This is a genomic window from uncultured Stenotrophomonas sp., assembly GCF_913778665.1.
GTDB lineage: Bacteria > Pseudomonadota > Gammaproteobacteria > Xanthomonadales > Xanthomonadaceae > Stenotrophomonas.
The window spans coordinates 218507-276177 of sequence record NZ_CAJYVQ010000009.1; the positions used below are offsets into that span (position 1 = coordinate 218507).

General features: G+C 66.0%; 51 protein-coding genes (2 of these 51 running past the window's edge). 33 read left to right on the forward strand and 18 right to left on the reverse strand.

The genetic code is table 11. The annotated features are described in order from the left end of the window. From QZ853_RS13360 to QZ853_RS13370, 3 genes are all read left to right on the forward strand, one after another. Positions 1-465, forward strand: the final stretch of a protein-coding gene (locus QZ853_RS13360; protein WP_295574031.1) for a carbohydrate kinase. The gene continues 531 nt to the left of window position 1, outside the view; 465 of the gene's 996 nt are visible here — the last part of the coding sequence; its start codon lies off the left edge, out of view; the stop codon is at positions 463-465. Then, positions 462-1688, forward strand: coding sequence for an AGE family epimerase/isomerase (locus QZ853_RS13365; protein WP_295574033.1), 1227 nt, complete (start codon positions 462-464; stop codon positions 1686-1688). The genes QZ853_RS13360 and QZ853_RS13365 overlap by 4 nt, the downstream gene beginning before the upstream one ends. A 90-nt stretch (positions 1689-1778) precedes the next feature. Beyond that, complete coding sequence (locus tag QZ853_RS13370; protein WP_295574036.1) at positions 1779-4397, forward strand: glycoside hydrolase family 2 protein; 2619 nt, start codon at positions 1779-1781, stop codon at positions 4395-4397. Positions 4398-4452: 55 nt separating this feature from the next. Here QZ853_RS13370 and mtnC read toward each other — a convergent pair whose 3' ends face one another. The 3 genes from mtnC to QZ853_RS13385 form a co-directional block, all read right to left on the reverse strand. After that, entirely contained in the window at positions 4453-5148 is a 696-nt protein-coding gene (mtnC, locus tag QZ853_RS13375) for an acireductone synthase (RefSeq protein WP_295574039.1), read from the reverse strand. Between the two features lie 3 nt (positions 5149-5151). Beyond that, a complete protein-coding gene (locus QZ853_RS13380) occupies positions 5152-5709 on the reverse strand; it encodes an acireductone dioxygenase (RefSeq protein ID WP_295574042.1) in 558 nt (185 codons plus the stop codon). A gap of 92 nt (positions 5710-5801) precedes the next feature. Beyond that, a complete protein-coding gene (locus tag QZ853_RS13385) occupies positions 5802-6443 on the reverse strand; it encodes a methylthioribulose 1-phosphate dehydratase (protein ID WP_295574044.1) in 642 nt (213 codons plus the stop codon). A 251-nt stretch (positions 6444-6694) separates the two neighbouring features. Here QZ853_RS13385 and QZ853_RS13390 point away from each other — a divergent pair, with 251 nt between their 5' ends. Continuing rightward, positions 6695-7069, forward strand: coding sequence for a hypothetical protein (locus QZ853_RS13390; RefSeq protein ID WP_286075755.1), 375 nt, complete (start codon positions 6695-6697; stop codon positions 7067-7069). Between the two features lie 534 nt (positions 7070-7603). On the opposite strand, the gene QZ853_RS13395 is transcribed toward QZ853_RS13390, so the two are convergent. Next, complete coding sequence (locus tag QZ853_RS13395) at positions 7604-9031, reverse strand: amino acid permease (RefSeq protein WP_295574049.1); 1428 nt, start codon at positions 9029-9031, stop codon at positions 7604-7606. A gap of 82 nt (positions 9032-9113) precedes the next feature. Further along, positions 9114-10589, reverse strand: a complete 1476-nt coding sequence (locus tag QZ853_RS13400) for an amino acid permease (protein WP_295574052.1) — start codon at positions 10587-10589, stop codon at positions 9114-9116. A 133-nt stretch (positions 10590-10722) separates the two neighbouring features. Between QZ853_RS13400 and QZ853_RS13405 the strand changes: the two genes are divergently transcribed. Beyond that, positions 10723-11337: an NUDIX hydrolase gene (locus tag QZ853_RS13405; protein WP_295574055.1), complete on the forward strand. Its 615-nt coding sequence runs from the start codon at positions 10723-10725 to the stop codon at positions 11335-11337. Positions 11338-11404: 67 nt separating this feature from the next. On the opposite strand, the gene serA is transcribed toward QZ853_RS13405, so the two are convergent. Continuing rightward, positions 11405-12646 carry a phosphoglycerate dehydrogenase gene (gene serA, locus QZ853_RS13410; RefSeq protein ID WP_295574058.1) on the reverse strand — a complete coding sequence of 414 codons (1242 nt, stop codon included), beginning with the start codon at positions 12644-12646 and terminating at the stop codon, positions 11405-11407. 169 nt (positions 12647-12815) lie between these two features. On the opposite strand from serA, the gene QZ853_RS13415 reads away from it, so the two are divergent. The 3 genes from QZ853_RS13415 (at position 12816) to QZ853_RS13425 (ending at position 16430) form a co-directional block, all read left to right on the forward strand. Further along, positions 12816-14204: an FAD-binding oxidoreductase gene (locus tag QZ853_RS13415; protein ID WP_295574061.1), complete on the forward strand. Its 1389-nt coding sequence runs from the start codon at positions 12816-12818 to the stop codon at positions 14202-14204. Positions 14205-14266: 62 nt separating this feature from the next. Further along, on the forward strand, positions 14267-14566 hold the full coding sequence (locus QZ853_RS13420; protein ID WP_049408767.1) for a DUF2388 domain-containing protein: 300 nt from the start codon (positions 14267-14269) through the stop codon (positions 14564-14566). A gap of 100 nt (positions 14567-14666) precedes the next feature. Further along, positions 14667-16430 carry a DUF4105 domain-containing protein gene (locus QZ853_RS13425; RefSeq protein ID WP_295574064.1) on the forward strand — a complete coding sequence of 588 codons (1764 nt, stop codon included), beginning with the start codon at positions 14667-14669 and terminating at the stop codon, positions 16428-16430. Here the strand turns inward: QZ853_RS13425 and QZ853_RS13430 are convergent. Both QZ853_RS13430 and QZ853_RS13435 read right to left on the reverse strand, forming a co-directional pair. Beyond that, positions 16408-17484 carry an ATP-binding protein gene (locus QZ853_RS13430; RefSeq protein WP_295574066.1) on the reverse strand — a complete coding sequence of 359 codons (1077 nt, stop codon included), beginning with the start codon at positions 17482-17484 and terminating at the stop codon, positions 16408-16410. The genes QZ853_RS13425 and QZ853_RS13430 overlap by 23 nt on opposite strands. Next, entirely contained in the window at positions 17484-18200 is a 717-nt protein-coding gene (locus tag QZ853_RS13435) for a response regulator (RefSeq protein ID WP_295574070.1), read from the reverse strand. Before QZ853_RS13435 ends, QZ853_RS13430 begins: the two co-directional genes overlap by 1 nt. Positions 18201-18329: 129 nt before the next feature. Here QZ853_RS13435 and QZ853_RS13440 point away from each other — a divergent pair, with 129 nt between their 5' ends. From QZ853_RS13440 to QZ853_RS13455, 4 genes are all read left to right on the forward strand, one after another. Continuing rightward, on the forward strand, positions 18330-19475 hold the full coding sequence (locus QZ853_RS13440; RefSeq protein ID WP_295574073.1) for an efflux RND transporter periplasmic adaptor subunit: 1146 nt from the start codon (positions 18330-18332) through the stop codon (positions 19473-19475). 36 nt (positions 19476-19511) lie between these two features. Further along, positions 19512-22661: a multidrug efflux RND transporter permease subunit gene (locus QZ853_RS13445; RefSeq protein WP_295574076.1), complete on the forward strand. Its 3150-nt coding sequence runs from the start codon at positions 19512-19514 to the stop codon at positions 22659-22661. Further along, positions 22642-23034, forward strand: coding sequence for a nuclear transport factor 2 family protein (locus QZ853_RS13450; RefSeq protein ID WP_295574079.1), 393 nt, complete (start codon positions 22642-22644; stop codon positions 23032-23034). The genes QZ853_RS13445 and QZ853_RS13450 overlap by 20 nt, the downstream gene beginning before the upstream one ends. 83 nt (positions 23035-23117) lie before the next feature. Further along, positions 23118-23804: an MliC family protein gene (locus tag QZ853_RS13455; protein WP_295574081.1), complete on the forward strand. Its 687-nt coding sequence runs from the start codon at positions 23118-23120 to the stop codon at positions 23802-23804. A 49-nt stretch (positions 23805-23853) separates the two neighbouring features. Here the strand turns inward: QZ853_RS13455 and QZ853_RS13460 are convergent, their stop codons facing one another. From QZ853_RS13460 to QZ853_RS13485, 6 genes are all read right to left on the reverse strand, one after another. Then, positions 23854-24333, reverse strand: a complete 480-nt coding sequence (locus QZ853_RS13460) for a hypothetical protein (RefSeq protein ID WP_295574082.1) — start codon at positions 24331-24333, stop codon at positions 23854-23856. Next, entirely contained in the window at positions 24323-24889 is a 567-nt protein-coding gene (yeiP, locus tag QZ853_RS13465) for an elongation factor P-like protein YeiP (protein ID WP_005409468.1), read from the reverse strand. The genes QZ853_RS13460 and yeiP overlap by 11 nt, the downstream gene beginning before the upstream one ends. 50 nt (positions 24890-24939) lie before the next feature. Continuing rightward, the gene (locus QZ853_RS13470; protein ID WP_295574085.1) at positions 24940-25710 is read right to left on the reverse strand and encodes an SDR family oxidoreductase; all 771 of its coding nucleotides are present in this window, start codon (positions 25708-25710) and stop codon (positions 24940-24942) included. Between the two features lie 100 nt (positions 25711-25810). Further along, positions 25811-26707 carry a hydroxymethylglutaryl-CoA lyase gene (locus tag QZ853_RS13475; RefSeq protein WP_295574086.1) on the reverse strand — a complete coding sequence of 299 codons (897 nt, stop codon included), beginning with the start codon at positions 26705-26707 and terminating at the stop codon, positions 25811-25813. Then, positions 26704-27105 (reverse strand): VOC family protein, encoded by a 402-nt coding sequence (locus tag QZ853_RS13480; protein WP_295574090.1) that lies wholly within the window; start codon positions 27103-27105, stop codon positions 26704-26706. The genes QZ853_RS13475 and QZ853_RS13480 overlap by 4 nt, the downstream gene beginning before the upstream one ends. Positions 27106-27107: 2 nt before the next feature. Continuing rightward, the gene (locus QZ853_RS13485; RefSeq protein ID WP_295574092.1) at positions 27108-27896 is read right to left on the reverse strand and encodes an enoyl-CoA hydratase/isomerase family protein; all 789 of its coding nucleotides are present in this window, start codon (positions 27894-27896) and stop codon (positions 27108-27110) included. 119 nt (positions 27897-28015) lie between these two features. Between QZ853_RS13485 and QZ853_RS13490 the strand changes: the two genes are divergently transcribed. Genes QZ853_RS13490 through QZ853_RS13500 form a run of 3 tightly spaced genes read left to right on the forward strand, consistent with a single transcriptional unit; the run spans position 28016 to position 30386 of the window. Beyond that, positions 28016-28270, forward strand: a complete 255-nt coding sequence (locus tag QZ853_RS13490) for a FeoA family protein (RefSeq protein ID WP_295574094.1) — start codon at positions 28016-28018, stop codon at positions 28268-28270. Next, a complete protein-coding gene (locus QZ853_RS13495) occupies positions 28267-30132 on the forward strand; it encodes a ferrous iron transporter B (RefSeq protein WP_295574097.1) in 1866 nt (621 codons plus the stop codon). The genes QZ853_RS13490 and QZ853_RS13495 overlap by 4 nt, the downstream gene beginning before the upstream one ends. Then, positions 30132-30386: a DUF6587 family protein gene (locus QZ853_RS13500; RefSeq protein ID WP_295574100.1), complete on the forward strand. Its 255-nt coding sequence runs from the start codon at positions 30132-30134 to the stop codon at positions 30384-30386. The genes QZ853_RS13495 and QZ853_RS13500 overlap by 1 nt, the downstream gene beginning before the upstream one ends. Before the next feature lie 96 nt (positions 30387-30482). Here the strand turns inward: QZ853_RS13500 and QZ853_RS13505 are convergent, their stop codons facing one another. The 3 genes from QZ853_RS13505 to QZ853_RS13515 are packed head-to-tail and all read right to left on the reverse strand — an operon-like array spanning position 30483 to position 32281. Continuing rightward, positions 30483-31064, reverse strand: a complete 582-nt coding sequence (locus QZ853_RS13505) for an NAD(P)H-dependent oxidoreductase (RefSeq protein WP_295574102.1) — start codon at positions 31062-31064, stop codon at positions 30483-30485. A gap of 55 nt (positions 31065-31119) precedes the next feature. After that, positions 31120-31515, reverse strand: a complete 396-nt coding sequence (locus QZ853_RS13510) for a MerR family transcriptional regulator (RefSeq protein WP_295574105.1) — start codon at positions 31513-31515, stop codon at positions 31120-31122. 4 nt (positions 31516-31519) lie between these two features. Continuing rightward, positions 31520-32281 (reverse strand): 3-oxoacyl-ACP reductase, encoded by a 762-nt coding sequence (locus QZ853_RS13515; protein WP_295574107.1) that lies wholly within the window; start codon positions 32279-32281, stop codon positions 31520-31522. 89 nt (positions 32282-32370) lie between these two features. Here QZ853_RS13515 and dapB point away from each other — a divergent pair, with 89 nt between their 5' ends. The 7 genes from dapB to recJ all read left to right on the forward strand — a co-directional run bounded on the left by dapB (position 32371) and on the right by recJ (position 41718). After that, on the forward strand, positions 32371-33090 hold the full coding sequence (gene dapB / locus QZ853_RS13520) for a 4-hydroxy-tetrahydrodipicolinate reductase (RefSeq protein ID WP_295574109.1): 720 nt from the start codon (positions 32371-32373) through the stop codon (positions 33088-33090). A gap of 334 nt (positions 33091-33424) precedes the next feature. Beyond that, a complete protein-coding gene (gene carA / locus QZ853_RS13525; protein WP_295574112.1) occupies positions 33425-34552 on the forward strand; it encodes a glutamine-hydrolyzing carbamoyl-phosphate synthase small subunit in 1128 nt (375 codons plus the stop codon). A 74-nt stretch (positions 34553-34626) separates the two neighbouring features. Further along, positions 34627-35094 carry a hypothetical protein gene (locus QZ853_RS13530; protein WP_295574115.1) on the forward strand — a complete coding sequence of 156 codons (468 nt, stop codon included), beginning with the start codon at positions 34627-34629 and terminating at the stop codon, positions 35092-35094. A gap of 54 nt (positions 35095-35148) precedes the next feature. Next, positions 35149-38391 carry a carbamoyl-phosphate synthase large subunit gene (gene carB / locus QZ853_RS13535; RefSeq protein ID WP_295574118.1) on the forward strand — a complete coding sequence of 1081 codons (3243 nt, stop codon included), beginning with the start codon at positions 35149-35151 and terminating at the stop codon, positions 38389-38391. Between the two features lie 8 nt (positions 38392-38399). Beyond that, complete coding sequence (gene greA / locus QZ853_RS13540; RefSeq protein WP_026347191.1) at positions 38400-38864, forward strand: transcription elongation factor GreA; 465 nt, start codon at positions 38400-38402, stop codon at positions 38862-38864. Between the two features lie 3 nt (positions 38865-38867). Then, positions 38868-39785 carry a phosphoglycerate mutase gene (locus QZ853_RS13545; RefSeq protein WP_295574121.1) on the forward strand — a complete coding sequence of 306 codons (918 nt, stop codon included), beginning with the start codon at positions 38868-38870 and terminating at the stop codon, positions 39783-39785. 175 nt (positions 39786-39960) lie between these two features. After that, positions 39961-41718 (forward strand): single-stranded-DNA-specific exonuclease RecJ, encoded by a 1758-nt coding sequence (gene recJ, locus QZ853_RS13550; RefSeq protein WP_295574123.1) that lies wholly within the window; start codon positions 39961-39963, stop codon positions 41716-41718. 48 nt (positions 41719-41766) lie between these two features. Here recJ and QZ853_RS13555 read toward each other — a convergent pair whose 3' ends face one another. Further along, entirely contained in the window at positions 41767-42807 is a 1041-nt protein-coding gene (locus QZ853_RS13555; RefSeq protein WP_295574126.1) for a DUF1176 domain-containing protein, read from the reverse strand. Positions 42808-43024: 217 nt separating this feature from the next. Between QZ853_RS13555 and tssI the strand changes: the two genes are divergently transcribed. The 11 genes from tssI to QZ853_RS13610 all read left to right on the forward strand — a co-directional run. After that, a complete protein-coding gene (gene tssI, locus QZ853_RS13560) occupies positions 43025-45268 on the forward strand; it encodes a type VI secretion system tip protein TssI/VgrG (RefSeq protein WP_295574129.1) in 2244 nt (747 codons plus the stop codon). 19 nt (positions 45269-45287) lie between these two features. Continuing rightward, entirely contained in the window at positions 45288-46904 is a 1617-nt protein-coding gene (locus tag QZ853_RS13565; RefSeq protein WP_295574131.1) for a hypothetical protein, read from the forward strand. Then, the gene (locus QZ853_RS13570) at positions 46901-47029 is read left to right on the forward strand and encodes a hypothetical protein (RefSeq protein WP_006441023.1); all 129 of its coding nucleotides are present in this window, start codon (positions 46901-46903) and stop codon (positions 47027-47029) included. Before QZ853_RS13565 ends, QZ853_RS13570 begins: the two co-directional genes overlap by 4 nt. A 19-nt stretch (positions 47030-47048) precedes the next feature. Further along, positions 47049-51533, forward strand: a complete 4485-nt coding sequence (locus QZ853_RS13575; protein ID WP_295574133.1) for an RHS repeat-associated core domain-containing protein — start codon at positions 47049-47051, stop codon at positions 51531-51533. 109 nt (positions 51534-51642) lie between these two features. Continuing rightward, on the forward strand, positions 51643-52203 hold the full coding sequence (locus QZ853_RS13580) for a hypothetical protein (RefSeq protein WP_295574136.1): 561 nt from the start codon (positions 51643-51645) through the stop codon (positions 52201-52203). Positions 52204-52538: 335 nt separating this feature from the next. Continuing rightward, positions 52539-53381 (forward strand): hypothetical protein, encoded by an 843-nt coding sequence (locus QZ853_RS13585; RefSeq protein WP_295574139.1) that lies wholly within the window; start codon positions 52539-52541, stop codon positions 53379-53381. A 178-nt stretch (positions 53382-53559) separates the two neighbouring features. After that, complete coding sequence (locus QZ853_RS13590; RefSeq protein ID WP_295574140.1) at positions 53560-54147, forward strand: SUKH-4 family immunity protein; 588 nt, start codon at positions 53560-53562, stop codon at positions 54145-54147. Between the two features lie 87 nt (positions 54148-54234). Continuing rightward, the gene (locus QZ853_RS13595; protein WP_295574143.1) at positions 54235-54567 is read left to right on the forward strand and encodes an Imm12 family immunity protein; all 333 of its coding nucleotides are present in this window, start codon (positions 54235-54237) and stop codon (positions 54565-54567) included. A 180-nt stretch (positions 54568-54747) separates the two neighbouring features. Beyond that, positions 54748-55056, forward strand: coding sequence for an SMI1/KNR4 family protein (locus tag QZ853_RS13600; protein ID WP_295574145.1), 309 nt, complete (start codon positions 54748-54750; stop codon positions 55054-55056). 145 nt (positions 55057-55201) lie between these two features. Then, complete coding sequence (locus QZ853_RS13605; RefSeq protein ID WP_295574146.1) at positions 55202-55963, forward strand: hypothetical protein; 762 nt, start codon at positions 55202-55204, stop codon at positions 55961-55963. Positions 55964-56107: 144 nt separating this feature from the next. Then, positions 56108-57671 carry the 5' portion of a VIT domain-containing protein gene (locus QZ853_RS13610; RefSeq protein ID WP_295574149.1) on the forward strand. It continues 1355 nt past the right edge of the window, so only the first 1564 of its 2919 coding nucleotides appear in the window; it begins with the start codon at positions 56108-56110; its stop codon lies beyond the right edge, outside the window.

Below are 57671 nucleotides of genomic sequence, written 5' to 3' on the forward strand. Positions count from 1 at the left end.
ACGCCGCGCCTGTGGCAGGCGCTGCAGCGTGCCGACCTGGTCAAGCTGTCGCGCGAGGAGCTGGACTACCTGGCGGCACCGCTGGGTGCCGATGGTGAGGCAGTGGTACTGAAGCGCCTGCTGGCCGCGCAGGCACGCTGGGTCATCGTTACCGATGGTGCGGCCACGCTGCACTGGTACACGCGCGACAACCACGGCACGGTGACCAGCTTCCGCGTAGCCACCGTCGATACCACGGCCGCTGGCGATGCCTTCGTCGGTGGCGTGCTGGTCGGACTGCTGGAGCGAGGCGGGGCGGGCGCAGGCTTTGCCGGGTTCTGCCAGGACCCGGAGGCGATCACCGCCACGCTGCGCTTCGGCGCCGCGGTCGGCGCGCTGGCTGTTACCCGCAAGGGCGCGTTCGCCGCGATGCCCTCGCTCGATGAAGTGCAGCAGCTGCTGCAGGCCCAGGACATTACCGCATGAGCACCTCGCCCGATTTCCGTTCGCCCGCGTTCCTGCGTGCGCATATCGCCGACACGATGGCGTTCTACCACCCGCGCTGCATCGACCCGAACGGTGGCTTCTTCCACTACTTCCGGGATGACGGCAGCATCTACGATGCCAGCCACCGCCACCTGGTGAGCAGCACCCGTTTCGTCTTCAACTACGCGATGGCCTACCGCGAATTCGGCAACGCCGAGTACCGCGACGCGGTCGAGCACGGTGTACGTTACCTGCGCGAGATGCATCGCAATCCGGTTACCGGTGGCTATGCCTGGACCCTGCGCGACGGCAAGGTCGAGGACGACATGAACCACTGCTACGGCGTGGCGTTCGTGCTGCTGGCCTACAGCTGCGCGCTGAAGGCCGGCCTCGAGCAGGCCCGCGCATGGATGGACGAGACCTGGCAGCTTCTGGACGCGCGCTTCTGGGATCCGCAGCACGGCCTGTACAAGGACGAAGCCGACGGCCAGTGGAACTTCACCGGCTACCGTGGCCAGAACGCCAACATGCACATGTGCGAGGCGATGCTGGCCGCGTTCGAGGCCAGCGGCGAGAAGCGCTACGTGGAGCGCGCGCTGCAGCTGGCCGACAACATGACCCGCCGCCAGGCCGCCAAGGCCGGCGGCCTGGTCTGGGAGCACTACGATTCCAACTGGGAGATCGACTGGGACTACAACCTGGACGACCCCAAGCACCTGTTCCGCCCGTGGGGCTTCCAGCCCGGCCATCAGACCGAGTGGGCCAAGCTGCTGCTGATCCTCGATCGCCACGTGCAGGCCGACTGGCTGGTGCCGACCGCGCAGCACCTGTTTGACGTGGCGGTGGCGCGCAGCTGGGATGACGCCCGCGGTGGCCTGTATTACGGCTTCGCGCCGGAAACGCGCCGGCAGCCGGGCATGGACGGCGCCCCGATCGGCGGCGACAGCTTCGTCTGCGACGATGACAAGTACTTCTGGGTGCAGGCGGAAACGCTGGCTACGGCCGCGCTGATGGCCAAGCGCACCGGCGATGACCGCTACTGGCAGTGGTACGAGCGCATCTGGGCCTACTCGTGGGAACACTTCGTCGACCACCAGTACGGCGCCTGGTACCGCATCCTGGATGCCGACAACCGCAAGTACAGCGACGAGAAGAGCCCGGCCGGCAAGGTGGATTACCACACCATGGGCGCGTGCTACGAAGTGTTGAACGTCGTGCGTTGAGGTTGGTACGCCGGGCAGGGCCCGCCGCTACCCTGAATCGGATCTGCAGGTAGCGCCGGGCCCTGCCCGGCGGAAACACAGGAGCATCCCGTGCATCGCCTTCCCCTCGTTGTCCGTCTGCTCCTGCTGCTGTTTGCAGCCGCCGTGTTCCCTGCGCTGGCGGCCCCGTTGCAGGCGCGCTGGGAATTCCGCATGTCGCCTGGCGATGCGCAGGGCGCCGCTCACCCGGGCCTGCAGCAGTGGCGTGCGGCCCACGTGCCCGGCAGCGTGCACACCGATCTGCTGGCCCATGCGCTGATCCGCGACCCGTATGTCGGTGCCGCCGAAGGCGAACTGCAATGGATCGGCCTGGCGGACTGGGAATACCGTGCGCGCTTCGACGTGGATGCCGCGACGCTGGCCAAGCCCAATGCCGAACTGCGCTTCGACGGCCTGGATACCTACGCCGAGGTCGAGCTCAACGGCAAGCCGCTGCTGCGCGCGGACAACGCACACCGCACATGGCGCGCCCGGGTCGAAGGCCGCCTGCGAGCGAAAGACAATGAACTGCAGATCGTGTTCCGTTCGCCGATCCGCACGCTGTTGCCGGGCGTGCAGGCAATGCCGCACAAGATCGCCGGCAACTACCCGTCGCCGTATGGCGACGAGCCGAAGGACGCGATGGTCGGCAACTTCGCGCGCAAGCCGGCTTACCACTTCGGCTGGGACTGGGGCCCGCGCTATGTCACCGCCGGCGTGTGGCGCGGAGTCGAACTGCAGGCCTGGGACGCGCACCGCCTGACCGATCTGGCCGTGCGCACCGATGCATTGAACGCGGAGCAGGCGAAGCTGGCGGTGCTGCTGCAGGTGGAGCAGGGCGCAGCGGCCGGTTCCGCGGTGCTCAATGTCGATGTGCGCGATCCACTGGGCCGCAGCGTGGCCCAGGTGCAGCGCACGGTGTTGCTGAAGCCCGGCCAGAACGCTGTCGAAGTACCGGTCGAACTGGTCAAGCCGCAGCGCTGGTGGCCGGTCGGCCACGGTGCACAGGACCGCTACACCGTGCAGGCCCGCCTGGATGATGGCACCGATGCAGCGCTGGTGCGCGAGCAGCGCATCGGCCTGCGCACGGTTGAGCTGCGCCGCGAGAAAGACGGCAATGGAGGGCAGGGCTTCGCTTTCGTCATCAACGGCGTGGAGATCTTCGCAAAGGGTGCCAACGTCATTCCGTTTGATGCCTTCCCCGCACGCGTCGACGCCGCGCGCCTGCGCCAGGTGCTGGTGGCCGCGCGCGACGCCAACATGAACATGCTGCGCAACTGGGGCGGCGGCTACTACGAGGACGACGCGTTCTTCGACATCGCCGACGAGCTGGGCCTGCTGGTCTGGCAGGACTTCATGTTCGGCGGCGGCATGCAGCCCGGTTACGATCCGGCGTTCCGCGCCAACGTGGTCGCCGAGGCGCGCGACAACGTGCGGCGCCTGCGGCATCACCCCAGCATCGTGCTGTGGTGTGGCAACAACGAAGAGGAAACCGCCTGGAAGGACTGGGGCCACGGCCGCGACCTGAAGGCAGCCGATCCGGCGTTCGCGGCGAAGGTCTGGCAGGGCTATGTCGATCTGTTTGGCAACGATCTGCGCGCGGTAGTGGGCGAGGAAGGGCTGGGCGTGCCGTACTGGTCCAGTTCGCCCAGCAACGATCTGGATGAAAAGGCCAACGACTCCACCCGCGGCGACAAGCACTACTGGCAGGTCTGGGGCAATCCGGCGCTGCCGGTGCAGGCCTACCTGCGCGAGACCCCGCGCTTCATGTCCGAGTACGGCCTGCAGGCGTGGCCTTCGGTGGCGACGGTGGACCAGATCGCCACCCGCGCCGAGCAGCGCATCGACAGCCCGGTGATCCGCGCACACCAGAAATTCATGGCCGGCGAGGGCAACAGCCGCCTGCTGCATTACGTCGAACTGGGCTACGGCATGCCGAAGGACTTCGAGGACTTCGTCTACCTGAGCCAGGTGATGCAGGCCGATGGCATCGCCCTGGCCGCGCTGCATCACCGTGCCTCGCGCCCGTACACGATGGGCTCGTTGTACTGGCAGCTCAACGATGTCTGGCCGGGTGCTTCATGGTCGAGCGTGGACTACTTCGGCCGCTGGAAGGCGCTGCATTTCGCTGCACGGCGATTCTTCGCGCCGGTGACGCTGGCGGCGCTGCGCGACGAGGGCAGCACGCGGGTGCGCCTGATCAATGATGGTGCCGCGCAGGATGCACGTTGGCGGTTGCGGGTGATGGATGTGGACGGCAAGGTGCTGCGCCGTCGCGAGGACGCGGTGACGCTGACGGCGACGGGTGTTACACCAATCGGTGATTTCCGCGATGCAGAGCTGCTGGCCGGTGCCGATCCGAAGCGCACGGTGGCGGTGTTCGAGCTGCTGCAGAACGGGGCGGTGAGTGCCCGCCAGGTTGTCGGATTCGTCGAAGCCAAGGACCAGGTGCTGCCGCGGCAGAAGCTCAAGGCCACCGTGTCCATCGAAGGCGACCACTATCGACTGCGGCTGGAAAGCGCGGCTTACGTGCGCGCGGCGTGGATCGATTTCGGGGCGCTGGATGTGCAGGTCGAAGACAACCTGCTGGACCTGCTGCCGGGCGAAACCCGCGATATCGCAGTGCGTGGCCCAGTGGACCTGACCACCCTGCGCGACGCGATGAAGGTAAAGACCCTCAACGACCGTTGAGGGCAGAGCGTCCTGCTCTGGTAGGTGCCAACGAAGGTTGGCATCTACCTTTTTGTTACAGCTGGATCTGCTGGAAATTCTCAACCCGCTCATGGCCGTTGGCGGCCTGGCCGATGCGCGGCATCGGGTAATCATCCAGGCGATCGATCAGGCGTGTCTGCAGCCCGGCTTCGCGGGCGGCGTCCAATTCCTCTACTACATCGGACAGGAACAGGATTTCGCCGGCCGGCACGCCGATCGCCTGCACGATTCGGCGGTAGCTGTCGGCTTCGCGCTTGCCGCCGATCTCGGTATCGAACCAGCCCGACACCAGCGGGCTGAGGTCACCGGCATCGCTGAAACCGAAGAACAGCTTCTGCGCCGGCACCGAACCGGAGGAGTACACGTACAGCGGCAGGCCGGCGGCATGCCAACCCTTCAGCACCGGCGCCACTTCCGGGTAGAAGTGCGCGGTGTAATCGCCACGACGGTAGCCTTCGTCCCAGATCAGGCCCTGCAGTGCCTTCAGTGCAGTGTGCTTGCGGTCCTGGTCGATCCAGCCCTGCAGCGTCTCGGCGACCAGGCTGTCCTGGCAGGCGCCGCCGATCTCGGCAGCCACCGCATCCAGCCAGCGGCGGACTTCCGGCTGCTGGCCATGCTCGGCGACGAATGCCGGCAAGGCCTTGCGGGCATAGGGGAACAGCACGTTCTTGACGAACGAGATACTGCTGGTGGTGCCTTCGATGTCGGTCAGGATGACGCGGGGCTGCATGGATCAGGACGCCTGGGTAGGTACGTAACGGGGGAATTTCTGCGCAATGTCGGTACCGGTGAAGTGACCGACCCAGCCATCCGGCTCGGTGAAGAAGCGGATCGCCACGAAGCTGGGCTCATCGCCCATGTCGAACCAGTGGGTGGTGCCATCGGGCACCGCGATCAGATCGTCCTTCACGCACTCGATCTCATAGACCTTATCGCCTACGTGCAAGGTGAACAGGCCGGAGCCTGCGACGAAGAAGCGCACCTCGTCTTCCTTGTGGAAGTGCTCGTCAAGGAACTTCTTCCGCAGCTCGGCGCGGTTGGGGTTGTCCGGGGCGATCGAGGCTACGTCCACGCTCTTGAAGCCGCGTTCAGCCACCAGGCGGTCGATGTCGGCACGGTAGGCAGCGAACACTTCCTCCTGGCTGGCGCCCGGCGCAACCGGTGCGGTGGCCTGCCAGCGCTCGAAGGTGACGCCGATCTTCTGCAGTTCGGCAGTGATGATCGCGCCGTCCTGGGTGTCCAGCAGCGGCGATTCGGGGCGGGTGTCGTCGTAGATGCGCAGTCGGCTCATGGCGGCAGCTTGAACGTCTCGGGGGGAAGACAGGGTAGCAGGGCGGGGGCGGGGCGCAGATTCCGGATCGGCATCTGCACCTGCGCGCGGGTTCAGCCGCGCAGCCTGCGCAGTTCCAGCTCGCAGTGGAACAGGAATTCGAAGGCTTCCAGGTGGCGGCGGGCCTCGGCCATGTCACGGCCCCAGGCATACAGGCCGTGGCCATCGATCAGGTAACCCCACAGGTTCTGGCGGTCGAGCAGGTCATCGACCTGCTTCGAAAGCACGTTCATGTCCTGGGTGTTGGCGAACACAGGTACGTCGATGGCCATCTCGTGGGTGCTGTTGCCCGCGAAGGCTTTCAGCAGCTCGTAGCCCTCCAGGCGGATGTGGCCCTGCGGCGCGTACAGGCGCGAGGCGATGGTCTGCACCGGCGAATGGGTATGCAGCACGCAGCCGATTTCCGGAAAGCGACGGTACAGCTGGGTGTGCAGCAGGGTCTCGGCGGAGGGGCGCAGCGGGCGACCGACAGCCAGGCCGTCGAAGTCCACGACCATGATGTCGTCCTCGATCAGCCGGCCCTTGTCCTTGCCCGAGACGGTGATCGCGGCGTGGCGGTCGTCCAGGCGGTGGGAGAAGTTGCTGCTGGTGGCCGGGGTCCAGCCGGCCTGGGCCAGTTCGCGGACGTTGTCGATCAGCAGCTGGGCCAGTTCGCCCAGGCGGGCGGAGTCGTAGGGGAAGGTGGTGGTGTCCATGGACGGCATTTTACGTGATCCGGCCCGATGCTGGGCCCGCGCGGCGACCGCCTGCCTGCTGCGTCGGCAGCGCGAAGCGGTGTGCTGGCAGGCGGCGCGCAGGGGTTGGATCGAGGCAAGCACAGCGCTGGCTGAATGGGGAGGGCGGCGCGCCCGCTGGAAGCGATTCCGGTCGTGGACAGCTCTCTTGCTGCGAAACATCATCGGAGTGCCGCAGAAATTCGGCGAGCGCCAAGGAAAGGAGTACTTCGATGATCGCGCGCGCGATGGGGATGATGGGGGTGATTGGCATCATGCTTGCCAGCAGTGGTTGCACGATGGAGTGGGTGAAGATGGATGCGGGTGCGCGGTCATTCGGCCCCGCCCATTCGAGTTGCAAGGCGCAGGCCGACGATCATTGGCCGGTCAGGAATGAAGTGGCCACGCGCACTGTCTACGAAGACCGCAAGGTGCCTTGCAGGCTTGATGAAGTCTGCGCCATTGACGGCAAGTACAACATGGTGCCGATGCCTAAAGATGAGAGTTACATCGTGGACGTCAACGCGTCCGACCGCAGCAGCGAGTTCAATGCCTGCATGGCCGGTGCCGGCTGGCAGCAGCAGCTCATCTGGTTCAATCGCCGCTAGGCGGGGCCGGCGCAGCGGACGACAGCTGCTCGACCGGTTGCTGCTCAACGGAGTCCAGGCAACAGTGGCCAGCAAAGAATGACGTGGCTCTGCGGACCTTTCAGGCGTAGAGGCTGGAGACGTGCAGGGAGCAGGACAAGAACACGTACGACGTGGATGGAAAGTACAAGTCAGCGGCCGGAAATCGAGTGCGGCGCCCTGGACGTGAACCAGAGCCACTGCTGTGGCGCACACACAGGTTGGATACAGAAGACCATCTGGTTTGGTCGTAGGTGATTCTCATCCGATAGCCGGCACATTCACGGTGCAGGTGATATCCACGCATGGCGTGGATCTACCGGACACGCCGGGAGACTGTCAGGGGTGGGGAGGCATGGGTTCGCGGGGGTGTCAGCCGCATGGATGCGGCTGCCAAGCCTACATGGACGTACTTGCGGCGTCCCCCGCGTACCCATGCCTCCCCGCCAAACCAACCCACCCGCTCTTGCCGTTGCTCCGGCGGGTGCAGGGCCGCAGGCCCTGCACCGCAAAACTTCACTTGCCCCGCAAACGGCTGTGCCTGAACCCGTAGCAGAAATAGATCACGAAACCGACGAACGTCCACACGCCCATCAACATCCAGTTGTGCATCGTCATCGCCGACAGCAGCGCCAGGCAGCTGAGTACGCCCAGGCTGCAGATCAGCCAGGCCATCGGCATGCGGAACGGGCGCGGAAGGTCGGGCTGGGTGCGGCGCAGGATCAGCACGCCGGCACACACCGCGGCGAACGCGATCAGCGTACCCATCGAGGTCAGTTCACCGAGGATGTCCAGCGGGAACAGCGCCGCCAGCAGCGCGATGCCGATGCCGGTGATCACGGTGTTGATGTGCGGGGTGCGGTACTTCGGGTGGATCTTGGTGAACACTGGCGGCAGCAGGCCATCGCGGCCCATGATCATGAAGATGCGCGGCTGGCCGATGATCATCACCAGTACCACCGAGGACAGGCCGACCAGTGCGCCGACCTCGACCACCCAGCGCAGCCAGCCCAGCTGCGGATGCGCGGCCACCGCAGTCACCACCGGCTCATCGGTACCGAGCAGTTGGTACGGCACCAGGCCGGTCATCACCGCGGCCATCGCGATGTACAGCACGGTGCAGACCACCAGCGACAGCATCATGCCAATCGGCATGTCACGCTGCGGGTTCTTCGATTCCTGCGCCGCCACCGACACCGCCTCGAAGCCGATGTAGGCGAAAAACACCATCGCCGCACCGCGCAGCACGCCTTCCATGCCGTACTTGCCGGGGCCTTCGTTGGCGGGGATGAACGGCGTCCAGTTGCTGGTATCCACGTACTTCCAGCCGACCACGATGACCAGCACGATCAGGCCCGTCTTGAGCACGACCATGGCCATGTTCATCGCCGAGGATTTGCTGATACCGACGTAGCACAGCCAGGTCAGCAGCAGCACCAGCCCAGCCGCAGGCAGGTTGGCAATCGCGCCGGTCGGGCGCAGCTGCGCGTCCAGTGGTGCACTGACCAGGGCCGCCGGCAAATGGATGTCGAACTGGCTGAGCAGGCTGAGGAAGTAGCCGGTCCAGCTGACCGCGACCGCCGAGGCGGACACACCGTATTCCAGCACCAGCATCCAGCCGATGAACCAGGCCGAGAGCTCGCCGAAGGTCGCATAGGTATAGGTGTAGGCACTGCCGGAAACCGGCACCATCGAGGCGAACTCGGCGTAGGCCAGCGCGCAGAAGGCGCAGCAGATCGCGGCCAGCACGAACGACAGCATGATCGCCGGGCCGGCGTGGTTGGCGGCGGCTTGGCCGGTGATGACGAAGATGCCGCCGCCGATCACCGCGCCGATGCCGAGGGCGGTCAGGCCCCAGGGGCCGAGGTGGCGGCGCAGGCTCAGGCCGTTGGCGTCTTCATGGGCGGCATGCGGGTGCTTGGTGGCCCACAGTTGCTTGAACATGTATGTCGGTCTTGTCGAAGCGCCGTTCGAGGCGGCGCAGGGGAAAACGGACGGGCCGGCGCAGGGCCGGCCCGTAGGGGGATCAGGGCGACTTGGCCAGCTTGCTGTTACGGATGCCGTAGCCCAGGTAGATCAGCATGCCCAGCACGGTCCAGCCGACGAACAGGTGCCAATGGACCACGAACGCCTGCCAGAACAGGAACAGGCAGGTAGCCGCGCCCAGCGGGCAGATGATCCACACCACCGGCACGCGGAACGGGCGATGGATCTCCGGCTTGGTATAGCGCAGCACCAGCACGCCGATGCAGACCGTGGCGAAGGCCAGCAGAGTGCCCATCGAGACCAGCTCGCCCAGCACGTTCAGCGGCACCAGGCCGGCCAGTGCGGCGGCAATGACGCCGACCACGATCGTGGCGACATAGGGCGTGCGGAAGCGGGCGTGGACCTTGCCGAAGAGCTTGGGCAGCAGGCCGTCGCGCGAGATGGTGTAGGCGATGCGGGTCTGTCCCATCATCATCACCAGCACCACCGAGGACAGGCCGGCGATGGCACCGATCTCAACGAACGTCTTCAGCCAGGACAGGGTCGGGTACGGCTCCAGCGCAGTGGCGACCGGCTTGTCGGTGCCCAGCAGGTGGTACGGCATCATGCCGGTCAGCACTGCGCAGACGATGATGTAGACGATGGTGCACACCGCCAGCGAGCCAAGCAGGCCGATCGGCATGTTGCGCTGCGGATCCTTGGTCTCGCCGGCGGCGGTGGAGACCGCGTCGAAGCCGATGTAGGCGAAGAACACGATGGTGGCGGCGCGGAAGATGCCGCTCCAGCCGAACTCACCCGGCACGCCGGTGTTTTCCGGAATGAACGGCTGCCAGTTGGCCGGGTCGATGTGGGCCGCGCCGATACCGATGAACAGGCAGATGACGGTGACCTTGATCGCCACGATGATCGCGTTGACGAAGGCCGACTGGGTCACGCCCACGTACAGCAGGCCGGACACCGCCGCCACGATCAGCACCGCCGGCAGATTGAACAGCTTGCCGGAGGAGACGAACTCGCTGCCGGTCCAGGCGATGGGCGCGGCGCTGAGCAGGTCCGGGAACGGCATGTGCAGCGTGGTGGTGATGAAGCTGATCAGGTACGCCGACCAGCCCACCGCGACCGAGGCCGAGGCGAACAGGTATTCCAGCACCAGGCACCAGCCGATGAACCAGGCCATGCCTTCGCCGAGGGTGGCGTAGGAATAGGAGTAGGCACTGCCAGAAACCGGCATCATCGCCGCGAACTCGGCGTAGCACAGGCCCGCCAGGGCGCAGGCGAAACCGGCGATCACGAACGACAGCATCACTGCCGGGCCGGCGTGATTGGCCGCGGCCTGGCCGGTCAGCACGAAGATACCAGCGCCGATCACCGCACCCACGCCCAGCAGGATGAGGTGTTTAGCCGTGAGGGTCCGTTTCAACGTGGCTTCGCCGTCCAGGCTGCCTTCGATGGGTTCGCCGGCATCGACGTGCCCGGCCGGCTGGACCGGCTTGACCCTCAACAGAGCTTTCAGCATGCAGTACTTCCTAGTGATCGGATGGGGTGGGACGCCGATACGTTGCCGGCAACCCTGGAATGGTGAAGGCCGCGCGAACGGCCCGCTGTACCTTAGCCAAAGCTGAAGCCAACGCACAAGCGCAATCGCAACAATGAACGGCGATAATGAGCAGTATTTTTCCAGACCTCCCCCATTCATGCGCCAGACCGCCGAAACCCTTGCCGTGCTTGACGATCGCCTGCGCGGCCTGCTGCGGGACTACGCCCGCCGTGAGCCCGCCCACGACGCACTGGCTGCCGAATTCGGCATATTGTTGGACGATCCGGAAGATCCGTTCCGCCGCGAACGGCTGGCCGGGCACTTTACCGCCAGCTGCTGGCTGGTCAGCGCCGACGGCCAGCGCCTGCTGCTGACCCATCACCGCAAGCTGCAGCGCTGGCTGCAGCTGGGCGGCCATGCCGACGGCGACCGCGACCTGGCCCAGGTAGCGCTGAAGGAAGCCGAGGAGGAGTCCGGCCTGAGCGGCCTGGTGCTGGAAGACCCGGCCATCTTCGACATCGACAAGCACTGGATTCCAGAGCGCAAGGGCGTGCCGGGGCACTGGCACTACGACGTGCGTTTCGTGATGCGGGCGCTGGGTGGCGAGGCCTTCGTACTCAGCGAGGAATCGCTGGACCTGGCCTGGCGGCCGGTGACCGAAGTCGCGGCCGACCCGGAGTCGGACGAGTCCATGCAGCGCATGGCGCGCCGGTGGTTGGCGCGTTGAATGAGCCCGCCGGGCGTGGCCCGGCGTGCCAGTAGACCCACGCCATGCGTGGATGGCGGGGGCCGCGTCAGTACAGAATGCGCGTGCGCAGCGTGCCCGGAATCGCGGCCAGTTCGTCGCGTACGGCGGCCGCCTGTTGCTCGCTGGCGGTGATGTCGATCACCACGTAGCCCACCTTCGGGTCGGTACGCAGGAACTGGCCGTCGATGTTGACGTTGTGCCGCGAGAAGATCTCGTTGACCCTGGACAGCACGCCCGGCACGTTCTGGTGGATGTGCAGCAGGCGCAGGCTGTCTTCGTGTTCAGGCAGGGTCACTTCCGGGAAGTTGACCGCCGACAGGGTGCTGCCGTTGTCGCTGTAGCGCACCAGCTTGGCCGCCACTTCCACGCCGATGTTGTCCTGCGCTTCCAGGGTGCTGCCGCCAACGTGTGGGGTCAGGATCACGTTGTCGTGGCGGGTCAGCGGCGACTCGAAGATATCGCCATTGCCCTTCGGTTCGACCGGGAACACGTCCAGCGCGGCACCGCCGATGTGGCCGCTGGCCAGCGCCGCGTCCAGCGCATCGATGTCGACCACCGTGCCGCGTGCGGCGTTGATCAGGTGCGCGCCCTTGCGCATCTTCGCCAGCTCGGTGCTGCCGATCATCCACTGCGTGGACGGGGTTTCCGGCACGTGCAGGGTGACGATGTCGGCGCGGGCCAGCAGGTCGTCCAGGCTGGCCGCGGCGCGGGCATTGCCCAGCGCCAGCTTGGTTTCCACGTCGTGGAAGATCACCTGCATGCCGAGCGATTCGGCCAGCACGCCGACCTGGGTGCCGATGTGGCCGTATCCGATGATGCCCAGGGTCTTGCCACGCACCTCATGGCTGCCACTGGCCGACTTCGACCAGCCGCCGCGATGGCACTCGGCATTCTTCTGCGGGATCCCTCGGGTCAGCATGATCGCCTCGGCGATCACCAGCTCGGCCACGCTGCGGGTGTTGGAATAGGGTGCGTTGAACACCGGGATGCCGGCCAGCTCGGCCGCGTCCAGATCGACCTGGTTGGTGCCGATGCAGAAGCAGCCCACCGCGATCAGGCGCTTGGCCTCGGCCAGCACCTCGGCGCTGAGCTGGGTGCGCGAGCGGATGCCGACGATATGCGCCTCAGCGATGCGTGCCTTGAGTTCGTCTTCGGGCAGTGCCTTGGTGTGCGCCTCGATCTGGCTGTAGCCGGCGGCGCTGAACACCTCTACGGCGGTCTGGCTGACCCCCTCCAGCAACAGCACGCGGATATCCTGCTTCGGGAACGAGGTCTTCTTCGGCGACATGGGGCAACACGGCCAGTGGGACAGGGGCCGACCACTATGCCAGATCGAAGCGCCCATGGTGCAGTGCGCAATTGGTTGCATCCGTAGCTATCGGCGCGGCCGCAGGGCTGGACGCTGGCGCGTGCCACTGGCACGCTTGCCCGTTCTTCACGCCCCGCGCTGGACCGTCATGACCGATTCCCGCATTGCCTCGCTGCAGCAGGCCTGTCCCGGCCTGAAGCTGAAGACCGACCCGGCCGACCTGGAGCACTACGGGCGCGACTGGACCCGGCGCTGGACGCCGGCGCCGCTGGTGATCGCGCTGCCGGCGACGGTTGAAGAGGTGCAGGCGGTGATGCGCTGGAGCGCCGAGCACGACGTGGCGGTGGTGCCGTCCGGTGGCCGCACCGGCCTCTCCGGTGGCGCAGTAGCGGCCAACGGCGAGCTGGTGCTCAGCCTGGAACGGATGAACAAGGCGCTGGCCTACGACGCGGTCGATCGCACCCTGGTGGTGCAGGCCGGCATGCCGTTGGAAGCCGTGCACAACGCCGCGCTGGACCACGGCCTGATCTACCCGGTGGATTTCGCCGCGCGCGGTTCCTGCTCGATCGGCGGCAACATCGCCACCAATGCCGGTGGAATCCGGGTGATCCGCTACGGCAACACCCGTGAATGGATCGCCGGCCTGAAGGTGGTCACCGCCAGCGGCGAGTTGCTGGAACTCAACAAGGGCCTGATCAAGAACTCCAGCGGCTACGACTTCCGCCAGCTGCTGATCGGCTCGGAAGGCACGCTCGGCGTGATCGTCGAGGCGACGCTGAAGCTGACCGATCCGCCGCCGGCCAGCAACGTGATGCTGCTGGCACTACCCAGCTTCGAAGTGCTGATGCAGGTGTTCGCCGCGTTCCGCGCGCGCCTGCAGCTGCAGGCCTTCGAGTTCTTCACCGACCGGGCGCTGGAGCACGTGCTTGCCCATGGCGCGCAGGCGCCGTTCGATGAGGTGCATCCGTACTACGTGGTGACCGAATTCGCCGCCAATGACGAGGCCCAGGAGGCGGCGGCGATGGCGGCCTTCGAGGACTGCATGGGCAATGGCTGGGTCAGCGACGGCGTGATCAGTGCCAGCGATGCCCAGGCCGCCCAGCTGTGGCGCCTGCGCGAAGGCATCACCGAATCGCTGGCGCGCTACAAACCCTACAAGAACGACGTCTCGGTACGGATCTCGGCAATGCCGGCGTTCCTGGCCGAAACCCAGGCACTGATCGGGCAGGCCTACCCGCACTTCGATGTGGTCTGGTTCGGCCACATCGGCGACGGCAACCTGCACATCAACGTGCTCAAGCCGGATGACACCAGCAACGCCGATTTCGTGGCGCAGTGCGAGCATGTGACCAAGCTGCTGGCGCAGGTGCTGGCCCGTTTCGACGGCAGCATCTCGGCCGAGCACGGTATCGGCCTGGTCAAGAAGGGCTACCTGGACAGCACCCGTGGCCCAGCCGAGATCGCCCTGATGAAGGCGGTCAAACGCGCGTTCGATCCTCAAGCGCGGCTGAATCCCGGGAAGCTGTTCGACGCCTGAGCCGGGCAAACGCTTCACGCAACCGTTACGCTCCACGCATCCTCACAACCGGCTTCGAAGCGATGACCCGTCCACTCCTGTTGCTTGCCCTGCTGTCCCTGCCGCTGGCCGGCTTCGCTTCCAGCTTTGCCGGCACCTCGGCCGGTTCGGCCACGGGCGCATCGTCGGGATCTTCGGGCAGCAGCTCGGGCGACGACAAGGTAGTGCAGGCCGCGCGCGATGATGCGGCCGCGTTTGTTGCAAGTGACGGCCAGATCCGCGGCGCGCGCCTGCAGGCGGCACTGGTCCACCTGCGCGAGCAAAGCGCTGCCGCGCAGCAGCAGAGTGACCTGGAGCTGGCCCGCGCCTTGCTGGCGCGTTGATCCGGGCCGCATGACCTCCGCGTCATCGTTTTCTGCAGAGCCGAGCCATGCACGGCTGGGCGCCAGGCGCAGATGGGTGATTACAGCAGCCACGCATGGCGTGGCTCTACTGCTGACCGCTGACGTCGCGCACGCGGCCGATCGCCTGGAGCTCGATCCGTCCGGTCTCGATCCGTCACAGCAGCGGCTCGCCCGTCAGACCCTGGCCGACGTGCAGGCGCTGTTGCCCGAGGGCCTGTTGCGCGCAGTGCCGGCACAGGTGCAGGTGCGCTGGGCAGATGACCTGCCCGCCGATGTACACGGCCGTGCCTTCGCCGGCCGTATCACCCTGCGTCGCGAGCTGCTGGACGACAGCGTGCCCGGGGCCCGCCGCGCGCGACGCAGCGCACTGGTGCACGAGCTGACCCACGTTGCCGACCGCGGTGGCGCGGACTGGTCGCGCAGTGCGCGCTGGCGCGATCTCGCAGGCTGGCAACGCAAGCCCTGGCATCTGGGCCGTGGCGGCAACGACTTCAGTGACCGTAGTCCCGATGCCTACGAGCTGAAAGACCCGGCCGAGTACCTGGCGGTGAACGCCGAGCATTACGTGCTGGACGCCGAGTTTGCCTGCCGGCGCCCCGCGTTGGCGCAGTGGTACCAGGCGCATTTCGGAGCACCGCCGTCGCTGCCGCAGCCGCAGTGCGCTACCACGCTGCCCTTGCTGCAGGCCGAATCGGAGGAGGGCGCTGCATCGCTGCTGCAGCTTGATCCAGCCCGCGTCTACGCGGTGGACTACCTGTTCGCCGAAGGCAGCGCGCAGCCGATGAGCCGCTGGGGCCACAGCATGCTACGGCTGGTGATCTGTCGGCCCGGCCGCGCGCCGGGCCCGGAATGCCGGCTCGATCTCCAATACCACCGCGTGCTGTCCTTCCGCGCCTTCGTCGGCGACGTGCAGATCTCCAACTGGCGTGGCCTGACCGGCGGCTATCCCTCGCGGCTGTTCGTACTGCCGCTGCAGCAGGTAGTGGACGAGTACACCCAGGTCGAGCTGCGCGGCCTGCAGTCGCTGCCGCTGCGGCTGCAACGCGGCGAGATCGCGAGCCTGCTGGAGCGCACCGCGCAGGTGCACTGGAGCTATGACGGGCGCTACTACTTCGTCAGCAACAATTGCGCGGTGGAAACCGCCAAGCTGCTCCAGGCCGGCGTGCCGCGCCTTGGCGAGGCCGGGCTGGCCCAGCTGAGCCCGCGCGGCGTGAAGCGCCGCCTGGCGCGGTTGCAGGTACTGGATGAGCAGGTCCTGGCTGATCGGGATTCAGCGCAGGCGCAGGGCTACTACTTCGCCTCGGCACGCGACCACTACCAGCAGTTGTTCGATGTGGCGGCTTCGCAGCTGGAACTGCCGGTGCGCGATGTGCGCGGCTGGTTGAAGCTGCCTGCACAACAACGGGCGTCGTGGCTGCTGAAGGGCGACCTGCGCGCCAGTGCTGGCTTGCTGTTGCTGGAACAGGCCGCACAGCGGCGTGCCGAGCTGCGCGCGCGTGACGTGCTCAAGCGGCAGCTGCTGGCTGCACCGGACGGTGCGGAAACCCGCAGCCTGCGCGGCCTGCTGGAGCAGAGTGGGCAGTGGTTGCGGCCGGGGACGCTGCTGCAGAAGGGAGGCTATGGGTTGCCGCTGGGCGACGAGCAGGCGCTGCTGTCCGGGGCAGTGGCCACTGCCAGTGCGCGGGCGGTGCCGGCATGGCAGGCACTGCGTGTCCAGTTGCGGCAGCAGCTGCCAGTGAAGCAGCGCGGGGAAATGGACGCGATCGATGCCAATCTGGCCGCGCTCGGTGCGCATCTGCGCGAGCAGGCCGTGACGCCGTCTACTGGCGCGGAAGCTCGATGACGAAGCGGCTGCCGCCGGCGCTGCCGGGCATGCAGTAGACGCGGCCGCCATGTGCATCGGCAATGGCCTTGACCACCGCCAGGCCGAGTCCGCTGCCACCACCCTGGCGCGAGCGCGAGCCGTCGGCGCGCATGAACGGCGTGAAGATCTCGGCGTGCAGCTCCGGATCGATGCCTGGGCCCTCGTCTTCGATGGCCACCTGCACGTGGCCGTGCGTGTCATGCACGGCAATCCTCACTTTGCCCGGGCTGGCATACCGGCGCGCGTTCTCCAGCAGCGCCAGCAGTGCCTGGCGCAGCCGGGTCGGATCGCAGTGCGCGGTGTGTTCGTCGCGGCTGGTTTCAAGTTCCAGCACGAAGCCGGCGGCGCGGAACTGCGGGTCGACCAGAGTCATCACCGAATGCACCTCGGCCACCACATCGGTGCGTGCGCGGCGCACGTCCATGCGTGCGTTGTCGGCCAGGCTGAGCACGCGCAGGTCCTCGATCAGGCGTGACAGCCCTTCAACCTGCGCGAGCAGGCTGCGGAACTGCGATTCGTCGGGCTGGAACACGCCTTCGGCCAGGCCCTGCAGGCGGCCGCGCAGGATCGTCACCGGCGTCCGCAGCTCATGGGCGATGGCCGCGTGCCACATCGCGCGCTCGCTCTCCATGTGCTGCAAGCGGCGCGCCATCGCATTGAAGTCCTCGACCAGGGTCGCCACCTCGCCCGGTGAATTCTCCTGGACGCTGGCGCGTGCACCCAGGTCACCGCCAGCGAGCGCCCGCACGCTGTCCACCAGCGAATTCAAGGGTGACAGGATGCGATGGGCGAGACGGAACGAGGCGGCGATGGCCAGCGCCAGGCCGGTCAGGATCACTCCGACCATCCACGCCAGCTCCGGCCCGGTCGGCAGCCAGCCTTCGGGTTCTTCGGCGCTGCCCGGGAAAAACTCGACCAGCACCGCATACAGCAGCCAGGACGACAGGATCATCATCACGATGACGCCGATCACCATCAGCGACATCGAGACGATGATGTGGCGGCTGAGCCCGGAGCGGCGCAGGCGGGCCATCAGCGGTCGGCCATCAGCCGGTAGCCGACGCCACGCACGCTGGCCGGCACGTTGACCATGCCCACTTCATCCAGCTTGCGGCGCAGCTTGCTGACGTGGCTGTCGACGGTGCGCTCGAGTGCTTCGCTTTCCGGAAGGCATTCGTGCATCAGCTCGCTGCGGCTGAAGATGCGCGACGGTGCCAGGGCCATGCAATGCAGCAGCTTGAACTCGGTGAGGGTGAGCAGCACCTCATGGCTGTAACCATCGCCTTCCACGTGCACGGCATGGGTGGCCGAGTCGATCAGCAGCGGACCGACGCGCAACGCGCTGGGGGCATCCACACGCGAGGCGCGCAGCGTGCGCCGCAGCACTGCACGCACGCGCGCCGCCACCTCGGCCGGATTGAATGGCTTGACCACGTAGTCGTCGGCGCCCATCCGCAGCGCGGTCAGCTTGTCCAGGTCCTGGTCGAGTGCGGTCAGCATGATCACGGGCGTTTCGCCGCGCTGGCGCAGCTGGGTCAGTACGCTCCAGCCGTCCAGCCGCGGCAGCTGCACATCCAGCAGGACCAGGTCGGGGCGGGCGCTGCGGTGCAGGTCCAGTGCACTGTGCCCATCGGCGGCACGCAGCGTCCGTAGTCCTTCGCGCTCCAGATAGGCGGTGAGAATATCGGCGATCTCAGCCTCATCCTCGACGATCAGGACGAGGGCGGCGAGGGCAGGGGAGGCATGCATGCAGGGGCGGGGCCTTAAGGTGCTTGCCTCCATCGTATCTCCACAGTTCCTCCATCGAAACCCCATCATCACCACGCACACTGCGCGCTTCAGAACCTATCCGCCGCCCGCGCGGCATTGTGCACAGCAATGAGAACCTTCAGGACGCCGGTCGCGTTGATCGCGGCCTTCACCCTGGCCATGACGGCCTGTTCCTCCCCCGAAGCGACCCCGGACGCGGCCCCCCGCGTCAGCGTGGTCACTGTCGGTCCGCAGGTGGTGCAGCGCGACGACGAGCTGCCCGGCCGCGTCGCCGCCGTTCGCACCGCGCAGATCCGTGCGCAGGTCGGCGGCATCGTGCAGCGCCGCCTGTTCGATCAGGGTGCCGAAGTGAGCGCCGGCCAGGCCCTGTTCCAGATCGATCCGGCCGCGTTCCGTGCCGATGTCGATTCAGCGCTGGCGGCCCTGCAGCGCAGTGAGGCTGTGTTGCGCCGCAGCCGCGTGCAGTCGCAGCGCCTGCATGCACTGGCCGCCGCGCAGGCGGTCAGCCACCAGCATCGCGACGATGCCAGTGCCGAGTACGAGCAGGCCCGTGCGGCAGTGAACGAGGCGCGCGCGATCCTGGCACGACGCCAGCTCGACCTGCGCTATGCAACGGTCAGTGCACCGATTGCCGGGCGCATCGACCAGGCGCTGGTGACTGAAGGCGCACTGGTCGGTGTCGCCGACGCCGAACCGATGGCAGTGGTGCAGCAGATCGACCAGGTCTACGTGGACGTGCGGCAGCCGGCAGCACAGCTGGAGTCGCTGCAGCGCAGTGCCGGCGGCGGCGAGCTGCCGGTGACGATCATCGGTGCAGCCGGCAAGCCGCTGTCCGAGCGCGGCAAGCTGCTGTTCTCCGGCATCAATGTCGATGCGCGTACCGGTGACGTGATCCTCCGCATCCTGGTCGAAAACCCGCAACGCCAGCTGTTGCCCGGCATGTACGTCCGCGCGAGAGTGCCGCGCGGTGCGCCCGCAAGCGCACTGACCGTGCCGCAGCAGGCCGTGCTGCGCAGCGCTGGCGGCCAGGCGTACGCCTGGGTGATCGGCGCTGATGGCAAGGCGGTGATCCGCACGCTGGAGGTCGATGGCAGCGTCAATCGCCAGTGGCTGGTGCGTACGGGCCTGAAGGCCGGCGAGAAGGTGGTGGTCGAGGGCCAGGAACGCCTGCAGGAAGGCGCGGTGGTCGACGCACGCGAGTGGCAGTTGCCGGTCGCCAGTGCCGGTGCAGTGCAGGCAGGCAGCAAGGGCTGAGCCTGCTCCGGGCCAGACTCTCCAGGGAAATCCAACATGGCACGTTTCTTCATCGATCGCCCGGTGTTCGCCTGGGTGCTGGCGATCTTCATCATCCTGGCCGGCGTGCTGGCGATCCCGCGCCTGGCGGTGGAGCGCTACCCGGCGGTTGCGCCGCCCAGCGTCAGCATCTACGCCAGCTACCCGGGCGCCAGCCCACAGACGCTGAACGACGCGGTGGTCGGCCTGATCGAGCGCGAGCTGTCCAGCGTCAAGTACCTGCTCTACTTCGAATCGTCGGTGGACACCTCCGGCGAAGCCTCCATCACCGCCACCTTCAAGCCCGGCACCGATCCGGAACTGGCACAGGTGGACGTGCAGAACCGGATCAAAGCGATCGAACCGCGGCTGCCGCGCAGCGTGCGCCAGAACGGCCTGTTCGTGGAGGCCGCCGATTCCGGCTTCCTGATGCTGGTGGGCCTGCGTTCGCCTGACGCCAGCGTCAGTGAAGCGGCGCTGGGCGACTTCATGGCGCGCAACATCATCGAGGAGCTGCGCCGTATCGATGGCGTCGGCCGCGTGCAGCTGTTTGGTGCAGAGCAGGCGATGCGGGTGTGGCTGGACCCGACCCGGTTGACGGGCTACGGCCTGACCATGGGCGACGTGGCGACCGCCATCGAGCAGCAGAACCTGGAGATTTCGCCGGGACGCATTGGTGATTCGCCGGGTGTTCCGGGCCAGCGCATCACCGTGCCGCTCAGCGCCGACGGCCAGTTGTCCACGCCGGAGCAGTTCGCGGCGATCGTACTGCGTGCCGGGGCCAACGGTTCACGGGTGGTGCTGGGGGATGTCGCCCGCGTCGAACTGGGCGCGCAGAGCTATGCCTGGGGCACCCGCGAGGACGGCCATCCGGCCACCGCCGCAGGCGTGCAGCTTCGCCCGGGCGCAAATGCGGTGCGCACGGCGTCGGCGGTCCGTGAGCGCATGGCCGAACTGGCGCCGCTGTTGCCGCGCGGCGTGGAGGCGAGCATCCCGTTCGATACCGCACCCTTCGTGAAGATTTCGATCCAGAAGGTGGTGCAGACGCTGCTGGAGGCGATGCTGCTGGTATTCGCGGTGATGTACCTGTTCCTGCAGAACTGGCGCTACACGCTGATTCCCGCGCTGGTCGCGCCGATCGCGTTGCTGGGTACCTTTGCGGTGATGCTGGCGCTGGGCTTCTCGATCAACGTGCTGACCATGTTCGGCATGGTGCTGGCGATCGGCATCATCGTTGACGATGCCATCGTGGTGGTCGAAGGCGTGGAACGGATCATGGCCGAGGAACGCCTGCCACCCCGCGACGCGACCATCAAGGCGATGCGCGAGCTGACCGGTGCGGTGATCGGCATCACCCTGGTGCTGACCGCGGTCTTCATTCCGATGGCATTCGCCAGCGGTTCGGTGGGTGCGATCTACCGCCAGTTCACCGTGGCGATGGCGGTATCGATCCTGTTCTCTGCGCTGCTGGCATTGAGCCTGACGCCGGCGCTGTGTGCGACCCTGCTGCGCGCCAGCACGCAGGGTCATCATGAGCGTGGTGGCTTGTTCGGCGCCTTCAATCGTCGCTTCGAGAAGATGACCGGGCGCTACCAGCGCGGCGTCTCCCTCGTGCTCCAGCGCAGTGGGCGGGTGATGGGCATGTTTGCCGCGCTGGTGGCGGCCCTGCTGCTGGGCCTGCACTGGTTGCCGGGCGCATTCCTGCCGGAAGAGGACCAGGGTTACTTCATGACCTCGATCCAGCTGCCGGCGGAGGCGACCGCCGAACGCACGCTGGCAGTGGTGGAAGCGTACGAGCGTCACGTGGCCTCACGCCCGGGCATCGGTTCCAACCAGGCGATCCTCGGCTACAGCTTTTCCGGTTCCGGCCCGAGTGCGGCGCTGAGCTACACCATGCTCAAGGATTGGGGTGAGCGCGCCGGAGCCACCGCTGCCGGTGAGGTCGAGGCCGCGCAGAAAGCGATGGCCACGATTGCCGAAGGCGAGGTGATGAGCGTGATGCCGCCGGCGATCGACAGCCTGGGCCGTTCCTCCGGCTTCTCGCTGGCGCTGCAGGCGCGTACCGGGCAGAGCCAGGCCGAACTGCGCGCGGCACTGCAGCAGCTGCTGGAACTGGCCGAGGCCAGCCCGCTGCTGTCGGAGGTGCATGCCGATGGCCTGCCGGCCGGCACCAGCGTGCGGCTGGACATCGACCGGGCCAAGGCCGAATCAATGGGCGTGGGCTTCGAGCACATCAGCAGCACGTTGTCGGCGGCCATGGGTTCGCAGTATGTCAACGACTTCCCCAACAAGGGCCGGTTGCAGCAGGTGATCCTGCAGGCCGATGCGCCGCACCGGATGGAGCTGGAGGACGTGCTGAAGCTTTATGTGCGCAACAGCGAAGGCGGGATGGTGGCACTGTCCGAACTGGTGACGCCGCGCTGGACCGAAGCGCCGCTGCAGCTGCAGCGCTACCTCGGCTTCCCGGCGCTGAACCTGTCCGGCGCACCGGCCTCCGGCGTGTCGACCGGCCAGGCCATGGCGGAGATGGAGCGGTTGGCGCAGAAGCTGCCGTCCGGATTTGCCCTGCAGTGGACCAGCCAGTCGCTGCAGGAGCGAGAGTCTGGCGCGCAGGCGCCGTGGCTGCTGCTGCTGTCGATGCTGGTGGTGTTCCTGGTGCTGGCGGCGCTGTACGAGAGCTGGTCGATTCCGCTGGCGGTGATGCTGGTGGTGCCGTTGGGCCTGCTCGGCGCGGTGGCTGCAGTGCTGTTGCGTGGCATGCCCAACGATGTGTTCTTCAAGGTCGGCATGATCACCGTGATCGGGCTGTCGGCGAAGAACGCGATCCTCATCGTCGAGTTCGCGCGCCAACTGCAGCAGCAGGGTCGCGGCCTGGTCGAAGCGGCACTGGAGGCGGCTCGGCTGCGCCTGCGGCCGATCGTGATGACCTCGCTGGCGTTCGCGCTGGGCGTGGTGCCGTTGATGCTGGCGCAGGGCGCGTCGAGGGAAACCCAGCAGGCGATCGGAACCGGGGTGTTCGGCGGCATGGTCAGTGCGACCGTGCTGGCCGTGTTCTTCGTGCCGGTCTTCTATGTAGTAGTGCAGGGCGCGCGGCAGTGGATCGCGCAATGCCTGCGCAGGCGCCGGCCGATGCCGGAAGGAACCGTGGATGGAACGGACCACCGTTGAAAACCTGCATGAGCAGCAGCTGGCAGTGCTTGAACAGCGTCTGCGGCAGGCACTGCTGGAGGACGACCACGATGCGTTGGCCGCGCTGGTATCGCCGGCCTTGTTCATGATGGACGGGCAGGGTGGGCGCATGCTCGATCTGCCATGGCTGGGCGACTGGCTGGCTGGGAAACTGCAGGTGAGCAGCCTGCAGGCGTGCGCAGTGGAAACGCTGCTGTGCGGGCGTTTGGCATTGCTGTCCAGCGACGTGCGTTTGTCGGTGCTCGGGCAGGGCCAGGAGCGCGAACTGGAACTGCGCCTGCTGCGCGTATGGGCCTGCAGTTCCGGGGACAGTGGCGCACAGCTGCTGTCGATGGCGGTGCTTTCCGCGTGAGCGCGGTCAGGCCTCTTTCAGGCCCCGCTCACTGGCAGGTGGTAGGGTCGATGGTCTCAGTAGTGTCGACAAGGAGTCGAGCCATGCGTGTAGTTCCCAGTCTGTTGGCAGCCTCGCTCGGGTTGGTCCTGGCCGCGTGCCAACCCGCCCAGCCCCCTGTCGCGGGTGGCAGTGACACCGCGGCGCCCACGCCGCCGCCGGGAGCCAGCACCGGCAGCATCACCGCGTACCAGTGCGGTGACCTGAGCGTGCGCGCGACTTTCAACGGCGAGGACGCGGCTACGGTGGTGATCGGCGATCGCACGTTCGCGATGACCTCCGAACGTGCCGCTTCGGGTGCGAAATACGCCGATGGCCAAGGCAACAGCTTCTGGACCAAGGGCAGCGATGACGGCCTGCTCAGCCTGAACGGCGAGGCGGACCGCGAGTGTCACGCGCTGGAAGCCACCGAAGGTGACGGACGTGCCGGCGATGCAGCGTTCCGTGCCACCGGCAACGAGCCGGGCTGGCTGGCGGTCGTCGATGGAGACGCGCCCGGCCTGCAGGTGGAAGTGGATTACGGTGAGCGCCGTTTCGACGTCCCCAGGCCCGCCGCGGGTGCTGACGGCTGGAGCGGCAAGGCGTCCGATGGCACCGACGTCAAGCTCAGCTTCCAGCGCACCACCTGCCAGGACGACATGAGCGGTGAAGCGTTCCAAGCCAAGGCGATGCTGACCGTGGGTACCCGCCAGTACCATGGCTGCGGCAACTTCGGCGCTAAGCAGCCGTAAGCCCTCTGTAGAGCCGAGCGTAAGCTTGGCTCTACATCGACATTGCAGTTCAGCCCTCGCAGGGCTTCAGGTCCAGCTCGAACACCAGGTCGTAGCGACCATTGATGCCGATCAGTGCTTGGCGGATCGCGCAGTCGTCGCGGTGCCGTGCGACCAGGTCGGTGAAGTTCTGCTCGCGGCCCTCGCAGTACTGGGCGCTGGCGTCTTCCAGCTCGCGGCGGCGCTCGTCGTCGTAAGGCTCTTCGCCGGCAAAGTGCTGGCAGGTGTTCTCGCGTGCGAGGAAGGCCTGCACGTCGTCCGGCATTGTGCAGTAGATGCGCACGTCCTCGACGTCATGCACGTCGGCAGGAACCGGGCAGCCTGCCGAGGCGCGGGCCTTGTCCAGCGCGTCATCGCCGGAGGGCAGCGCGGTAGAGGGTTCCGGTTCGGCGGGCGCCCCCGCAGCGTCGGCAGTGCTGTCCGCTGCCTGTGGCGAACACGCCGCAAGCAGGGACAGGCAGACGATCAGCGCAAGGCGCTTAGTCGGCACGGCCGGCGAATTCGCCGGTGGCGGTGTTTACCAGCACGCGCTCGCCGTTGACGATGTACTCCGGCACCATGATCTCGATGCCGGTGTTGAGCTTGGCCGGCTTCGGGCGCTTGGTGGCGGTGCCGCCCTTCAGTTCAGGCGGGGTCTCGATCACTTCCAGCACCACCGAGGCTGGCAGCTGGATTGCCACCGGCTGCTCGTCGATGACCTGCACGTAGATGCCGGTCAGGCCGTCGGTGATGTAGCCGGCGTCGTCACCGATCACGTCCGCGTCCAGGGTGTAGGGGGTGTAGTCCTCGTCATCGAGGAACACGAACGCGTCGCCGTCCTTGTACGAATAGGTGGACTGGCGGCGCAGCAGTTCGACCTCGACCAGGTTGTCGTCGGCATCGAAGCTGGCATCGAGCTTGTTGCCGCCCGGCACGCTGTACATGATGAAGCGGAAGCGGACGTTGCCGCCGCGACCCTGCGGCGAGCTGCGCTCGATGTCGCGGATCTGGTACACGCCGTTGTTGTACTCGACGACGTTGCCCTTCTTGATGTCGTTGGCTTTCATGCTGTTCTAGGTCGGTTGGGGGTGGGCGCCATCCCGGCGCCCGGGGGGAATCACTTCGGAGCGAGGCGGGTAGCGCCGTCCAGGCGGATGGTCTCGCCGTTGAGGTAGGTGTTGCCGAGAATGAAGGCGACCAGGCTGGCGAAGTCTTCCGGTTTGCCCAGGCGCGACGGGAACGGGATCGAGGCAGCCAGCGACTGCTGCACGGCCTCGGGCATGCCGTCGACCATCGGCGTCCAGAACACGCCGGGCGCAATCGTATTGACGCGGATGCCGAAGCGCGACAGTTCGCGCGCCATCGGCAGCGTCATCGAGACCACGCCGCCCTTGCTGGCCGAGTACGCAGCTTGGCCGATCTGGCCTTCATAGGCAGCGATGCTGGCGGTGTTGATGATGACGCCGCGCTCGCCGTCGGTGCCGGTGTCGTTGTGCTGCATGCGGTTGGCCGCGGCCTTGGCGACGTTGAAGCTGCCCACCAGGTTGACCATTACCGTGCCCTGGAAGCCGGCCAGCGGCATCGGGCCTTCTTTGCCCAGCACGCGACCGGCGCCGAGGATGCCGGCACAGTTCACCGCCACGTTCAGGCCGCCGAGGAAATCGTGGGCCTGGTCGATGGCCGCAGTCACTGCCGTCTCGTCGCTGACGTTGACGTTGAAGTAGCGGGCCTTGTCGGCGCCCAGCCCGGCAACGGCGGTAGCGCCCTTGTCGTCGTTGAGGTCGAGCAGGGCTACCTTGCCGCCCTGAGCGACGAGGTGCTGGGCCACGGCCAGGCCGAGGCCGGAGACGCCGCCAGTGATCACGGCACGTACGGAAGACAGCTGCATTGCACGGTCCTGCAGGTTCGAGAACCGCCGATTCTAACGGAAGCCGCGACCGTCGCCGTTGTGCACTGCGCCGCCGTTACGGGGCGACGCAGTGCCAGCATCAACCGGCGGCCGCCAGCGCCTGGCCGGTGCGGCTGCCGGTGGCACGGCCGAGCAGGCCGGCCAGCCAGCGCCCGGTCTCGGCCAGCGCCGCCAGGTCCACGCCGCTGTCCAACCCCAGGCCCTGCAACAGGTAGACCACGTCCTCGCTGGCGACATTGCCGCTGGCGCCCTTGGCGTACGGGCAGCCACCGGCGCCGGACACCGCGCTGTCGACCACGCGCACGCCTTCTTCCAGGCAGCTGGCGATGTTGGCAATGGCCTGGCCGTAGGTATCGTGGAAGTGCACGGCCAGCGACGCCATCGGAATCTCGGCAGCCACTGCCTGCAGCATCGCCCGTGCCTTGCGCGGGGTGCCGACGCCGATGGTGTCGCCCAGCGAGATTTCGTAGCACCCCATCTGGTGCAGGGCGCGCGCCACGCGCACCACGTCGGCCAGCGGCACCTCGCCTTGGTAGGGGCAGCCGAGCACGGTGGAGACATAGCCGCGCACGCGTACGCCATCGGCTGCGGCACGGCGCAGGATCGGCTCGAAGCGGGCGAGCGACTCGTCGATGCCGGCGTTGGTGTTGGTGCGGTTGAACGCTTCGGAGGCCGCGGTGAACACGGCCACTTCCTCGACGCCGACCGCACGGGCACGATCGTAGCCCTGTTCGTTGGGCACCAGCACCGGGTAGTGGATGCCCGGGTGGCGCTGGATGCCGGCGTAGACCTCGGCGGCATCGGCCAGCTGCGGGACCCATTTCGGGCTTACGAAACTGGTTGCCTCGATGCTGCGCAGGCCCGTGGCCGACAGCCGGTTGATCAGTTCGATCTTGTCGGCGGTGGCCACCGGCTGCTTTTCGTTCTGCAGGCCGTCACGCGGGCCGACCTCGACGATGCGGACGTAGTCGCTCATGCGGCTGCCCCATCGGCGGGGCGATGGCAGACCGCCTCGATGTTGTTGCCGTCCGGGTCGAGCACGAAGGCGCCGTAGTAATCCGGGTGGTACCACGGGCGCAGCCCCGGGGCGCCGTTGTCGCGGCCGCCGGCGGCGAGCGCGGCGGCATGGAAGGCATCCACCTGGGCGCGGCTGGCGCAGGCGAAGGCCACATGCACGCCGTGGCTGACGCTGCCGCCATTGCCGAGCCAGAAGGACGGCTTGCCGTCGCTGCCGAAGCCGATGTGGTCGTGGGCGCCGGTCTGCTCGGCGGTCACTTCCATCACCACGCCGATCTGCAACGGCGCAAGCGCCTGTAGGAAAAAGGCCTTGCTGCGTGCCAGGTCGGCGCTGGTCAAACCAAGATGATCGAACATGTTCAGGCTTCCGTGACCCAATGGGGCGCGCGCTTGTCGAGGAAGGCGCCCAGGCCTTCCTGGCCCTCGGCGGACACCCGCAGGCGCGCGATCAGGGCGGCATTATCCCGATCCAGCGCGTCGCGGTCATGGCTGTCGCGGACCTGCCGGACCAGCTGCTTGGCAGTGGACGAGGCGATCGGGCCGGCCTTGTCGAGCAGCGCCAGCTGGCGTTCCAGGGCTTCGTCGAGGCGGTCGGGTTCGACCAGCTGATGGAGCAGGCCGATGCGCAGCGCGGTGTCGGCGTCGAAGTGCTCGCCGGTGGCGAACCAGCGGCGGGCCTGGCGGGGGCCGATGGCCTCGATCACGTAGGGCGAGATCACCGCCGGCAGCAGCCCAAGGCGGCTTTCGGTCAGGCCAAAGCGGGCGGAGGTGCTGGCAATGGCGATGTCGCAGCAGGCGACCAAACCGACGCCGCCACCGAAGGCGGCGCCATGGACCCGGGCCAGGGTCGGCTTGGGCAGTTCGTCCAAGGTGCGCATCAGCCGGGCCAAGGCCAGCGAGTCCTCGCGGTTGTCGGCCTCGCTGGCGGCGGCCATGCCGCGCATCCACTGCATGTCGGCGCCGGCCGAGAAGGAGGCGCCGTGGCCGGCCACCACCACCGCGCGCACCGAATCGTCGTGGCCAGCGGCCTCCAGCGCCGCGGTCAGCCGTGCGATCAGGCTGGCGTCAAAGGCATTGTGGAGCTCCGGCCGGTTCAGCCAGAGGGTGAGGACGGCGCCACGGCGCTCGATCTGCAAGGCTTCGTTCATGGGATTCCAGGATCACTCCATACCTGTATGGATCATAGCGGGCCATTGGTCATGGGCCATGACGCGACGCGGGAATGTTAGAATCGAGAACCATTTACATCCAGCAGAGAACACGCTAGATGACGCTGTCCGAACTGCCGCTGCACGCCTCGGCCGTGGTCGAGTCCGTGCAGGACCTGCATGCCAACGATGCCATCGCCCGTCGCCTGCGCGAGCTGGGCTTTGTGAAGGGCGAGGAAGTGCGCCTGGTGGCCAAGGGCCCGGTCGGCGGTGAGCCGCTGCTGGTGCAGGTCGGGTTCACCCGGTTCGCATTGCGGATCAGCGAAGCCAAGCGCGTCGTGATCGACGTCGCCAGCCAGGAACGACGTGCATGACTGCCACTGCCTCCACCGCCCCCCTGCGCGTCGCGCTGGTCGGTAACCCGAACAGCGGCAAGACCGCACTGTTCAACCAGCTGACCGGCAGCCGGCAGAAGGTCGCCAACTACACCGGCGTCACCGTCGAACGCAAGGAAGGCCGCCTGCGTGCGCCGTCTGGCCGCGAGTTCGCCGTGCTCGATCTGCCGGGCGCCTACAGCCTGCAGCCGGCGAGCCTGGACGAGGCGATCACCCGCGACCTGTGCCGTGGCTTCTACCCGGGCGAGGCCGCGCCGGATGTGCTGCTGTGCGTGATCGATGCCACCAACCTGCGCCTGCACCTGCGCTTCGCGCTGGAACTGCGCGAGCTGGGCAAGCCGATGGTAGTGGCGCTGAACATGGTCGATGCGGCCCAGCGCCGCGGCATCCAGGTGGACGTGGCCGCGCTGGAGCGCGAGCTTGGCGTGCCGGTGGTGGAGACCGTGGCGGTGCGCACGCAGGGCGCCAAGGCGCTGGTCGAGCGGCTGGATGCGATGGTGCCGCACCTGGACGCGCCGGTACCGGGCCCGGAAGGTGGTATCGACTACCACGCCAAGGTGCGCCAGATCCTGTCGGTGGCCGTGCGCATGCCGGCACGCACCGCGAAGATCGATGACGCGCTCGACCGCTGGCTGCTGCACCCGGTGTTCGGCCTGATCAGCCTGGCGGTGGTGATGTTCCTGATCTTCCAGGCGGTGTATGCCTGGGCGACGCCGCTGATGGACGGCATCGAGGCCGGCTTTGCCTGGCTCGGCCAGTTCGTCGGCAGCGTGCTGCCGGAAGGCCCACTGGCCAGCCTGCTCACCGACGGCATCATTGCCGGCGTCGGTGGCGTGGTGGTGTTCCTGCCGCAGATCCTGATCCTGTTTTTCTTCATCCTGGTGCTGGAGGAGTCCGGTTACCTGCCGCGCGCGGCGTTCCTGCTGGACCGCATGATGGCGGCCGCCGGCCTGTCCGGGCGCTCGTTCATCCCGCTGCTGTCCAGCTTTGCCTGCGCGGTTCCGGGCATCATGTCCACGCGCAGCATCCAGGACCCGCGTGACCGCCTGGCCACGATCCTGGTGGCGCCACTGATGACCTGTTCCGCACGCCTGCCGGTGTATGCGCTGCTGATCGGTGCGTTCATCCCGCAGAAGACGGTGTGGGGGGTGTTCAACCAGCAGGGCCTGGTCCTGTTCGGCCTGTATGCGGCCGGCATCCTCAGCGCGCTGGCGATGTCGTGGATCATGAAGAAGTGGCGTCGCGACAAGAGCGAGCACCCGCTGATGCTGGAGCTGCCGTCGTACCGGCTGCCGCACGTGCGCGACCTGGCGGTGGGCCTGTACGAGCGCGGCATGATCTTCCTCAAGCGCGTCGGCGGCATCATCCTGGCGCTGACCATCCTGTTGTGGGTGCTGCTGTCGTTCCCGGCCGCGCCGGTCGGCGCCACCATGCCCGCGATCGATTACAGCTACGCCGGCCAGATCGGCCATGCGATGGCGGTGTTCTTCGCGCCGCTGGGCTTCAACTGGCAGATCTGCATCGCGTTGATCCCTGGCCTGGCCGCGCGCGAGGTGGCGGTGTCTTCGCTGGCCACCGTGTATGCGCTGTCGGCAGCGGATGACGATGCCGCCAGCCAGGCGCTGACCCCGCTGATCAGCGACGGCTGGTCACTGGCCACCGCGCTTTCGCTGCTGGTCTGGTACATCTACGCCCCGATGTGCATCTCGACGCTGGCCACCATCAAGCGCGAGACCAACTCGTGGAAGCAGATGGGCTTCGCCGCGTTCTACCTGTTCGCAGCGGCGTATGTGGCCGCGCTGATCACCTACCAGGTGACCAAGGCGCTGGGAGGCGGCTGATGGATACCGGCCTGCTGATCCAGTACCTGATCATCGCGGTGGCCGTGCTGGTCAGTGCCTGGGTGGTACTGAAGAAGCAGTTCCCCGGCACCGTGCGCAAGCTGCGCGGAGCGCTGGCGCTGGCCCTGCTGAAGCCGGGCCGCGCTGCCTGGCTGCAGGCGCTGGGGCGGAAGGTCGCGCCGCCGGCCATCGGCGGTGCTGGCGCCTGTGGTGGCTGCGACAGCTGCGGGCCAACGCCGCCGAAGCAGCACTGACGCTGCTTTTCCTGCCCCGGTGGGTGCCAACCTTCGTCCTGTGGGTGCGAACCTTGGTTCGCACACCCATGAGATCCATCCGCGCATGGCACGGAGCTAGCCGGCCCGTGAACCCAGCTCCGCCGCCAGCGCGAGCCAGCGGGTACGCTGTGCCGGGGTACTGCTGCGTACCGCGCCCAGCCGGCTGACCCGCACCGGGCGGATGCCGCAGAACTCCAGGATCGTGGCGCGGATCTGGGTAATGCCCGGATCGCGATAGATCCAGCGGTAATACCAGGGCGGCGTATCCAGCGTAGTGATCACTCGTGCACTGCGCCCGGCCAGCAGCCGATCCCACCACACCGAATCGCGCCGGTAGCGGAAGGCGTAGCCCGGCAGCAGCACGCGGTCGAAGAAGCCCTTGAGCAGCGCCGGCATGGCGCCCCACCAGGTAGGGTAGACCAGTACCAGATGATCGCAGGCCTCGATCGCATCGGCGGCGTCCTGCAGGTCGGCCTCCAGCGGCTGGATCTGGCGGTAACCGTGGCGCAGCACCGGGTCGAATTCAAGGTCGCCCAATGCGATCAGGCGCACCCGGTGGCCGGCGTTCTCGGCGGCCGTGGCATAGCGCTGGGCGATCGCGCCGCACAGGCTGTCGCGGTCGGGGTGGCCGAGCAGGATCAGGATGGAACGGGACACGGCAACCTCGGGCAATGGAAAGCACGCGAGGTTGCGGTCTGCCCCAGGGGCAGAGTCAAGCCGGGGTGGTGCAGCCGCTGGGTTCCAGGATGCAGTCGCCGCTGCCGGAGTGCAGCCACTGCTGCAGTTCGTCGCTGACCTGCTGCAGGTCGCGCTCGACCTGCGCCAAGCGCACCCGCTCGCCGGCAATGCGGCTGCGCTGCTGTTCCAGCAAGGCCAGCACCGCTGGCCAGTCGAGCCGTCCATCACGGCCCTGCAGGCGCGAGATCGCGGCCAGGGTGATGCCCAGCCCCAGTGCCTGGCGGATCAGCTGAACCCAGGCCACGTCCTGTTCGCTGTAGTCGCGATAGCGGTTCAGGCGTGGCACCGGCGGCAGCAGTCCACGCGCCTCGTACAGGCGGATCGCCTTGGCGCTGGCACCGGTCAGGCGGCTGACTTCGGAGATGCGCATCGGCTCAGTCCCGCACCAGTCCGCCGTCCACCACCAGGTTCTGGCCGGTCACCGCGCGCGACCACGGGCTGGCGAAGAACAGCGCGGCATCGGCGAACTCGGCCGGGGTGGTGACGCTGCGCAGTGGCGTGTTGGCGGCGATGTAGTCGAACACCGCTTCGGGTGTGGCGGCACTGGCATCGGTGGTGCGCAGCAGTCCGCCGGACAGCATGTTTACCGTGATGCCATGCGGGCCGAGGTCGCCGGCCAGTGTGCGGGTCAGCGACAGCAGTGCGGCCTTGGCGGCGGTGTAGTCGTGGTAGGGCACCACCGGATTCTGGAACAGGTTGGTGCCGATGTTGATCACCCGGCCGAAGCGACGCGCCTGCATGCCAGGCAGGGCAGCCTGCACGGTGTTCAGCGCGCCGCGCACGCTGCCCTCGAACTGCGCCTGGAAGGCCGGCCAGCCGATTTCGGAGGCGCCGACGCGGGCATCGCCGTTGAACGAGAACGCGGCCAGCGCGTTGTTGACCACGGTGGTGACACCTTGGCCGAAGTGGGCCAGTGCCTGTTGCAGCATCGTATCGACCTGGCTGCGGTCGGTGATGTCGGCCGGCAGCGCGATCGCCTGTCCGCCCAGCTCGCTGGCCAGTGCGCGCGCGGCACTCTCGCTGCGATGGTAGTTGACGATGACGCGCGCGCCTTGCCCGGCGAAGGCGCGAGCGATGTGCTGGCCAAGCCCGCGCCCGGCACCGGTGACCAGCACCAGTTGTTCACTGATCTGCATGAGGGGCTGCCATCCATTGCACGAAAGGGCATGCAGCGTAGCAGCGATGGCGCTTGCCGGAGCGGGCGTGCTGCCGCTAGCCTGCAGGCATGAACCAGACTCCCCTGCGATTGCTCATTCACGGCGCCTCCGGGCGCATGGGCCAGGCCCTGCTGCGGTTGGCCGCCGAACATCCCGAAACCCTGCAGATCGTGGCCGCGGTGACCGGCCGTGCGCCGGCCCAGCGCGTGGTCGATGGCGTACCGTTCTTCGCTGCCAGTGAGCTGCCCGGTGCGCCGGCATTCGACGTGGCGATCGACTTCAGCCTGCCGGAGGGTTTCGACCCGATGCTGGCGCTGTGCGTGGAGCGAGGCGCGGGCCTGGTCTCGGGCACGACCGGGATCTCCAGTACGCAGCGCCAGGCGCTGGAGGCGGCGGCGGCGAAGATTCCACTGGTCTGGGCCTCGAATTTCAGCCTGGGCGTGGCGGTGCTGGACGAACTGGTCGAGCGCGCGGCGCAGGCGCTGACCGGCTGGGACTGCGACATTGTCGAATCGCACCACACGCAGAAAAAGGACGCTCCGTCGGGTACCGCGCTGACCCTGGGGGCGGCCGCGCAACGGGGCGGGTCGGAGCCGCATTACGCCAGCCTGCGTGCCGGTGACATCGTGGGCGAGCACCTGGTGCAGTTCACCGGGCTGGGCGAGCGCATCGAGCTGGTGCACCGGGCCACCAACCGCGACATCTTCGCCCGCGGCGCCCTGTTCGCCGCCCGCCAGCTGCAGGGCCGGGCGGCGGGCAGCTACCGGGTGCGGGACCTCCTGCAGTAGGGGGTCTGACGCCTGGGGTCGGATCCCTTTCCAGCGGGAAGGGCTCTGGCCCTATCCAAGGGCGCCTGGGGTCAGAGCCTTTCCCGTGCAGGAATGGATCCAACCCCGTCTCCGGCCCGCATACGCCGCCGGATTGAAATGAACGCGCAATTGCCTGTTCATGAACCGCGATAACCGCTGGCGCGAGCGCCCCGGCAGCGCTACAATTCGCACTCGCCGAATCACGAAAGCCGGACCGGTCCCAGACCGTACGTCCGCGCTTTTTTGCAACCGGATTTCCGTGAAGCGCAGGCGTGACTTCGGCAGCCCCCTCGGTAGCCAAAGTGAGATTCCCGTGACCCAAGCCGCAATCCTCGTCCTCGAAGACGGCACCGTATTCGAGGGCGAATCCGTAGGCGCGCCCGGCCTGTCCGTCGGTGAGGTGGTGTTCAACACCGCCATGACCGGCTATCAGGAAGTGTTGACCGACCCGTCCTACGCCCGGCAGATGGTCACGCTGACCTATCCGCATATCGGCAACACCGGCATGACCGACCAGGACAATGAAGCGTCCAAGGTGTGGTCGGCCGGCCTGATCGTGCGCGATGTTCCGCGCCGCCCCAGCAACTGGCGTAGCCAGGTGTCGCTGCAGGATTGGCTGATCCAGCGAGGCGTGGTCGCCATCGCCGGCATCGACACCCGCAAGCTGACCCGCATCCTGCGCGAGAAGGGCGCGCAGAACGGTGCGCTGATGGCCGGCGACATCGACGTGGAAAAGGCACTGGAAGCCGCCCGCAAGTTCCCGGGGCTGAAGGGCATGGATCTGGCCAGGGTCGTCACTACCGAGAAGACCTACACCTGGACCGAGGGCCAGCTGGACCTGGATGCCAATGCCTTCGTCAGCGTGCCGGCCAAGTACAAGGTCGTGGCCTACGACTTCGGCGTGAAGACCAACATCCTGCGCATGCTGGCCGAGCGCGGCTGCGAAGTGACCGTGGTGCCGGCGCAGACCCCGGCTGCCGAGGTGCTGGCACTGAGGCCGGACGGCGTGTTCCTGTCCAACGGCCCGGGTGACCCGGAACCGTGCGACTACGCCATCGAAGCGATCAAGACCTTCATCGATGTGAAGATCCCGACCTTCGGCATCTGCCTGGGCCACCAGCTGCTGGGCCTGGCCTCGGGCGCCAAGACCATGAAGATGGGCCACGGCCACCACGGCGCCAACCATCCGGTGCAGGACCTGGACAGTGGCCGGGTGATGATCACCTCGCAGAACCACGGCTTCGCGATCGATGAAACGACCCTGCCGGCCACCCTGCGCGTGACCCACCGTTCGCTGTTCGACGGCACCAACCAGGGCGTTGCCCGCACCGACGTGCCGGCGTTCTCGTTCCAGGGCCACCCGGAAGCGTCGCCGGGCCCGACCGACGTCGGCCCGCTGTTCGACCGTTTCGTGGCGCTGATGGACGAGGCCCGGGCCTGATGCGCAACCTTGCTCTGCTGCCGCTGCTGTGTGTCGCCGGGCTTGCTTCAGCGGCGCCGGCGACCGATGCCGCTGTGGCCGAGGTGATGCGGAAGCTGCACAAGGATTCGATCGGGGTCGATCTGGCCGCTGAGCTGGTTGCTGGAGAGCCGGCGCTGAATGCGCTGCCGGAAGAGCGTCGCCAATGCGCACGCGGTGCCATTCATTCGGTGCTGCAGAGCAAGATGCGGCAAGCGGTGATCAGCCAGCTGGGCAACGACGGTGACGCCGTCATCGACGAATGGTCGCGCTTCCTGGACACGCCGTCCGGGAAGGGCTACCAGGCAATGACCGGCGGCCTCGCTGAGGCGGAGGCCGCATCCATCGGCGTGCAGAGCGAGCAGTATCAAACCGGACTCGAGACGTTCATGGCCAGCGCGGCGCATAAGCGCCTGTTGGCCAGTTTCGGTGACGCGGCCCCGTCCAGCGACCTGTTCCAGCAGTTGGCAGATGGGTTGCAGGACCAGTGCCGGATTGCGCTGAAACCCGAAGAGATTTCCTGATCGACAGCGTGCGATCACTCCCCCTTGTCACGCTGTACTGACTTAGAGAAGAAAATGCCCAAGCGCACTGACCTCAAGACCATCCTCATCATCGGTGCTGGCCCGATCGTCATCGGCCAGGCCTGCGAGTTCGACTACTCCGGGGCCCAGGCCTGCAAGGCCCTGCGTGACGAGGGTTACCGCGTGGTGCTGGTCAATTCCAACCCGGCCACGATCATGACCGACCCGGAGATGGCCGACGCCGTCTACATCGAGCCGATCAACTGGCAGACGGTCGAGAAGATCATCGCCAAGGAAAAGCCCGACGCGCTGCTGCCGACCATGGGTGGCCAGACCGCGCTGAACTGCGCGCTGGACCTGGCTGACCACGGCGTGCTGGAGAAGTACAACGTCGAGCTGATCGGCGCCAAGCGCGAAGCGATCCGCATGGCCGAAGACCGCGAGCTGTTCCGCGTAGCCATGGGGGAGATCGGCCTGGAATGCCCGACCGCCGCCGTCGCTCACACCCTGGACGAAGCGCTGGAGATCCAGACCCGCGTCGGCTACCCGACCATCATCCGCCCCAGCTTCACCCTGGGCGGCAGCGGGGGCGGCATCGCCTACAACCGCGAAGAGCTGGTCGAGATCGTCAGCCGCGGCCTGGAACTGTCGCCGACCACCGAAGTGCTGGTGGAAGAGTCGGTGCTCGGCTGGAAGGAATTCGAGATGGAGGTGGTCCGCGATACGGCGGACAACTGCATCATCGTCTGCTCGATCGAGAACCTGGACCCGATGGGCGTGCATACCGGTGACTCGATCACCGTGGCCCCGGCGCAGACCCTGACCGACAAGGAATACCAGCGCCTGCGCGATGCCTCCATCGCCGTGCTGCGCAAGATCGGCGTCGACACCGGTGGCTCGAACGTCCAGTTCGGCATCAACCCGAAGACCGGCCGTGTGGTCGTCATCGAGATGAACCCGCGCGTGTCGCGTTCGTCGGCACTGGCCTCCAAGGCCACCGGCTTCCCGATCGCCAAGGTCGCCGCCAAGCTGGCCGTGGGCTACACCCTGGACGAGCTGAAGAACGAGATCACCGGTGGCCTGACCCCGGCGTCGTTCGAACCGTCCATCGACTACGTCGTCACCAAGATCCCGCGTTTCGCCTTCGAGAAGTTCCCGGCCGCCGATGCGCGCCTGACCACCCAGATGAAGTCGGTGGGCGAGGTGATGGCAATGGGCCGTACCTTCCAGGAGTCGGCGCAGAAGGCCCTGCGCGGCCTGGAAACCGGCAAGGTCGGCTTCGACCCGACCGGCCTGGACCTGGGCAACGAAGACGACCTGCAGACCCTGCGCCGCGAACTGAAGGCACCGGGTCCGGAGCGCCTGTTCTTCGTCGCCGATGCGTTCCGCGCCGGCATGAGCGTGGAAGAGATCTACGCGCTGTCATTCATCGACCACTGGTTCCTGGACCAGATCGAGGAAATCATCGCGGCCGAAGCTGAAGTCGCTGCCGGCGGCATCGACGCGCTGGACGCCGCGCGCCTGCGCAAGCTCAAGCGCGCCGGTTTCTCCGACGCCCGCCTGGCGCAGCTGGCCGGCACCAACGAGGCGGCCATCCGCGCGCTGCGCCGTGCGCACAAGGTGCGCCCGGTCTACAAGCGCGTGGACTCGTGCGCCGGTGAGTTCTCCACCGGAACCGCCTACCTGTACTCGACCTACGAGGACGAGTGCGAGGCCGCGCCGAGCAACCGCGACAAGATCATGATCCTGGGCGGTGGCCCGAACCGCATCGGCCAGGGTATCGAGTTCGACTACTGCTGCGTGCACGCGGCGCTGGCGCTGCGCGAGGATGGTTATGAAACCATCATGGTCAACTGCAACCCGGAAACCGTGTCGACCGACTACGACACCTCCGACCGCCTGTACTTCGAGCCGTTGACCCTGGAAGACGTGCTGGAAATCGTCGAACTGGAACAGCCGAAGGGCGTGATCGTGCAGTACGGCGGCCAGACCCCGTTGAAGCTGGCGCGCGCGCTGGAAGCCAACGGCGTGCCGGTGATCGGTACCAGCCCGGATTCGATCGACCTGGCCGAAGACCGCGAGCGCTTCCAGCAGCTGGTCGACACGCTGGGCCTGAAGCAGCCGCCGAACCGTATCGCCCGCAACGACCAGGAAGCCCTGCTGCTGGCCCGCGAGATCGGCTATCCGCTGGTGGTGCGCCCGAGCTACGTGCTGGGTGGCCGCGCGATGGAAATCGTCTACGGTGAGTCCGACCTGGCCCGCTACGTCCGCGACGCGGTGAAGGTGTCCAACGATTCGCCGGTGCTGCTGGACCGCTTCCTCGACAACGCCGTCGAGTGCGACGTCGACATCATCGCCGACAAGGATGGCAACGTTCTGATCGGCGGCGTGATGGAGCACATCGAAGAAGCCGGCGTGCACTCGGGTGACTCGTCCTGCTCGCTGCCGCCGTACTCGCTGTCGGCCAAGACCCAGGCCGAACTGCGTCGCCAGGTGGTGGAGCTGGCCAAGGCCCTGAACGTGGTCGGGCTGATGAACACCCAGTTCGCGATCCAGACCAATGATGATGGCGATGACACCATCTACCTGCTGGAAGTGAACCCGCGTGCCTCGCGCACCGTGCCGTTCGTCTCCAAGGCCACCGGCATGGCGCTGGCCAAGATCGCCGCGCGCTGCATGGCCGGCAAGACCTTGGCCGAGCAGGGTGCGACCAAGGAAATCGTGCCGGACTACTACTCGGTGAAGGAGGCGATCTTCCCGTTCGCCAAGTTCCAGGGCGTCGATCCGATCCTTGGGCCGGAAATGCGCTCCACCGGTGAAGTGATGGGCGTGGGCCGCACCTTCAACGCCGCGTTCGCGCGTGCGCAGGAGGCCGGTGGCATCAAGGCTCCGCCGGTCGGCAAGGCCTTCGTCTCGGTGCGCGATCCAGACAAGAAGCGCGTGCTGCCGGTCGCCAAGGCCCTGCTGGCGCGTGGCTACACTCTGGTCGCCACCCGTGGCACCGCTGCATGGCTGCAGCAGCACGGCATGGACTGCGAAATCATTAACAAGGTGGTGGAAGGACGTCCGCACATCGTCGATTCGATCAAGAACGGCGAGATCGTCTACATCGTCAACACCACTGAAGGCCGTGCGGCGATCAACGACTCGTTCTCGATCCGTCGTGAAGCGCTGCAGCACCGCGTCACCTACTCGACCACCATTGCCGGCGCCAAGGCGCTGGTGGATTCACTGGAATTCCGCGGCACCGGCCCCGTCTGGTCGCTGCAGGAGCTGCACAAGGAGTTGAATGCATGAGAGCCCCGATCACCATGAAGGGCGCGCAGAAGCTGCGCGACGAACTGGATCACCTGAAGTCGGTAAAGCGCCCGAAGGTCATCGCCGCGATTGCTGAGGCGCGTGAGCATGGCGACCTGAAGGAGAATGCCGAGTACCACGCCGCGCGCGAGGAGCAGGGGTTCATCGAAGGCCGCATCAAGCAGCTGGAAGGCGAGCTGTCGCACGCCGAGATCATCGACGTGAGCAAGCTCAACGCCGGCTCGAAGGTGGTGTTCGGCGCCAGCGTGACCCTGGCCGACGTGGAAACCGACGAAGAGAAGAAGTACCAGATCGTCGGTGACCTGGAAGCGGACATCAAGCTGGGCCTCATCGCCATTTCCTCGCCGGTGGCGCGCGCGATGATCGGCAAGCTGGAAGGCGATTCGATCGTGATCGACGCACCGGCCGGCCAGCGCGAATACGAAATCGTCAGCGTCAGCTACGTGGACTGACGCGTGGCGACGGCGACCCTGCTGTTGCCGGCACGCAGCCGCTTTGCCGCGGCTGCGCTGCCGGACGATGTGGCACGCGCGCTCGGCCGTGCCGCGACGCTGCAGGTCGCGCCGGGCGAACGCGCGCAGCTGACGCGTCATTTCACGGTCGCCACGCCGCATTGGCCGGTGGCTGCGCTGACCCGCCAGCGTGACGTCGGCGACGCCGCTGGCGCCAGCTGGCTGCGCGCCGATCCGGCCTGCATGGTGCCGGACATGCATGGCGCGCGGATGATGGCCTACGGCGAGACGCTGCGGCCGACTCTGGCCGACAGTCTGGCGTTGCTGCCGGTGCTGCAGCCGTTGTTTGCCGAGGCTGGCTTCGTGCTGGATGCGCCTGATCCTTCGCGCTGGTACCTGCGACTGCCGATCGACCTTGCATTGCCGGCGTTCGACAGCCCGGACGAAGTGCTGGGCGATGACCTGTTCTCGCACCTGCCCGAAGGCGAGGGCGGTCGCCGCTGGCGCGCGCTGATGACCGAAGCGCAGGTGCTGCTGCACAACCATTCCTGGAATCAGCAACGTGCCGCGCAGGGCCAGCAGCCGATCAACTCGCTGTGGTTCTGGGGCGGTGGCGTGATGCCGGTATCGGTCAGTACGCCGCACGCGCAGGTGCGCAGCCGCGATGCGCTGCTGCAGGGCCTGGCCCTGGCCGCAGGGGTTGCCGTCGACGGCGAGCAGGCGGTGGATGCCTTGGTCGATCTGCGGCAGCTGCGCTCCCTGCAGCAGCTGGGCAATGATGCGATCCGGCCGTTGCTGGCCGCGCTCAAGCGTGGCGAGCTGCAGCGGTTGGTGCTCGATTTCGAGGATGGCGTGCAGTTCCAGCTTGACCGTGGCCAGCGCTGGCAGTTCTGGAAGAAGCCGCGCCAGCTGCACGATTGAGCGGGGCCTCGATCGAGCGGGGTCGGATCCGTTTTGCATCGGAGAATGGCCCTGACCCCGATGTTTGCCGGGTTTGCCGGCCAGCGGCCGGCACTACCGCATGTGCCGGGCGCAATCCCGCCACCCTGTTCCACGCGCGGTATCATCCCTCTGTCTTTCGTAACCGGCGATGCCGATGTCCCTTGCCGCCGATGCCGTGCTGCCGTCCTCCGATACACCGCTGATCCGCCGCCGCGATGCGGTGGTGCCCGGTGCCTGGCCGGACGGTACGCTGCCGTTGCTGGCACGCCTGTACGCCGCACGCGGCGCGCATACCCCGGAACTGGCACTGCCGAAACTGGGCAATCTGCATGCCCCCGAGCTGCTGACCGGCATCGATGCTGCCGTGGGTCTGCTGATCGAGGCCATCGCCAACGACAAGCGCATCCTGGTGGTCGGTGATTTCGACTGCGATGGCGCCACCGCCTGTGCAGTCGGCGTGCGTGGCCTGCGCATGCTCGGCGCGCAGCATGTCTTGCACGCGGTGCCAAACCGCATGGTGCATGGCTACGGCCTGTCGCCGTCACTGGTGGAGGAACTGGCCGCGCTGCAGCCGGACCTGCTGGTCACCGTCGACCACGGCATCGCCTGCCACGCCGGCGTCACCGCAGCCAAGGCGCGTGGTTGGCAGGTGCTGGTCACCGACCACCATCTGCCCGGACCGCAGCTGCCGCCGGCCGACGTCATCGTCGATCCGAATCTGGAGGGCGACGCCTTCCCCAGCAAATCGCTGGCCGGTGTTGGCGTGATCTTCTACGTGCTGATGGCACTGCGCCGGCAGATGCGTGAGGCCGGTGCCTTCGCCGATGGCAAAGGCCCCGACCTGACCACGCTGCTGGACCTGGTGGCGGTCGGGACCGTCGCCGACCTGGTGGCGCTGGACCCGAACAACCGCGCACTGGTCAGCGCGGGACTGCGCCGCCTGCGTGCAGGGCAGGGCTGTGTCGGCCTGCGTGCTTTGATCGAAGCCAGCGGCCGTGACGCCGCGCGACTGACCGCCACCGATATCGGCTTCGCGCTCGGCCCACGCCTGAATGCCGCCGGGCGGCTGGAAGACATGGCGCTGGGCATCGCGCTGCTGTTGACCGAAGATCCGCGGCAGGCGCGCGGGATCGCGCAGACGCTGGAGCAGATCAATGCGGAGCGTCGCGCCGTGCAGCAGTCGATGACCGATGATGCCGAACAGGCGCTGACCCGCGTGGTGCTGGAGATGGCCGGGCAACGGCCGGTGGCGGCCTGCCTGTTCGATGCCGAGTGGCACCCGGGCGTGATCGGACTGGTCGCGTCGAAAATGAAGGACCGCCTGCATCGGCCGGTGATCGCCTTTGCCCCGGCCGAACCCGGTGCCGACACCCTGCGCGGCTCGGCGCGCTCGATCCCCGGCCTGCACATCCGTGACGCACTGGCGCTGGTGGATGCGCGCCATCCGGGCCTGATCGAACGCTTTGGCGGCCACGCCATGGCGGCCGGCCTCAGCCTGCGGCTTGATCACCTCGATGACTTCAAGGCCGCCTTCGTCGCCGTCGTGCTGGAAATGCTCGATCCGGCGGCATTGCAGCAGCAGGTGCTCAGCGACGGCGAACTGGCGGCGTACGAGCTCGATCATCGCCATGCCGATGCATTGCGCTTGGCCGGTCCATGGGGGCAGGGCTTCCCGGAGCCGCTGTTCGACGGCCATTTCGAAGTGGCCAACTGGCGCGTGCTGAAGGAGCGGCACCTCAAACTGGAACTGCGCCTGCCGGGCGTGCCCGGCACGATCAACGCGATCCATTTCGGTGGCTGGCACGGCAATGCGCCGGACCGCCACGTGCATCTGGCCTATCGGCTGGCCTGCGACGACTATCGCGGTGGTAGCGCCATCCAGCTGATCATCGAACATCGCCTGCCGGCGTGAGCGGCTGCGCTGCCTCGCGCGTTGGCATGCGCGAGGCAGCTGTCAGGATTAGCGTTGGACCTTGCTGACGATGGTCGGCATTTCCCATGCGCCACCGGCGGTCACCATCCGGCACAGGCCGGAGGTGGCTTCGCTGGTCTGCACGAAGCGCTTGCCATCCCAGCCCCAGTCGGCGGTCCAGCCGCAATCGCCGAGGCCGCGGCCCTTCTGCCAGGCGCTGATGGTGGAGCCGTCATTGTCGGTCCCGGAGGTGGTCACCAGCACGGGCTGGAACGGCGCCTTGTCGTTGGCCACCCAGAAGCCGTAGCCCTCGTTGTACGCGGCGCGCCAGCACAGCGTCGACACCAGTACCTTGTCCTTCGACAGGCGGGTGACGGTCAGTTCCTGCGGCTCGCTGATCATCGGATCGCCCTCGGCGCTGATCGCGCTGCAGTCATCGCCCGGCGTCGCGCTGCGCAAGGCAGCACGCAGCGCAGATGACTTCTCCAGTGCGGCATCGCCGGCGCGCGTGGGTGCCAGCTTGGCCAGCACCACCACCGGCACCGGCAGTGCCGGCAGCACCTTGCCCTCGCTGGTGCTTCCCTTGCGGATCAGTGCGCCCGTGGTGCCGAGGCGGCCCTGGAACTCGTCCATCTTCAGCAGCACCGCCGAGGCGCCGCGGTCGGACAGCGTCCAACGCTGTTGGCCGTTGCCGATGACCTCGATGCGGCTGCTGCGCGTCAGCGCGGCCAGCAGGGCATCGGTCTGCGCGGCGGAAAGCGTGGCGCCGCCGTCCTGCAGCTGCAACCGGCCCAGATCCTTGCCGTTGATCTGCAGCTGCGCCTGCGCCGGGGGCCTCGGCGATTGCTCGTCGTACTGGCCCAGCAGCAGCTGCGCGTCGACGCGCTGGCCCGGCCCGGCGGCGCGGGTCAGCAGCACCGACACTGGCGGCGCATCACCTTCATCCTGCTGGTAGCCGGCCGCGCGACAGGTACGGGTGTTGTCACAGGCCAGGGTCCAGTCGTGGTGGGTGAACGGGAAGGGCGCCAAAGGGGCGGCGAGCACTGGCGCGGAAGCGGCCAACAGGGCGCAGAAAGACAGTGGGCGCATACACATCCTTTTGAAAGCGGAGGCACATGGTGCCTTGCAGGCGAGCGTCTGAACAACCGGGTTGACCGGCGTTCAATTGTGATCGATTTCGCACTCTCTTCAATTTTCTTAATGAATTCATCTCCTTATCCAGAGCTATTTGCGTCAAAAAGCTGGCACCTCGCACAGGTCAATGGCAAAGTCGGGCCACGACCAACATGGGACGACGGAACGCCCGATGTACGCCGAATCACTGCTCGCCGGCACTGCCCTGCAGCGTCTGCACCAAGACCGACGCCTGATCCGGGTCGACACTGCCTTGGATCCGGAAACCTTCCTGGTCAAGCGCTTCACGGGCGCCGAATCGGTGTCCGCACCGTTCACGTATCAGATCGAACTGCTCTCCATCCAGCCGCGGTTGGAGTTGAAGCAACTGGTCGGACAGCCGCTGCGCCTGCAGCTGGGCGATGAATTCGGTAACCGCAGCGTGCATGGCTACGTGCGCGAGTTCGCCAGCACCGGGCAGCAGGCACAGTTCAGCGCCTACCGTGCCGAACTGGCACCGTGGTTCGCCTTCCTCGACTACACCTGCAACTGCCGCATCTTCCAGGATCGCACCGCGCTGCAGATCATCGAAGAGGTGTTCGCCGGCTACGCGCAGCTGGCGAAATTCCGTTACGACCTCAACGCGGGCAAACTGGCGCCGTTGCCGTACTGCGTGCAGTACAACGAATCGGACTACGCCTTCGTCAGCCGCCTGCTCGAGGACGCCGGGCTGTACTACAGCTTCGTGCACGATGAAGAAGGCCACACGATGGTGATCAGCGACGATTCCACGTTGAGCACCGTGCATGGCGAGCCACGCCCGATTGCCTTCGTCTCCGATCAGGGCACGCTGGCCAGTACCGGCCTGCACCGCTGGGGCGCGCGGCGCCGGGTCGGGCCGAGCGTGCAGACCCTGCGCAGTTTTGATTTCAAGCAGCCCAGCCAGGCGCTGGATGGCAATCAGGGGAACCAGGTGCCACTGGGCCTGCTGCCGCCATTGGAGCAGTACCGCTACGATGGTGCCGCACGCTTCAACAACAGCCGCATCGGTACCGCGCTGGCCAATGTACGCAATGAAGAGGTGACCTGGCCGACCAAGCTGTTCGAATGCGCCGGCAATGCCGGTGAGCTCGACGCCGGCGCCTGCTTCGAACTGGAGCGACACCCCGATTTCATCGGCCGCGACGATGCGGACCGCAGCTTCTTCGTGGTCAGTGTGCAGCGCGAAGGCCACAACAATTTCGCCGCCGATTTCGGCAGCGCCGAAGCGCCCAGTGTGGAGATGCAGGCCGAAGTACTGCGCCGGCGCATTCCGTACCGCCCGCTGAGACGCACGCCGTGGCCGCGCATGCCGGGCCCGCAGACCGCCACCGTGGTCGGCCCGCCGGGTGAGGAGCTGCATGCCGACCGCTATGGACGGGTGAAAGTGCAGTTCCACTGGGATCGCCAGCTGGACCGCCGCGAAAACGCCTCGTGCTGGATCCGCAGCGCCAGCCCGTGGGCCGGCGCCGACATGGGCGGCGTGTCGCCACCCCGCGTCGGCCAGGAGGTGATCGTCGATTTCCTCGATGGTGACCCGGATCGCCCGATCATCACCGGGCGCGTCTACAACGAAGACAACATGCCGCCGTTCGGCATGGAAGTGAGCGGCCTGAAGTCGAAGACGGTCAAAGGCGCCGGCTGGAACGAGATCACCATGCACGATGGTGCCGGTGGCGAGCTGCTGAACATGCGCGCGCAGCGCGACATGGTCACCACCGTGCTCAATGACCAGAACGCCGACATCCAGAACAACAAGTCGACCACGGTGGCGGTGAACCACACCCTGGGTGTCGGCGCCAACCAGAACATCAGTGTCGGCGGCAACCGCGGCATCACCGTGACCGGTACCGACACGCTGGGTGTCACTGGCACCCGAACCACCAACGTCACCGGTGCGGTCACGGAAAAATACGAGACAGGCGAGACCAAGACGATTGCCGCCGCCGGTTACACCGAGACCATCACCGGCGATTTCAAGACCACCCTGACCGGCAACTACACCAGCCAGCGCACCGGCACCTGGACCGAGACCGTCACCTCCACCTCCAGCCGCACCGTGGGTGGCCTGGTCACCGAAACGCTGCAGGCCGCCCGCGAAGTCACCATCACCGGCCAGGACAAGCGCAAGGTGCAGGGCAAGGTGGACGACAGCAACGTCGGCGAGCGGGTGATCGATGTCACCGGCAATTTCAGCCAGGACGCCAGTGGCACCCACAGCCAGGGCTCGGACGGTGCGATGAGCCTGGAATCTGCAGTCAAGCTCACCAGCAAGGTCGGCGGATCGGTCATCGAGATCACCGACAGCGCGATCAAGATCACCGCCGGTGGTTCGGAAGTGGTGATCGATGCCGGTGGTGTTTCGGTCAATGGCAGCGAGATCAAGCTCAACTGCTGAGCCGCACGGGAGACACACCATGCAGGACACCCCCATGCTGCGCGGCCTGAACGCATTGCGCGATGCCTGGCTGGAGGCCAGCGCCGACAGCAGCCGGCGTCTGCTGGTCTGGCGCTTGCCGGCCGCCGCCAGTCGGTTGCTGGCCGCGTTCTTTGAGATGCAGCGCCACGATGCCGGGCGCGATACACCGGACTACTTCCTGCGCATCGATACCGCCTACGAACTCGGCTTCCGCTACAGCCGGCAACTCAAGCAGGATCTGCTGGAGCGCTATGTGGCCAGCCAGGAGGATCTACGCGCGCAGCAGGTGCCGCTGGGCTGGCGCGGCCCGCATGAAGGGCATCCGGACAGCTCCCACGGCGTGGTCGAGGTGCTGGAGAGTTTCATCGATCACCACGGCGAACACCTGCGCCTGCTGGCGGCGGTGCTGGAGCCGGAGCGCTGCGTGCCCGGCGAAGGATTCGAGCGCTGGCTGGATGCCGCGCTGGCCGCCGGCCCTGGCCCGCGCCTGCGTCTGGTACTGGTGGATACCGAGGAGGATCCGCGCTGGCAGTCGTTGCTGGAACGGCACGGCAGGATCGCGCGCGTGGTCAGTGCGCCGGTCGACATGTTCGGCATTGCCCGCGATACCGCCGCGCAGTCTGGCGGTCGCGGCCCGGAAGTGCTGTACCGGCAGCTGCTGGCCGACCTGATGCTGCTGCTCGAACGCGGCAGCCCCTCCCAGGTCGTTGCCCGCGCAGAGCGCGCACAAGGGCTGGCGCAGCGGCAGGGCTGGCAGGACCAGCAGTCGGTGGTGCAGATGATGGTGGCCGGTGCATGGTTGAAGCACGGCGATCACGGCCAGGCGATCAACAGCTACCGGCAGGCGCGCAGTGCGGCCGAAGGCGCACGCATGAGCGGAAACCCGGCTGCGCCGGAACTGGTGATGCAGAGCTGGTTCGGCGAGGCCGGTTGCTGGTTGGCCGCCAAGCAGCCCGAGCGTGCCGCGCAGACCTACCTGCAGGCCTCGACGTCGGCGGCCAGCATTCCGCACCCGATGTTCGCACTGGAGGGCCAGCGCATGGCCGGCTGGTGCCAGTTGCAGGCCGGACACCGCGAAGCGGCGCGCACCCAGTTGCTGGAGGCGATCCGCATCGCCAAGCCGCTGGCGCCGGCCGACCGCAAGGCCACCACGTTGCCGCAAGCGTTGTGGGACCTGTTGCAGTTGCAGGATGCGCGCCGCTGCGGATCGCTGCAGCAGGTGGCCGCCGATTACCTGCAGGCCAGTACCGGCATGCTGGAAAAGGCCGATGCACAGGGCCGTGCGCTTGGCCCCCGACCCGCACGGCCGGCATTGGACGCCATCGACGCGGAGCTGGATGCGGCGCTGGAGCGTGGCTTCCACCGTGCCCAGCAGGAGCGCGAGCGGTTGATCCAGGGCGGCGACGAATTCTTCCGCAAGATCGTGGCCGTGGGCCGCGACTTCCTCGACCCGGGCTGGAACGGCCTGCCGGCCATCGAACACCCGCTCGATCACGAGATACCGGTGTGGAGCGAGCCGCCGGCGATGCAGCCGTTGCCCGATCCCAGTGGCCTGCTGCAGGCGTCCGTGGCGGCGCCGGCCGGGCCTGCCGTTACAGGAGTGGCTGTTGCATGAAGTCGAACAAGACCGTGGTGATGCTGGTGGCCATCGTGCTGGGCATCATCGTCGTGACCTGGATCAGCGCCGAGTACCGTGACGAAGTAAAGGCGTTCCTGCGCGCGTTGTTCCGCGCCTTGTAAAGCAACAGGGAGTGTTGCCGTGAGCATCGCCGCCAAGCATTTCGATCCGCAGCTGGGCATCGACATCCACATGTACGCGGTGCCGCCGTGCCCGCTGCCGACGCCGCATATCGGCCTGGTGCTGGATCCGTTCGACTACATTCCGTTCATCGGCTCGACCATCAAGGTCAACGGTGTGCATCGCGGCACCGCCGGTACCGGCGGCCTGGACATCCACATTCCACTGGGCGTGTGGGGACCGCCGCTGGCTGCGCCGATGGGGCCGCAGTTCGACGGCGAAGAAATCTTCATGGGCAGCCGCACGGTGTCGGCCGATGGCGAGCCGTTCTCGCGCTTGGCCATGCCGGTGCTGGACTGCAACCTGGCCGGCATGATCAACCCGTTCCGGGTGAAGAAGCCGAAGAAGCCGCTGCGTGCGATGTCGCTGCCGACCGGCCTGAACGTGGCCATTCCCACCAGCGTCAAGGTGGGAGGACCGCCGACGGTGTCATGGACTGCGCTGGCGTTCCGCGCCGCGTTCGCCGGACTGGGCAAGCTGCGCAAGAGTGCCTTCTTCCGCAAGAAGATGGATGCGTTTGCCAAGTGGCGGCGCGGCAAATGGGGCGATCTGCCCTCCGGCTTCCTGAAGTGCAAGGTGCTGCGTGCCGAGCCGGTGGATATCCGCGATGGCAGCGTGGTGGTCAGCCACCAGGACTTCGACATTCCGGGGCGGCTTTCCTTCGCCTGGCAGCGCAGTTATGGCTCGCGCCGCGCGGGCGAACCCGGCTTGTGCGGCGCCGGCTGGCAGACGCCGGCCGATATCCGCCTGGAACTGCTGGACGACGGCAGCGTGTGGTTGTCCGGCCCGGACCAGGCCGCGTTCTTCCCGGAGCTGCCACCCGCTGAAGGCGAGGCCGGGGCGATCCTCGATTTCGTCGATGGCGCGCGCCTGCTGCGTCGGCGCGGGCAATGGCAGGTGCGCTTCAAGAGTGGCCTGAAGTATGTGTTCGGCGGCGAACTGCAGGCAGGCGTGAGCGCGCTGCCGAATCCACAGTCCTGGCCGATCGAGCGCATCGAGGACGCGCACGGCAACCACTGGCGGTTCGAGCGTCGCGACGGCCATCTGGTGCGCATCGTCGAGAGTGGCATCGGTGACCTGCAGGGCCGTTTCATCGAGGTGGAGGCGCGCCATGGCCGCATCGACCGCATGGCGCTGCATGACCCGGCCACCGGCCTGGCGCATCCGCTGGTGAGCTACCGCTACAGTGCCGACGGCGATCTACTGGCTGCAGTGGATGCGCTGGGCGCGCCGCGCACCTTTGCCTACGAGCAGCACCGCATGGTGCGGCATACCGACCGTGTCGGACTGTCGTTCCACTACGCGTTCGACGCGCAGGGCAGGGTGGTGCATTCGTGGGGCGATGGCGGCCTGTACGATTATCACTTCGAGTACGACGCGCTGCTACGCGAGACCCGCGTAACCGACTCGCTGGGCCACCTGAGCGTGGTCAAGTTTGACGAGAACCAGCTGCCGCTGTGCGAGATCGATCCGCTCGATGGCGTGACGCTGTTCGAGTACGACGATTTCGGGCGGACCGTGGCGGTGACCGATCCGGAGGGACTGCGAACGGCGTTTGCCTATGATGCGCATGGGAACCTGATCTGCCTGACCCGCGCCGATGGCACGACGATCCAGATGGAGTACGATCTGGACGACCACATGGTGTCGTTGCGGACGCCGGATGGCATGGGCTGGCGGCAGGAGTACAACGGGAAAGGGCTGCTGGTCAGCCAGAGCGACCCGCTGGGGGCGACCACCCGATTCGACTACGACGCGCACGGCCAGCTGCAGTCGCAGATCAATGCTCGCCAGGCGGTGACACGCCTGTGCTATGACCGGCATGGCCTGGTCGCTGCGGTCATTGATGCGCTGGGCCACGAAAGTCGTTATGAGCATGACCCACTAGGCAACCTGCTGCGCCAGGTGGATCCGTTGGGACAGGTCAGTCGCTACGAGTACGACGCCAAGGGACGCCTGCTGGCCACCGCTGGCCCTGATGGCACCGGAGTGCGCTGCGAGTACGATGCCGAAGATCAGCTGGTCCGCTACACCGATGAAGTGGGCGCGCAGACGCGGCTGCAGTACGTGGGCATCGGACAGATCGGCAAGCGCCTGCAGGCCGATGGCCACAGTGTGGAGTACCGCTACGACACCGAAGAGCAGCTGGTCGCGGTCATCAACCAGCGCGGCGAGACCTACCAGCTGGTGCGCGATGCGCTGGGACGCATCGTCGAGGAGGTGGATTACTGGGGCCAGTCGCGGCGTTACAGCTACGATGCTGCCGGGCGACTGACGGCGACCCTGGATCCGCTGGGCCAGCGCATCGCCTTTACCACCGACAAGCTTGGGCGCATCACCCGCAAGACGCTGCCGGATGTGCGCCATCCTGGCCAGCAGGTACAGGAGCACTTTGTCTACGATGTGCAGGGGCAGATTGTCGAGCTGCGCAATCCGTCGCGTACAGTGAAGCGCGTGTATGACCCGCTGGGCCAGCTGCTGGAAGAGCAGCAGGATGGTTTCCGCGTGGGCTATGGCTACGATGAAGTGGGAAATGAGGTCCTGCGTGAGACCTCGGCAGGTAACCGCGTCGAGTTTGGCTACGACCTGCGAGACCAGACGGTATCGGTGGCGATCAATGACGAGCCGCCGATCTCCATTGAGCGCGACGCGTTGGGTCGCACGACACGCGAGCAGCTGAGCCCGCATCTGCAGCGCGACTTCACCTATGACAGCCGCAACCTGCTGACCTCGCAGTCGATACTGAAGGATGCTGCGCCGCTGTTCGAGACGCGTTACGACTACGACCGCAGTGGCAACCTCACCAAGCGCAGCGACAGCGCACAGGGCGTGGACGAGTACCGCTACGACGCGATTGGGCGCCTGCTGCAGCACATCGACCCGAAGGGAAGGGTCGAGCGCTACTTCAACGACCCGGCGGGCGACCGGCTGCGCACCGAGGTAAAGCAGGTGCAGGCGCGCAAGGTGGTGGGCGGCGACGATGACGACCTGGCCACCTGGACGCGCGAGGGCACCTACCAGGGCATGCACTACGTGTTTGACCGGGCGGGCGACCTGGTTCGCAAGGGCGTACCGCATGGGGATGCGCCGGATGACCTGACGCTGATCTGGGATGCCAACCATCGGTTGGCCGAGAGTCGCCGCAACGGGCAGTCAACGTACTACGGCTATGACCCGTTGGGACGGCGGGTGTTCAAGCGCAACCCGACGCAGACGACGTGGTTCTTCTGGGATAACTTCAGGATCGTAGGCGAGCTCGTAACCGATTCAGTGTCGCCAGTAGTAATCTCTTCTCCCGCCGAGAGTGTTTTGAGTCTGACTCAGTATCGGCGATGGGGGCGTCTTCTGCATGAAGTGTTTGATCGTGCGGTAGAGTTTGTCTTCTATCCTGATACCTTCATTCCGCTCGCCCTAATCAGCTGGGACGCCAAAGCGCTGTCATCTGACGAGAAGAAAGCGAGAGCCCCGGAAGTTCGGTCCACTATTCCAGCGGCGCCACTTGGGAGGCTGGATGTCGGCACGTCGCTCGGGGGCACCGTCGCACCCACCGATGCTTCTTCAGCCCGTCGCGGCATGCTCGGGGAAATCATGCTAGGCGCAGGCGCTAGTCTGACGAGCAGGGAGCCCGTTACGCAGCACGTTTCAGCCAATGCGTCCGCGGAACCCCCGGTCCGCCACGACATTCAGAGTGCGGCCATCCTTCAAGAAGAAGGTGATGCACAAAATGCAGGGCAAGGCCGGCCCGAGCGATCCCTTGTCCTCCTGCATGCCGATCCAAATGGAATCGTCTTTAGAGCTTTGGATGGACTTGGGGATCCGATAATTGAGATGCCTGCCCTTCGATCATTCCTTCATCAAGGCCAGTATATGGATGCCGAGACAGGCCTTGCTTACAACGTACACCGATATTTTGATCCTGACATCGAGGGCTACATCGGTCAGGATCCTATCGGGTTGTCAGGAGGGGTTAATCCCTACGCGTATGGGTTGAATGTATTGGGGTGGGTTGACCCACTCGGGCTGTCGAGCACATACCAGTTGACGAAAAATTTGAATGCGGCCGGTCGACCATTGCTGCCTGGGCAAACTGCCCATCATATAGTCCAACAAAACAATCCAAGTAAATATGCGGTGCTTTCGAGGGATCTGCTGGTTAGGAATGGATTGGACGTTGAGATTGCGGAGAATGGGGCAAGGCTATGGGGTACGGCGGGCTCTCAGGTTGCACAGGCCGGCCATCCGGGACGAGCGGCCGCCAGATCTGCGGGAACCTATCATGCTGGAAAACACATTCATAGTCCGATAAATGACAAGATGATATATAGGATGTTGAGGACCGCAGAGAAGAGGGGAGGGGCTGATGCAATACGGGCCGCGCTCAGCGAGCTGGGGCGCAGGCAGGAGAGTGGTAGTTGGAAGAATACATTCAAGGCATGCAGGGGTTGATGTGATAAAGGTTAATCAGATTAAGTCGACTGGTGAGGCCGAGAAGCTAGTTTCTGTCGATGTGGCGGGATTTGTTTTGGCGCGCTCATGCTCCCCGGGGGTATTGGACGTGGATGAGTACAAGCGCCTCGGCGCTATGCTTGATTGCGCTCATGCCATATTTCCGCTTGATGGTGTTGAAGATATTGGGTTCTGTAGGGAGCTGGTTGATGAGGTAAAGCCCCGCTACGTGGAGTTCACGATCGTGGATCCGGAGAAGGCAGAATTGAGCTTTGCTCAATTGGATGCGCTTTCGAAGCTGGATGTCGGTAAGGTGGCTAGCGGTCTTTTCTTGCTCAAGGATGATCTTTCCCTGCTTGATAGAACTTCGCACATGGATGCGCTGATGCAGGCGGGAGTTGAACTGTTTCAGGTTGAGGTTGAGTCCTTGGTAGATTCTGAGGCAAGACTTGGTCCGAAGGCGAGAGCGCGGGTTGCAGAGTTCTTTTCTCGCTATCCCTCGATAATTGGAGACTCATTCTCTGTGAGTGTAAAGGTTCCTGATGTCCATCAGCGCGGGTACTACTTTAATCTTTCTGCGGATGGTGGTCGTTCATATGATTATTCGCAGCAGAGTTACTCTTTGTCGGCTGCAATGAGAGCGATTAAGGGGCTGCGGGCTGCGCCTTGATGAGTGGGCTGATTGGGCTGAATGGTGGCCCTTCTATTCTTTATGGAAGGGTTCCGGGTCAGCTCCAATAGGCTCCATGAACTGGCAGAGCCTGAAGTTTGAGGCGCGGCAGATGATAATCTGATCCACAGGGAATTATGGATGCAGCAGACAAGGTGCCCAAGGAGGGGCGTTCACCGAATCAGATCCGCGCAGCCCGGGTGACCCGGGTGGATGAATTCGCCGGGGATGCGCTGCGGCATGGAGCAAGCCGCGGGGCTGGTACAGGGAGCACGCCTGCTTCAAGGGCCGCTGTTTCTGCGGCGAGAAACGCCTGCTGATTCAAAGAAGAGAGTATGAATAACAAAGTTGTTCTGATGCATGGCAGACACGAAGCAGCATTCCCGACTCCCGGTGCTGAGCTGGTGTTCTTCAACGCCCCTTTCAACACTGAGAGGCTCGCCCGGATCGAGCAGGTTCATCTCTGGTCACCTCCCGGCGACAAGCTCGAAGCGCTTCCAGAGATCCTCAAGGAAATGCGAGGTCTCAAGACGCTCAGCATCGGGCCGGGATCAATCGCACCGTCGATCATGGATGGACTCGAGGAAGGAGTTCTGCCTGAGAGCATCGAGGCATTGAGCATCCATCTTGGCACGGGGACGTTGGCCTGGCCGGGCGTTGTGCTACCCAATCTCAGGACGCTTTATGTCGACGTGCCGGTGCGCTTCGACGCATCGAGCTTCCCCGCGTTGAAAGTACTTTCGCTCTATCCAGACAAGTCATTGAAGAATCTCAGGCAGGCTCTGGCCCTGCCTCTGGAAGAACTGAACATTCTGAATGTCCCCGTGGATGGTGAGATCTTCAACATCCTGTCTGCATCGGCTGGTGGCCTCGAACGCCTGGGGCTGTTGGGTGGCACGAAGCTGAAAAGCCTCGATGGCATCGAGACACTTGCCGCGTTGACGTCGGTATGGCTGAAGAATCTGAATACGTTGACAGACATCCGTGCACTGGTGGGGCTCGATCAGCTCAAGAAACTGGATATCCAGTACTGCAAGAAGATTGCCAACATCGAGGTCATCAATGATCTTTCCGCGCTTCGTGAGTTGACGCTCGTAGGTTGCGGAAAGGTTGGTCTGGAGAAAATACAGGCAAAGATCGAATCGCTTCAGAAGCGCACCATCGGAGCGACGACCTAGCCACATTCCATGTGCGGTACCGGCCTGCTGAGCCAAGTGGATCCGTGCCGCTACGCACCATCGGGCCGGTTGTGCCAGGCGGTACCGGCGCCCCGGGGACCGCGGAAGCCAGGTGTTCGAGGAAATCGCTCGTCGCGGCGTCGATCCGTGCCCCGCTGGAACAGCATGAGGTTCATGCGTGACTGAAACTGCATTCTCCCGCGTTTATGGCTCAGGCTCGTTGGAGGTGAGTGCCCAGATCCTTCGGGATTTCGGACTGGAACCGTCGACCAGTGAGCTGATATTGCGGCTGGGACTTCCTTCAAGGCTGCCCGGTGATGTGCCTATTGTTCAGTTCGAAGTGCCCCGCGTGGTCAAGATCAATGGCACCAGACTTCTGGCTATCGGGCGAGAGCCGTGGGGTGAGGATCTGCTGCTGTGCCTGTCGGCGAGTGGCGAGGTACTTGCCGCGGGTGATGGTGGACGTCAGATCGTGAATGGACGCCTGTCGAGCTTCCTTGGGTTTCTCGAAGCGTATGAGGCATTCCAGGCCCAGGCAAAAGCGGAAGATTCCGGCCCCGTGGTCTACTCCCAGGCGGAGATGCAGGCCCGGCTGGAGGCATTCAAGCGAGGTGAGATGCCCAAGCGCTCTGCAAAGCCGCGATTTGATCGCAGTGAGGCGATCAGGACCATGGTGTCGGACTGGAGGAGGCTTGATTCCGCTGCGCTGAAGGAAGGGTCATGGTGGTCAATTGTTCTGGAGCAGATCCAGGACGGCCTTATCTGAGGTGTTGGCCTGGTGAGGCGACACTGGGTTGTCGCGGCAGAATCGGGACGGCACGGATCCGCCTTGCCCGGCGGGCCGACATCGCATATGCAGGCGCGCGCTAGATTGAAGTCCGCGTTCGCAGAACTGTCCATTGATGGTCTGGAAACGATCGATGTTGAACTGTGGATCAGTGGCAGTTTGACAGAGTATTGCCCGGAAGGGATTTCATCGTCGGTTAGATTCTCTGCCAAGAAAGAGAGTGTTCTGCTTGCTGTCTGCGTTGGAAAGGGCGAGGCAACGTCCGTCGACGATGATTGTGCTGCATCGGCAATTGGAGGTTGGCTGGCGCGCGGTTTCGAAAGTGCAAAGCTGCCTCGAAGTGCCGGTAAGATTGATTTTTCGGGTGCTGCTGGCGCCGTGAAGCTCTGTTTCGCTTGATTGGTCCGGGAGGCCTGGTGTGTCCTGATTGGGGTTCCTGTTTTGAGCGCCTCGATGACATGATCGCTCGATCAGCGCGGGTAAGGGCGTTTCCTGGCCGTGCTGTTGCTCCGGAGCTTGTGGAGGATGCAGAGCGGGAGCTTGGGTTGGCTCTGCCCGTTTCCTACAAGGCTTGGCTTGGTGAGTTTGGAAACCTTTTTTGTAGGTCCAGATCCCGTCTTCGGTCTCGCAGATGCGGAGAACCGTGACGTGGCTGATGACGACCTTGTCTACAACGCTCGCTTGGTCGAGGAGAACGGCTTTCCGCCAGAAGGCCTGATTCCGATTTTCGTTCCGGACTCGGACGAAGCCTTCTACTTCGATACACGTGAAGGATTGAAAGATGGGGAGTATCCAGTTCTGCGGTACGACTACAATTCCGGGGAGTTCGAGTTCTCTTCTCCATCATTCTTTGATTTCCTGATGGACCTCGTTCGTCACTCAGGGTAAAGAGGTTCTTGCTCTCTAGTTCCTCGCCTTACCCCGCCCACAGCGGTGTCGCTGTAGCGCTGTGGTCTTACGCCATAGGTGAAGTTGCGGATCCGTCGACTACCTCTCGCGTTGCGCAATCCGGTGCTGATGTTGAAGCGCCGCTATGATCGTGTATTCATCCACATCATGCGTGATGTCTTCATTGGTCTCTGTGGTGGACTGGGATATGCGAAACATTGATGGTCAAGAATTCAAGATGGTGTTCGATCAAGGTGGTAGCGTCTTCGAGGTGGTGCGGATAGCAAACAGTAGTTTTGACAATTGCGGAATGTCGTTGTCCAAGCGCCCTTCAAGGATGAGTTCCGTTCGCGACGTAGTAGTGTCGAACTGCAAGGTGATCAACTCTGAGATCGGGCCGACAGTGTTCGAGGATGTCCAGGTCGAAGGGTTGGATGTGAATCCAATTCTCCTGCTCTGGTCCTGCTTCTATAGGAGGGTGTGCCTTGTCGGGAAGATTGGGAAGATCAGAGTCAATATCGAGCCCTCCGCGTTCTGCACGGATGCCGGAGTTCTCGCGGAATTTGCGGAACGGCGCGCGGCGTTCTATTCAAGCGTAGACTGGGCTCTGGACATCAGTCGGGCGAGGTTTGCCGACTTCGCCTGCAAAGGTGTTCCTCTCGCTTTGATCCGGAGAGATCCGGAGACTCAGGTGATAGTCCGGAAGCAGGACTTCTCTGGGGTCGATATGCTGGGAACTCAGTTCGCGAGTGCGTTCCCTGAGACGCACACGAGACTAGGCATCTTCGGTGAGTCGACTGCTGAGGAGGCGTTGCTTGTGGTGCCTTTGGCCGCACCAAGGAAGCGACGTGAAGACTGGGTAGGTGGGATCGCAGAGCTGAGGCGTTTGGGTATTGTCTCGGGTTAGGCGAGTTTCCGCTCATGCTCGGCGCTCTTCCCATTGGATTGTAGAGAGTCTTGGGTGAGGGCCTGTTTCGACGGCATTTCCCCATCCAACCCCATTTGCCCCAGCCACGCGTTGAACCGTCCAACCTCCCGCTGGAGCAGTCCGATGCCCCTCGTCCGCCACGTGATTCCATCCGTACTGGCCCTGCTGCTCTGCGCTGTCGCCGGGGTTGCCCAGGCGCAGTCCGCCAAGGCCGTCCGGCCCGTCCGGTCGGTGCCACTACTGCAGGTTGCCGCCGCCGAGCAGCCCATCGCGCTGCGCCAGGCCCACATCGAAGGCGACATCCAGGCCGGCATCGCCCAGACCCGCATCACCCTGGAATTCCACAATCCGAACCGTCGGGTGCTGGAAGGGGAGTTGCAGTTCCCGTTGGCCGAGGGCCAGCAGATCACCGGGTTTGCCCTGGATATCGGCGGCGAACTGCGCGAGGCGGTGCCGGTGCCCAAGGATCGCGGCCGCCAGGTCTTCGAGGAGATCGCCCGCCGTGGCGTCGACCCCGGCCTGCTGGAGCAGACGGCGGGCAACCAGTTCCGCCTGCGCATCTACCCGCTGCCGGCCGGTGGCAGTCGCCGCGTGCAGCTGGTGCTGCGCGAGCCGCTGGCCTTCTCGGGCCAGGGCTGGCGATGGACGCTGCCGCTGCAGTTCGCCGCAGGTGCTGCCTCTGTTGCAGTGAAGGTGCAGGCGCCGGGGGCGATGGCTGCAGGTACCGCACCGTTCCAGATCACGGCGGGCCAGCTGCAATGGCAGGGCCAAGGTTCGCAGCTGCCGCCGCAGCTGCAATGGAACCTTCCGGCCGAAAGAAAGCCGCAGGTGCAGGTGGCGCCGTGGCAGGACGGACACTATCTGCTGGCGCAGGTGCCGGTGCCGGCCAGCAGTACTCCCCGCACGCCGCCGAGCGAGGTTGGCCTGCTGTGGGACGGTTCGGGTTCCTCCGGCCAGCGCGACCGCGCGCGTGAGTTCGCGCTGCTGGATCGTTACTTCGCCGCGATGGGCAATGGCACGGTCGCGCTGACCGTGCTGCGCGACCGTGCCGAGCCGGTGCGCCGCTTCCGTATCCGCGCAGGCAACTGGAGCGAGCTGCGCGCGGCTCTGCAGGCGGTGCGCCCGGACGGTGCCAGTGCGCTGGCCCAGTGGCAGCCGCAGCCGAGCGTGAAGGAGTACCTGCTGGTCAGCGACGGCCTGCTGACGTACGGGCCGGAACAGCTGCCAGCGATGGCGCCGGATCAGCGCCTGTTTGCGGTCAGCAGCGCCGGTGCCCGCACCGACAGCACGCGCCTGCGCAGCTGGAGTGAAGCGCACGGTGGTCGCTTCGTCGCCCTGGAAGCCGACGTCGATGCCGCCGCGCGTGTACTGCTGTCTTCGCCGCTGGACGTGCAGGTCGACGCGGGACGTGGCGTGCAGGACGTGGTGATCGACCGTCGCAGTGAAGCCGAAGGCTGGCTGTGGCTGCACGCGCGACTGGCGGCGGAGGGTGTGCCGATGCGGGTGCGCGTTGGCGGTGGCGAGTGGCTGGTGCTGCCGGCCACGCAGAAGAGCGACGACGGTGAACTGCTCGCCGGCTTGTGGGCGCAGGCGCGCCTGCAGCAGCTGGGGGCCGACCGTCGCGGCAACCGCGAGGCGATGCAGCGCCTGTCGCAGCAGTTCGGCCTGGTTGGGCCGGACACCTCGC

Excerpts from the sequence above, each read along its gene's own strand:
- QZ853_RS13605 (WP_295574146.1), top strand. The coding sequence starts at position 55,202 with ATGATCGTGTATTCATCCACATCATGCGTGATGTCTTCATTGGTCTCT.
- QZ853_RS13490 (WP_295574094.1), top strand. The coding sequence starts at position 28,016 with ATGACGCTGTCCGAACTGCCGCTGCACGCCTCGGCCGTGGTCGAGTCC.
- recJ (WP_295574123.1), top strand. The coding sequence starts at position 39,961 with ATGTCCCTTGCCGCCGATGCCGTGCTGCCGTCCTCCGATACACCGCTG.
- QZ853_RS13365 (WP_295574033.1), top strand. The coding sequence starts at position 462 with ATGAGCACCTCGCCCGATTTCCGTTCGCCCGCGTTCCTGCGTGCGCAT.
- QZ853_RS13380 (WP_295574042.1), bottom strand. The coding sequence starts at position 5,709 with ATGAGCCGACTGCGCATCTACGACGACACCCGCCCCGAATCGCCGCTG.
- QZ853_RS13395 (WP_295574049.1), bottom strand. The coding sequence starts at position 9,031 with ATGTTCAAGCAACTGTGGGCCACCAAGCACCCGCATGCCGCCCATGAA.
- QZ853_RS13595 (WP_295574143.1), top strand. The coding sequence starts at position 54,235 with ATGCAGGCGCGCGCTAGATTGAAGTCCGCGTTCGCAGAACTGTCCATT.
- carB (WP_295574118.1), top strand. The coding sequence starts at position 35,149 with ATGCCCAAGCGCACTGACCTCAAGACCATCCTCATCATCGGTGCTGGC.
- QZ853_RS13495 (WP_295574097.1), top strand. The coding sequence starts at position 28,267 with ATGACTGCCACTGCCTCCACCGCCCCCCTGCGCGTCGCGCTGGTCGGT.
- mtnC (WP_295574039.1), bottom strand. The coding sequence starts at position 5,148 with ATGCAGCCCCGCGTCATCCTGACCGACATCGAAGGCACCACCAGCAGT.
- QZ853_RS13480 (WP_295574090.1), bottom strand. The coding sequence starts at position 27,105 with ATGTTCGATCATCTTGGTTTGACCAGCGCCGACCTGGCACGCAGCAAG.
- QZ853_RS13430 (WP_295574066.1), bottom strand. The coding sequence starts at position 17,484 with ATGGCCCGCCTGCGCCGCTCCGGGCTCAGCCGCCACATCATCGTCTCG.
- QZ853_RS13470 (WP_295574085.1), bottom strand. The coding sequence starts at position 25,710 with ATGCAGCTGTCTTCCGTACGTGCCGTGATCACTGGCGGCGTCTCCGGC.
- QZ853_RS13450 (WP_295574079.1), top strand. The coding sequence starts at position 22,642 with ATGGAACGGACCACCGTTGAAAACCTGCATGAGCAGCAGCTGGCAGTG.
- QZ853_RS13510 (WP_295574105.1), bottom strand. The coding sequence starts at position 31,515 with ATGCGCATCTCCGAAGTCAGCCGCCTGACCGGTGCCAGCGCCAAGGCG.
- QZ853_RS13445 (WP_295574076.1), top strand. The coding sequence starts at position 19,512 with ATGGCACGTTTCTTCATCGATCGCCCGGTGTTCGCCTGGGTGCTGGCG.
- dapB (WP_295574109.1), top strand. The coding sequence starts at position 32,371 with ATGAACCAGACTCCCCTGCGATTGCTCATTCACGGCGCCTCCGGGCGC.
- QZ853_RS13390 (WP_286075755.1), top strand. The coding sequence starts at position 6,695 with ATGATCGCGCGCGCGATGGGGATGATGGGGGTGATTGGCATCATGCTT.
- QZ853_RS13400 (WP_295574052.1), bottom strand. The coding sequence starts at position 10,589 with ATGCTGAAAGCTCTGTTGAGGGTCAAGCCGGTCCAGCCGGCCGGGCAC.
- QZ853_RS13435 (WP_295574070.1), bottom strand. The coding sequence starts at position 18,200 with ATGCATGCCTCCCCTGCCCTCGCCGCCCTCGTCCTGATCGTCGAGGAT.
- serA (WP_295574058.1), bottom strand. The coding sequence starts at position 12,646 with ATGTCGCCGAAGAAGACCTCGTTCCCGAAGCAGGATATCCGCGTGCTG.
- QZ853_RS13455 (WP_295574081.1), top strand. The coding sequence starts at position 23,118 with ATGCGTGTAGTTCCCAGTCTGTTGGCAGCCTCGCTCGGGTTGGTCCTG.
- QZ853_RS13405 (WP_295574055.1), top strand. The coding sequence starts at position 10,723 with ATGAACGGCGATAATGAGCAGTATTTTTCCAGACCTCCCCCATTCATG.
- QZ853_RS13570 (WP_006441023.1), top strand. The coding sequence starts at position 46,901 with ATGAAGTCGAACAAGACCGTGGTGATGCTGGTGGCCATCGTGCTGGGC.
- QZ853_RS13585 (WP_295574139.1), top strand. The coding sequence starts at position 52,539 with ATGAATAACAAAGTTGTTCTGATGCATGGCAGACACGAAGCAGCATTC.
- QZ853_RS13475 (WP_295574086.1), bottom strand. The coding sequence starts at position 26,707 with ATGAGCGACTACGTCCGCATCGTCGAGGTCGGCCCGCGTGACGGCCTG.
- QZ853_RS13555 (WP_295574126.1), bottom strand. The coding sequence starts at position 42,807 with ATGCGCCCACTGTCTTTCTGCGCCCTGTTGGCCGCTTCCGCGCCAGTG.
- QZ853_RS13385 (WP_295574044.1), bottom strand. The coding sequence starts at position 6,443 with ATGGACACCACCACCTTCCCCTACGACTCCGCCCGCCTGGGCGAACTG.
- QZ853_RS13415 (WP_295574061.1), top strand. The coding sequence starts at position 12,816 with ATGACCGATTCCCGCATTGCCTCGCTGCAGCAGGCCTGTCCCGGCCTG.
- QZ853_RS13515 (WP_295574107.1), bottom strand. The coding sequence starts at position 32,281 with ATGCAGATCAGTGAACAACTGGTGCTGGTCACCGGTGCCGGGCGCGGG.
- QZ853_RS13485 (WP_295574092.1), bottom strand. The coding sequence starts at position 27,896 with ATGAACGAAGCCTTGCAGATCGAGCGCCGTGGCGCCGTCCTCACCCTC.
- QZ853_RS13500 (WP_295574100.1), top strand. The coding sequence starts at position 30,132 with ATGGATACCGGCCTGCTGATCCAGTACCTGATCATCGCGGTGGCCGTG.
- QZ853_RS13440 (WP_295574073.1), top strand. The coding sequence starts at position 18,330 with ATGAGAACCTTCAGGACGCCGGTCGCGTTGATCGCGGCCTTCACCCTG.
- QZ853_RS13420 (WP_049408767.1), top strand. The coding sequence starts at position 14,267 with ATGACCCGTCCACTCCTGTTGCTTGCCCTGCTGTCCCTGCCGCTGGCC.
- QZ853_RS13565 (WP_295574131.1), top strand. The coding sequence starts at position 45,288 with ATGCAGGACACCCCCATGCTGCGCGGCCTGAACGCATTGCGCGATGCC.
- yeiP (WP_005409468.1), bottom strand. The coding sequence starts at position 24,889 with ATGAAAGCCAACGACATCAAGAAGGGCAACGTCGTCGAGTACAACAAC.
- tssI (WP_295574129.1), top strand. The coding sequence starts at position 43,025 with ATGTACGCCGAATCACTGCTCGCCGGCACTGCCCTGCAGCGTCTGCAC.